The 57,671-nt window shown below is 51.2% G+C and carries 49 protein-coding genes (1 of these 49 running past the window's edge); 26 read left to right on the top strand and 23 right to left on the bottom strand.

Going from position 1 to position 57,671, the window contains the following annotated elements:
- Positions 1–482, top strand: the final stretch of a protein-coding gene (gene rnr, locus L3J94_05925) for a ribonuclease R (GenBank protein MCF6218289.1). The gene continues 1,912 nt to the left of window position 1, outside the view; the window shows 482 of its 2,394 coding nt (coding positions 1,913–2,394); its start codon lies beyond the left edge, outside the window; the stop codon is at positions 480–482.
- A gap of 6 nt (positions 483–488) precedes the next feature.
- Positions 489–1,229 carry a 23S rRNA (guanosine(2251)-2'-O)-methyltransferase RlmB gene (gene rlmB / locus L3J94_05920; protein ID MCF6218288.1) on the top strand — a complete coding sequence of 247 codons (741 nt, stop codon included), beginning with the start codon at positions 489–491 and terminating at the stop codon, positions 1,227–1,229.
- 320 nt (positions 1,230–1,549) lie between these two features.
- Here the strand turns inward: rlmB and L3J94_05915 are convergent, their stop codons facing one another.
- The gene (locus L3J94_05915; GenBank protein ID MCF6218287.1) at positions 1,550–3,319 is read right to left on the bottom strand and encodes an SLC13 family permease; all 1,770 of its coding nucleotides are present in this window, start codon (positions 3,317–3,319) and stop codon (positions 1,550–1,552) included.
- A 69-nt stretch (positions 3,320–3,388) separates the two neighbouring features.
- Positions 3,389–4,333 carry a tRNA-dihydrouridine synthase gene (locus tag L3J94_05910; protein MCF6218286.1) on the bottom strand — a complete coding sequence of 315 codons (945 nt, stop codon included), beginning with the start codon at positions 4,331–4,333 and terminating at the stop codon, positions 3,389–3,391.
- A gap of 437 nt (positions 4,334–4,770) precedes the next feature.
- Here L3J94_05910 and moaA point away from each other — a divergent pair, with 437 nt between their 5' ends.
- Complete coding sequence (moaA, locus tag L3J94_05905) at positions 4,771–5,772, top strand: GTP 3',8-cyclase MoaA (GenBank protein ID MCF6218285.1); 1,002 nt, start codon at positions 4,771–4,773, stop codon at positions 5,770–5,772.
- Positions 5,773–5,808: 36 nt separating this feature from the next.
- On the opposite strand, the gene L3J94_05900 is transcribed toward moaA, so the two are convergent.
- Positions 5,809–7,044 (bottom strand): cystathionine gamma-synthase family protein, encoded by a 1,236-nt coding sequence (locus tag L3J94_05900; protein MCF6218284.1) that lies wholly within the window; start codon positions 7,042–7,044, stop codon positions 5,809–5,811.
- Between the two features lie 92 nt (positions 7,045–7,136).
- Between L3J94_05900 and L3J94_05895 the strand changes: the two genes are divergently transcribed.
- Positions 7,137–8,060, top strand: coding sequence for an ABC transporter ATP-binding protein (locus L3J94_05895; protein ID MCF6218283.1), 924 nt, complete (start codon positions 7,137–7,139; stop codon positions 8,058–8,060).
- Positions 8,060–9,364 (top strand): hypothetical protein, encoded by a 1,305-nt coding sequence (locus L3J94_05890; protein ID MCF6218282.1) that lies wholly within the window; start codon positions 8,060–8,062, stop codon positions 9,362–9,364. The genes L3J94_05895 and L3J94_05890 overlap by 1 nt, the downstream gene beginning before the upstream one ends.
- On the opposite strand, the gene L3J94_05885 is transcribed toward L3J94_05890, so the two are convergent.
- From L3J94_05885 to def, 8 genes are all read right to left on the bottom strand, one after another.
- Positions 9,361–10,815: a TrkH family potassium uptake protein gene (locus L3J94_05885; protein ID MCF6218281.1), complete on the bottom strand. Its 1,455-nt coding sequence runs from the start codon at positions 10,813–10,815 to the stop codon at positions 9,361–9,363. The two genes, L3J94_05890 and L3J94_05885, sit on opposite strands and share 4 nt — an antisense overlap.
- A gap of 18 nt (positions 10,816–10,833) precedes the next feature.
- Positions 10,834–12,207, bottom strand: coding sequence for a Trk system potassium transporter TrkA (gene trkA, locus L3J94_05880; GenBank protein MCF6218280.1), 1,374 nt, complete (start codon positions 12,205–12,207; stop codon positions 10,834–10,836).
- A 64-nt stretch (positions 12,208–12,271) separates the two neighbouring features.
- Positions 12,272–13,633: a sigma-54 dependent transcriptional regulator gene (locus tag L3J94_05875; GenBank protein MCF6218279.1), complete on the bottom strand. Its 1,362-nt coding sequence runs from the start codon at positions 13,631–13,633 to the stop codon at positions 12,272–12,274.
- Positions 13,602–15,884: an ATP-binding protein gene (locus L3J94_05870; protein ID MCF6218278.1), complete on the bottom strand. Its 2,283-nt coding sequence runs from the start codon at positions 15,882–15,884 to the stop codon at positions 13,602–13,604. Before L3J94_05870 ends, L3J94_05875 begins: the two co-directional genes overlap by 32 nt.
- 9 nt (positions 15,885–15,893) lie before the next feature.
- Positions 15,894–16,454 (bottom strand): DUF4390 domain-containing protein, encoded by a 561-nt coding sequence (locus L3J94_05865; protein MCF6218277.1) that lies wholly within the window; start codon positions 16,452–16,454, stop codon positions 15,894–15,896.
- A complete protein-coding gene (gene rsmB, locus L3J94_05860) occupies positions 16,451–17,752 on the bottom strand; it encodes a 16S rRNA (cytosine(967)-C(5))-methyltransferase RsmB (GenBank protein MCF6218276.1) in 1,302 nt (433 codons plus the stop codon). Before rsmB ends, L3J94_05865 begins: the two co-directional genes overlap by 4 nt.
- Positions 17,745–18,683: a methionyl-tRNA formyltransferase gene (gene fmt / locus L3J94_05855; GenBank protein ID MCF6218275.1), complete on the bottom strand. Its 939-nt coding sequence runs from the start codon at positions 18,681–18,683 to the stop codon at positions 17,745–17,747. The genes rsmB and fmt overlap by 8 nt, the downstream gene beginning before the upstream one ends.
- A complete protein-coding gene (gene def, locus L3J94_05850; GenBank protein MCF6218274.1) occupies positions 18,680–19,183 on the bottom strand; it encodes a peptide deformylase in 504 nt (167 codons plus the stop codon). Before def ends, fmt begins: the two co-directional genes overlap by 4 nt.
- 260 nt (positions 19,184–19,443) lie before the next feature.
- Between def and L3J94_05845 the strand changes: the two genes are divergently transcribed.
- The 6 genes from L3J94_05845 to L3J94_05820 all read left to right on the top strand — a co-directional run bounded on the left by L3J94_05845 (position 19,444) and on the right by L3J94_05820 (position 26,624).
- Entirely contained in the window at positions 19,444–20,487 is a 1,044-nt protein-coding gene (locus L3J94_05845; protein MCF6218273.1) for a LysM peptidoglycan-binding domain-containing protein, read from the top strand.
- Positions 20,488–20,514: 27 nt separating this feature from the next.
- Positions 20,515–21,621, top strand: coding sequence for a DNA-processing protein DprA (gene dprA / locus L3J94_05840; protein ID MCF6218272.1), 1,107 nt, complete (start codon positions 20,515–20,517; stop codon positions 21,619–21,621).
- Positions 21,618–22,094 (top strand): DUF494 domain-containing protein, encoded by a 477-nt coding sequence (locus tag L3J94_05835; GenBank protein MCF6218271.1) that lies wholly within the window; start codon positions 21,618–21,620, stop codon positions 22,092–22,094. Before dprA ends, L3J94_05835 begins: the two co-directional genes overlap by 4 nt.
- A gap of 91 nt (positions 22,095–22,185) precedes the next feature.
- On the top strand, positions 22,186–24,465 hold the full coding sequence (topA, locus tag L3J94_05830) for a type I DNA topoisomerase (GenBank protein MCF6218270.1): 2,280 nt from the start codon (positions 22,186–22,188) through the stop codon (positions 24,463–24,465).
- A 155-nt stretch (positions 24,466–24,620) separates the two neighbouring features.
- Complete coding sequence (locus tag L3J94_05825) at positions 24,621–25,487, top strand: phosphoribulokinase (GenBank protein ID MCF6218269.1); 867 nt, start codon at positions 24,621–24,623, stop codon at positions 25,485–25,487.
- A gap of 87 nt (positions 25,488–25,574) precedes the next feature.
- Positions 25,575–26,624, top strand: a complete 1,050-nt coding sequence (locus L3J94_05820) for a polysaccharide deacetylase family protein (protein ID MCF6218268.1) — start codon at positions 25,575–25,577, stop codon at positions 26,622–26,624.
- Positions 26,625–26,871: 247 nt separating this feature from the next.
- Here L3J94_05820 and L3J94_05815 read toward each other — a convergent pair whose 3' ends face one another.
- A complete protein-coding gene (locus L3J94_05815; protein MCF6218267.1) occupies positions 26,872–28,119 on the bottom strand; it encodes a multifunctional CCA addition/repair protein in 1,248 nt (415 codons plus the stop codon).
- Positions 28,120–28,247: 128 nt separating this feature from the next.
- Here L3J94_05815 and L3J94_05810 point away from each other — a divergent pair, with 128 nt between their 5' ends.
- From L3J94_05810 to L3J94_05800, 3 genes are all read left to right on the top strand, one after another.
- The gene (locus L3J94_05810) at positions 28,248–29,612 is read left to right on the top strand and encodes an NAD-dependent succinate-semialdehyde dehydrogenase (protein MCF6218266.1); all 1,365 of its coding nucleotides are present in this window, start codon (positions 28,248–28,250) and stop codon (positions 29,610–29,612) included.
- A gap of 8 nt (positions 29,613–29,620) precedes the next feature.
- Positions 29,621–30,415 carry a sulfite exporter TauE/SafE family protein gene (locus L3J94_05805; protein MCF6218265.1) on the top strand — a complete coding sequence of 265 codons (795 nt, stop codon included), beginning with the start codon at positions 29,621–29,623 and terminating at the stop codon, positions 30,413–30,415.
- 201 nt (positions 30,416–30,616) lie between these two features.
- Entirely contained in the window at positions 30,617–31,015 is a 399-nt protein-coding gene (locus L3J94_05800; protein ID MCF6218264.1) for a transposase, read from the top strand.
- A gap of 355 nt (positions 31,016–31,370) precedes the next feature.
- On the opposite strand, the gene L3J94_05795 is transcribed toward L3J94_05800, so the two are convergent.
- Positions 31,371–32,270, bottom strand: a complete 900-nt coding sequence (locus L3J94_05795) for a porin (protein MCF6218263.1) — start codon at positions 32,268–32,270, stop codon at positions 31,371–31,373.
- 403 nt (positions 32,271–32,673) lie between these two features.
- Between L3J94_05795 and L3J94_05790 the strand changes: the two genes are divergently transcribed.
- Positions 32,674–33,375 carry a response regulator transcription factor gene (locus L3J94_05790; GenBank protein ID MCF6218262.1) on the top strand — a complete coding sequence of 234 codons (702 nt, stop codon included), beginning with the start codon at positions 32,674–32,676 and terminating at the stop codon, positions 33,373–33,375.
- Here L3J94_05790 and L3J94_05785 read toward each other — a convergent pair.
- Positions 33,372–33,848 carry a CREG family protein gene (locus L3J94_05785; GenBank protein ID MCF6218261.1) on the bottom strand — a complete coding sequence of 159 codons (477 nt, stop codon included), beginning with the start codon at positions 33,846–33,848 and terminating at the stop codon, positions 33,372–33,374. The genes L3J94_05790 and L3J94_05785 overlap by 4 nt on opposite strands.
- A gap of 243 nt (positions 33,849–34,091) precedes the next feature.
- On the opposite strand from L3J94_05785, the gene sat reads away from it, so the two are divergent.
- Positions 34,092–35,309 carry a sulfate adenylyltransferase gene (gene sat / locus L3J94_05780; protein MCF6218260.1) on the top strand — a complete coding sequence of 406 codons (1,218 nt, stop codon included), beginning with the start codon at positions 34,092–34,094 and terminating at the stop codon, positions 35,307–35,309.
- Between the two features lie 122 nt (positions 35,310–35,431).
- Positions 35,432–35,791: a hypothetical protein gene (locus L3J94_05775; GenBank protein MCF6218259.1), complete on the top strand. Its 360-nt coding sequence runs from the start codon at positions 35,432–35,434 to the stop codon at positions 35,789–35,791.
- Between the two features lie 28 nt (positions 35,792–35,819).
- Here the strand turns inward: L3J94_05775 and L3J94_05770 are convergent, their stop codons facing one another.
- The 4 genes from L3J94_05770 to L3J94_05755 all read right to left on the bottom strand — a co-directional run bounded on the left by L3J94_05770 (position 35,820) and on the right by L3J94_05755 (position 38,455).
- A complete protein-coding gene (locus L3J94_05770) occupies positions 35,820–36,839 on the bottom strand; it encodes a quinone-dependent dihydroorotate dehydrogenase (protein ID MCF6218258.1) in 1,020 nt (339 codons plus the stop codon).
- 220 nt (positions 36,840–37,059) lie between these two features.
- The gene (locus L3J94_05765; GenBank protein ID MCF6218257.1) at positions 37,060–37,419 is read right to left on the bottom strand and encodes a HopJ type III effector protein; all 360 of its coding nucleotides are present in this window, start codon (positions 37,417–37,419) and stop codon (positions 37,060–37,062) included.
- Positions 37,420–37,480: 61 nt separating this feature from the next.
- Positions 37,481–37,897 carry a group 1 truncated hemoglobin gene (locus L3J94_05760; protein ID MCF6218256.1) on the bottom strand — a complete coding sequence of 139 codons (417 nt, stop codon included), beginning with the start codon at positions 37,895–37,897 and terminating at the stop codon, positions 37,481–37,483.
- 75 nt (positions 37,898–37,972) lie between these two features.
- Positions 37,973–38,455: a cyclic nucleotide-binding domain-containing protein gene (locus L3J94_05755; protein ID MCF6218255.1), complete on the bottom strand. Its 483-nt coding sequence runs from the start codon at positions 38,453–38,455 to the stop codon at positions 37,973–37,975.
- 99 nt (positions 38,456–38,554) lie between these two features.
- Here L3J94_05755 and L3J94_05750 point away from each other — a divergent pair, with 99 nt between their 5' ends.
- On the top strand, positions 38,555–38,974 hold the full coding sequence (locus L3J94_05750; GenBank protein MCF6218254.1) for a group II truncated hemoglobin: 420 nt from the start codon (positions 38,555–38,557) through the stop codon (positions 38,972–38,974).
- Positions 38,964–39,605: a UPF0149 family protein gene (locus L3J94_05745; protein ID MCF6218253.1), complete on the top strand. Its 642-nt coding sequence runs from the start codon at positions 38,964–38,966 to the stop codon at positions 39,603–39,605. The genes L3J94_05750 and L3J94_05745 overlap by 11 nt, the downstream gene beginning before the upstream one ends.
- 37 nt (positions 39,606–39,642) lie before the next feature.
- On the opposite strand, the gene ilvA is transcribed toward L3J94_05745, so the two are convergent.
- On the bottom strand, positions 39,643–41,154 hold the full coding sequence (ilvA, locus tag L3J94_05740) for a threonine ammonia-lyase, biosynthetic (protein ID MCF6218252.1): 1,512 nt from the start codon (positions 41,152–41,154) through the stop codon (positions 39,643–39,645).
- A gap of 123 nt (positions 41,155–41,277) precedes the next feature.
- On the opposite strand from ilvA, the gene rpiA reads away from it, so the two are divergent.
- Both rpiA and L3J94_05730 read left to right on the top strand, forming a co-directional pair.
- A complete protein-coding gene (gene rpiA / locus L3J94_05735) occupies positions 41,278–41,934 on the top strand; it encodes a ribose-5-phosphate isomerase RpiA (GenBank protein ID MCF6218251.1) in 657 nt (218 codons plus the stop codon).
- Positions 41,935–42,299: 365 nt separating this feature from the next.
- Positions 42,300–43,829 (top strand): diguanylate cyclase, encoded by a 1,530-nt coding sequence (locus tag L3J94_05730; protein ID MCF6218250.1) that lies wholly within the window; start codon positions 42,300–42,302, stop codon positions 43,827–43,829.
- Positions 43,830–43,851: 22 nt separating this feature from the next.
- Here the strand turns inward: L3J94_05730 and L3J94_05725 are convergent, their stop codons facing one another.
- Entirely contained in the window at positions 43,852–44,421 is a 570-nt protein-coding gene (locus tag L3J94_05725) for a threonylcarbamoyl-AMP synthase (GenBank protein MCF6218249.1), read from the bottom strand.
- Positions 44,418–45,707 (bottom strand): phosphoribosylamine--glycine ligase, encoded by a 1,290-nt coding sequence (gene purD, locus L3J94_05720; protein MCF6218248.1) that lies wholly within the window; start codon positions 45,705–45,707, stop codon positions 44,418–44,420. Before purD ends, L3J94_05725 begins: the two co-directional genes overlap by 4 nt.
- A gap of 345 nt (positions 45,708–46,052) precedes the next feature.
- On the opposite strand from purD, the gene L3J94_05715 reads away from it, so the two are divergent.
- Complete coding sequence (locus L3J94_05715) at positions 46,053–48,512, top strand: PAS domain S-box protein (protein MCF6218247.1); 2,460 nt, start codon at positions 46,053–46,055, stop codon at positions 48,510–48,512.
- On the opposite strand, the gene L3J94_05710 is transcribed toward L3J94_05715, so the two are convergent.
- A complete protein-coding gene (locus L3J94_05710; protein MCF6218246.1) occupies positions 48,488–48,658 on the bottom strand; it encodes a hypothetical protein in 171 nt (56 codons plus the stop codon). The genes L3J94_05715 and L3J94_05710 overlap by 25 nt on opposite strands.
- A 175-nt stretch (positions 48,659–48,833) precedes the next feature.
- Here L3J94_05710 and L3J94_05705 point away from each other — a divergent pair, with 175 nt between their 5' ends.
- The 4 genes from L3J94_05705 (at position 48,834) to L3J94_05690 (ending at position 57,273) form a co-directional block, all read left to right on the top strand.
- Positions 48,834–51,257 carry a phosphoketolase family protein gene (locus tag L3J94_05705; GenBank protein MCF6218245.1) on the top strand — a complete coding sequence of 808 codons (2,424 nt, stop codon included), beginning with the start codon at positions 48,834–48,836 and terminating at the stop codon, positions 51,255–51,257.
- A complete protein-coding gene (locus L3J94_05700) occupies positions 51,193–53,658 on the top strand; it encodes a fatty acid cis/trans isomerase (GenBank protein ID MCF6218244.1) in 2,466 nt (821 codons plus the stop codon). Before L3J94_05705 ends, L3J94_05700 begins: the two co-directional genes overlap by 65 nt.
- 97 nt (positions 53,659–53,755) lie before the next feature.
- The gene (locus L3J94_05695; protein ID MCF6218243.1) at positions 53,756–56,995 is read left to right on the top strand and encodes a DEAD/DEAH box helicase; all 3,240 of its coding nucleotides are present in this window, start codon (positions 53,756–53,758) and stop codon (positions 56,993–56,995) included.
- A gap of 2 nt (positions 56,996–56,997) precedes the next feature.
- Positions 56,998–57,273 (top strand): MmcQ/YjbR family DNA-binding protein, encoded by a 276-nt coding sequence (locus L3J94_05690; GenBank protein ID MCF6218242.1) that lies wholly within the window; start codon positions 56,998–57,000, stop codon positions 57,271–57,273.
- Between the two features lie 99 nt (positions 57,274–57,372).
- On the opposite strand, the gene L3J94_05685 is transcribed toward L3J94_05690, so the two are convergent.
- On the bottom strand, positions 57,373–57,671 hold a 299-nt coding region (locus tag L3J94_05685), incomplete at its 5' end, for an integrase core domain-containing protein (GenBank protein MCF6218241.1).

Below are 57,671 nucleotides of genomic sequence, written 5' to 3'. Positions count from 1 at the left end.
AGGTCGAGCAGGAGTTTGACGGCATTGTGACCAGCGTAACCGGTTTTGGGCTCTTCGTTGAGATGAAAGATATCTATATAGAAGGGTTGATTCACATCACCTCGCTTGCAGACGATTATTTTCACTTTGATCCCGCCAAGCATCGTCTGCAAGGTGAGCGGAGCGGAATCTCATATCGCCTGGCTGATCCTGTGCGTGTGCGCGTTACACGGGTCGACCTGGATGAGCGCAAAGTTGATTTTGAGCTGGTGCCCTCTGAAGCCGACCAAAAAGCGCTGGCCGATGCGCCGCAGCCAAAACCAAAGCGTCCGCGTAGGCCTCGTAAACCTCGTCATCATCAAACAGAAACAGTTGCCGCTGCCGTCAAGCCAGATGAGAGCAAGCCAGTAGCGCCTGCCGATGAGGGTGGCAAGCCGCAGGGCAAAAGCCGGCCAAAGCGCAAGCGTAAACCCAAGCCGAAAAAAGAAAAATCCCAGGATTAAGTAACAGTGGCTGATCAGGTGATATTTGGGCTGCACGCGGTACACTCTCTTCTGCAATATAACGCTAAGCTGGTTGTTGAGTTGCAGGTGGCAGATCAACGTCGTGACGCTCGGTTGGCTGAGGTTGTAGCGCTGGCTGAAAACAGCGGGATTGTAGTTCGCCAGGTTACGCGAGAGGTGTTGGATAGTGGCAGTGCGGGTGCGCGCCACCAAGGGGTACTGGCGCTGTGTAAGCAGAGCCCCAGTTATCATGAAAAAGACCTCCCTTACCTGCTGGATGGCGTTGAAACTGCCCCACTCTTGTTGATTCTTGACGGTGTGACAGATCCACACAACCTGGGCGCTTGCCTTCGAAGTGCAGACGCTGCGGGTGTCCATGCGGTGATAGCTCCCAAAGATAAGGCGGCCGGACTGAATGCAACGGTTCGCAAAGTGGCGTGTGGTGCGGCTGAACATATCCCTTTTTTTCAAGTGACCAATCTGGCGCGTACCTTGCGGCTGTTACAGGCGCGTGGTATTTGGTTGGTCGGTGCGGCAGGTGAAGCACAAAGCACGCTGCATCAAGCTGATCTTAAAGGCCCCCTTGGGCTGGTGATGGGTAGCGAGGGCAAAGGTATGCGCCGCCTGACTCGTGAACACTGCGACCTGCTGATTAATATTCCAATGTATGGCTCGGTCTCCAGCCTTAACGTCTCTGTGGCGGCAGGGGTTTGCCTGTTTGAGGCGGTACGTCAACGCCACGCTTGACTCTCTAATCTGCCGAAAACACCCGTGTCGCACAACCTGTTGATTTAGACTTTATGTATTAACTCGCCACCAGCTTAATTATCCATAATATGGATTGTTGGCGAGTAAATACATAAAGTCCGATGGTATTAGACAATCATTATTCCAGAAAAAAAGACTTCTGGAATAATGAGTTGCGAGTTAATACATATCAGGCTGTCTTGGCGACGTTGCTACTCAACCTGTGCCAGTTAATATCCTCACGCTTAAACAGCTCAGACATGACACTTTTTTGGAGGAAATCACCCTAACCGTAAGGCCTTGGCTAGCTGGTTGCGTGTTTAGAAGGGCCAGACGATAGGAATGATGGTGAGTGCCACCCCTGAAAGTATGAGTGTGATGGGTAAGCCAAAACGCAGGTAGTCAGAAAAATGGTAACCACCGGGGCCATATACCATTAAATTGGTCTGGTAGCCGATGGGGGTGGCAAAGCTGCACGATGCGGCAAACATAATGGCGATGATGAAGGGCATCATGCTGACATCAAGTTGTTGGGCGGTCATTAGTGCAATGGGGAACATTAAAACGGCGGCTGCATTGTTGGTGATCATTTCGGTGCAAAGCACGGTCATTAGATAGATTAACGCCAGTGCTAGCATCGGCTCTGCACCGGCGGTGGTGACCAGTTGGTGGGCGATGGCGCTGGCGGCACCGCTTTTGGTGAGTGCGGCACCGATGCCGATGGAGGCTGCGATCACGATCAACACCTGCCAGTCCACGCTGCGCCGGGCACTGCCTGGGGTGATGCAGCGTGTCAGGATCATTACACCTGCCGCTAGAAAAGCCGCCTTGAACATACTGAGCCAGCCGATGGTGACGGCGGCGATCATTCCGACCATAATCGCCATGGCCAGTGCGGCCTTGTCGTGGTTGGGGCGCTTGGCGCCCGCTAGGGTGCTGACGAGGTAGAAATCCCGCGAGTTTCTCTGTCGTTCAATGAAATAGGGGGAGGCCTCCAACAGTAGGGTGTCACCCGCTGAAAGTTTAATATCACCAATCTTCTGATTCAGGTGTTCACCATTACGCGCTACCGCAATAATGGCGGCATTGTAGTGCGCCCTGAATTTCCCTTCACGAATAGTTTGTCCCAATAGCGGGCAACTATTGGAGACGACCACTTCAACCATGGTGCGTGCGTGACGTTGTGAGTTGAGTTCTTCGTGCTGTTCAGTTGGGGTCTGTAACCCCCTTATCTTTTGCAGGTCGACTACGGAGTCAACCACCCCGGCGAAGATCAGAATATCGCTGGAAAGAAGTTGGGTGCGAGGTGAAACGGCTGGTATTAAGTCCCCATCCCGCTCAATGGCGGAGAGAAATAGCCCAGGAAGCTGACGTAGTCCCGCCTGTTCGATGGTTTTTCCAGCCAGTGGCCCTGCGGGGGTTATCTCCATTTCAATGGTATATTCGCGCATATTATCGAACTGGCTGATGGCGGGCAGGCGCTCTTTTAATAACCATTTGCTGGTAAACAGGGTGTAGAGCAGCACTATTAATGCTGCTGGCAAACCGAGGTAAGCTAGCTCCCACATGCCAAGGCCGCTGGTGCCACTCTGTTCAATATAGAGGCCATTTACAATGAGATTGGTGCTGGTGCCTATGAGGGTCATGGTGCCCCCGACGATTGCTGCATAGCTAAGGGGCATCATCAATTTAGAGACTGAAAATTGCTGGCGCTTGGCCCAGTCGTTGACTGCTGGAATCAGCATGGCAACCACCGGTGTGTTGTTGAGCACGGCACTCATCGCCATCACGGGTGCCATGAGTCGTAATTGGGCGACGATGATGCTTTTGGGGCGACCCAGCATCGCCTGGCTGAGCCAGCCAATCGCGCCGGTATCTTTTAGGCCTGCGGCAACAATAAACAGCAGTGCTACAGTGGCCATCCCCTCATTGGCCATCCCTGACAGTGCTTCCTGGGGTGTGAGAATGCCGACCAGCAGTAAAATCATCAGCCCACCGACGATGATTACATCGGCTGAAACCCGGCTTAAAAGCAGAGCACTAAAGCAGCCGCCGATAATTGCCAGAGTAAACCACGCTTCCCAACCCATGAATAAAACCTATTCCTTCATTAAACTGGTAACGGATTCTACTGATAAAACAGGGGTGTCGCTACTTTTTTACTTGTGGAGCAGTCTACGAACCTGTTGCGGGTCATTGAGGGTGCGGATTTTATCAAACAGCTGCTGAGCTTCACTGTAGTGTTGTTTTAGATAACAGAGCCACTGCTTGAGGCGTGAGACGATATGACGGTCTGCCACCTGGGCGGCCAACCCTTCGAGTAACATGGTTTCAATCAGCGGAATAATAGATTGCCATGTGATGCCGCTGCCGTCACGGCCGCTTTGAAATTGACGAATTTGTTGTATCAATCCAGGGTTGATAATCACACCTCGGCCAATCATCACATCATCACAACCGCTGATGTACCGACAACGCAGATACTCCTCTACCGAATTTATATCGCCGTTGGCGACCACCGGAATAGTGAGTGATGCGCGGATACGGGCGATCCAGTGCCAGTCCGCAGGTGGTCGGTAGCCCTCTTTTTTGGTACGCCCATGTACCACAACACTATCGGCACCTCCCGTTTCAACGGCGTGGGCATTCTCCAGTGCCAGGGTAGTATCGTCATAGCCGAGGCGAATTTTGGCACTAAAGGGAATGTCGGCGGGAACCACAGCGCGAACGGCCGCAACAATCTGCTGAACCCGTTCAGGCTCTTTAAGTAATACAGCACCCCCCGCTTTGCGGTTAACAAACCGGGAGGGGCAGCCAAAGTTAATATCGATCCCCTTAGCTCCCATTTCGATGGCGCGTTGGGCATTGACAGCCACAATTTCGGGGATGCCACCCAGCAGTTGTACGACCACGGGTGTGCCCGCTGGCGTAACGCCATCATGGAGAAGCTCCGGGCAGATGCGACGAAACACACGGCGTGGTAACAGGCGGTCGGTAACACGGACAAACTCACTGACGCAGAGATCCAGGCCACCGATGTTGGTCAAAAAAGCGCGCATCTGCTGGTCAACCACCCCTTGCATTGGCGCAAGTAAAATTTTCATGGTGCTCTATTTAACCCGAGTTAATATTTTTTGAACGGTGGCGCTATTATGCCAGCAAAGCCTTGGCAGGTGGTTGTAACTACTCAGTGTACTCATCTTTTACCTCAACGCTTGGTTGCTTTCGTGCTCAATTGGTCACATATGCCCCATAGGCTTCTTCTTTGTGTGTGAAAATGCCTTGATGTACTAATCCCCAGATATAAACACGTATGCTGCACAACCTATTGACCCCGCAGCAAAAAAATAGCCGCCGAACCTGCGGGTACGACTAATATTTTTAGTTTTACTGTGAAACCAAACGCTTACATATCATCTCGCGCCTCTATCTAGGGGTTAGGGTAACGCTTTCTCCGGGCTTGTACGGGTATTGCACGCTATAATGCCTGATCTTAAGTTGTCTATCCCTCTATAGGGTGTCATTATTGGCTATTACCTGAGTGTTGGAGTCGGAATTGAGCAAGGCGTTGATCGACCCGCAAGGTCGGCATATTACCTATCTACGATTATCGTTGACTGATCGCTGCAATCTGCGGTGCTTCTATTGTCTACCCAAAGGCACTAAAGGTTTTTCCACACCGAGCGAGTGGCTTAACTTTGATGAGATTGAACGGGTGGTGGTGGCCTTTGCTGCGTTGGGTGTCTCTCGCATCCGCCTCACGGGTGGCGAACCGCTGGCACGCCCTGATATTACCTCGTTAATTGCGCGCATCGCGGCTATCCCGGCGATTGATGACCTCTCTCTGAGTACCAATGCCACGCTACTTGCCGACTGTGCCTTGCCATTAAAAGAGGCGGGTATTTCGCGCATTAATGTGAGTCTGGATACACTGCGTGCTGATCGATTTTCTGCGATAACCGGTGGCGGTGATCTACAGCCAGTGCTGGATGGTTTGGCGGCGGCAAGGGCGGCTGAGCTGAGCCCAGTTAAGATAAATATGGTGGCGATGAAGGGGATTAATGATGATGAATTTGCTGACATGGTGCGCTACTGCGGTGACAATAATTTCACCCTGCGCCTGATTGAGACCATGCCTGTCGGCAGTGGTGGTCAAATGGCGACGGAGCACTACCTGGATTTAAACACGGTGCGCCAACAACTGAGCGAAACATTTAATATGGTGCCGGGCACCATGTCAGGCGGTGGCCCTGCCCACTACATGCAGGTGGTCGATAGCCGTCTAAAAGTGGGCTTCATAACCCCTATCTCACAACACTTCTGTGAAACCTGTAATCGAGTAAGGCTCTCTGCGGAAGGGGTGCTCTACCTCTGCCTCGGTCAAGAGCATAGTGCAGATTTGCGGCCACTGCTGCGCGGCGATGCCAGCGACGAGGCGTTGCAAGCGGCTATTATTAAAGCCCTCGCGCTCAAGCCCGCACAGCATGACTTTAATGAGCAGCCGGAGAAGATTGTCAGGTTTATGTCTAAGCTGGGTGGGTAGCCTGGGCTAGTCTGACCCCAGGGCGATCTTGCAGCGTCATCCTGTGGTAATAAGTGCCTGGGAAAAATCATCCAACAAATCTTGTTGATCTTCGATGCCGATGGAGAGGCGAATGAGTGAGTCGTCAATGCCCATTTCGGCGCGGCGGGTTGCGCCCATCTCCCAATAAATAGTGTGTGCGACTGGAATGGCTAAGGTGCGGTTATCTCCTAGGTGGCTGGAGAGAATAACCAGTTTCAGCTGGTTTAGAAATGCAAAACAGTCATGCCCCTCTGCCAGTTCAATGCTGATGATGGCACCGTGGTGCTTGAAGAGTGATTTGGATAGCGCATGCTGCGGGTGCGCTTGCAGGCCAGGATAGTAGACCTTCGAGATGGCCGGGTGATTGGAGAAAAAGTTGGCCAGTGCCGTGGCGTTATCGCAGGCACGCTCCATGCGCAGTGCCAAGGTCTCTGCTCCAATGGCAATCTTATGTGCCGACTCTGCGGTGAGGGTGCTGCCAAAATCGCGTAACCCTTTTTTGCGTATCTGTGTAATGCCCCAATAACAGGGTTCAAACTTTTTATAGGTGTCGTAGATATTGGGGTAGTGACTCCAGTCATAGAGCCCGGTATCGGTCACGGCTCCACCCAGAGCGTTGCCGTGGCCACAGATATATTTGGTTAATGAGTTGATAACCAGGCTGGCACCGACTGCTTTGGGTTGAAACAGGTAGGGTGAGGTGAGGGTGTTGTCGACGACATAGAGTAGCCCCCGTTCACGACAAAGCTCGCCAATTTTGGCTAAATCGGCAACTTGAGTGCGTGGGTTGGCGATAGTCTCTACAAAGACCAAGCGAGTATTTTCTTGGAGTGCGGCTTCAACCTGGGTCACATCGGTGGCATCGACCAGACTCACTTGGCAGCCAAGGGTGTCGATGGTGCCCATCAAGCTATTGGTATTGCCAAACAGGTAGGCACTGGAGACGATATGGTCTCCTGCGCTTAACAGTGCCAGAAAGGTTGAGCCAATCGCCGCCATACCGGTGCTAAAACAGGCTGTGGCCAGCCCATCTTCCATGTGGGTAATCTTGGTTTCTAACGCTGCCGTGGTAGGATTGGATTGTCGGCTGTAAACAAAGCCACTCTCTTCTCCCTTAAATACGCGGGCCAGGTGTTCGGCATCGGGATAGCCGTAGGCGATGGTGGTATGAACAGGTTTGTGTACCGCAAAGTGCTCGATGGTGGCTGAACGATCCGCATGGAGAATTTGGGTTGTGAATTTTCTGGTCATGTGCTGATGCTTCTATAAAAGAGGTGTGAGTGAATAAGTGTACCAATAAAGTGGTTGATGTAGCAGCGGTAGATGATAACAGGGGGTGATGTTTGATCGAAGTTAAGAATTTGGTTTTTGAATATCCCGGTACTTTGGCGCTGGACAATGTTTCACTCTCGATTTCTGAAGGTGAAATTGCAGCACTGGTCGGTCCCAACGGTGCAGGGAAAACCACGCTGATGCGGGCTATTTCGGGCCTGGATACGCCGATTTCAGGGTCAGTTCGGGTGGACGGTCTGGATGTGCTCCAATACCCTCGTCAGGCGCACCAGCGGATGGGTTATTTGGCTGATTTTTTCGGGCTGTATGACGAGCTGACACTACGACAGGCGCTGCACTATGCGGCACTCTCCCATGGAATTGGCAGCGAGTCGCTGGAGGCGAGCATTGTATTGGCCGCGCAACGGCTACAGTTGGAAGGTCGGCTGAGTCAGCCCGTTAAAGCCCTCTCTCGAGGGTTGAGCCAGCGCCTTGCGATCGCCCAAGCCATTATTCATCAACCAAAAGTGTTGTTACTGGATGAGCCTGCCGCGGGCCTGGACCCACAGGCGCGCAAAGCGCTCTCGGATCTTTTTTTGGCGTTGCGAGATCAAGGGATGACTCTGCTGGTCTCTTCACACATATTGGCGGAGCTGGAAGAGTATTGCAGTGTGATGGTAGTGGTGGAGCAGGGGCGGATTATTGACCAGCAGTCACTGAGCACCCTTCACGCTCAACATGAGGTGCTACGCATCGCATGTGCAACACCTTCACCAACACTCCCTTCCATGTTGCAAAACTACTCGGGGGTTGAGCTGATGAGTGACGATCAACAGGATTGCTTAATACAAATTTCGACGGACCCAGCGGTTCAGTATCAACTGCTACAACAGCTATTGTCCCAAGGTTTCAGCGTCTATCACTTTGCACCGGCACAGCGCAATATGCAGGAGAGCTATCTACAGACGGTGAAGCAGTATCAGGAGAGTAAGTAATGATGAGTCCTGAGTTTCTACGCAATTTTTGGCTGGAGATGACACTGCATCGATGGCTAATGATGCCAGCGATATTGCTGGTTATCTTTTTTATTATTCATACTATGGGCGGGTGGTCAGGGGTTCATGGTGCAGCCCGGTTGACTCTTGTGGCGATGGGGATGTTATGGGGTGTGCGCTTGGCAGGTGAAGCGTTGATTGATGAGATCGATAAGCGTACTTGGGATCAGCAACGAATGAGCGCGATTACCCCGTGGCAGATGAGCTGGGGCAAGTTGTTTGGTAGTACCGTTTATGTTTGGTATGGCAGCTTGCTGGTGGTGCCGGTTTTTCTATTCAGTGGCTTAATGGTGGGGGAGCCATTGCTGGGGCCCAAGCTGATATTACTGCTGAGCGGAGCCGTGCTGGTGCAGGCATTAGCACTGCTGATGAGCTTGTTAATGGTGCGGCGTATGGGCCGCCATCGCCGCAGTCTATCGAATTTAGCGTTGATCATTACACTGTTTTTCATCATGACGGTGGCACCCTTTTACGATGAGTATTACGCGCAGTTTAGCTGGTATGGCCTGTTGATCAGTGAGCTGGTTTTTATGGCGCTAAGCAGTGTGGTTTTTTGTGGCTGGGCACTGCTTGCGCTCTACCGCACCATGGGTGAAGAGCTACAGCTAAAACATCGCCCTTTGGTGTGGCTTAGTTTTTCGCTGTTTCTGATTTTCTATGCGCTGGGCTTTAGCCCGGTAGCCGGGAGCGATACGCTGGAGTTGAACCTGGCAGGCGCTTTTTTCATTACACTTTTTCTTTGCTACATGATGATATTTATTGAGCGCAAGGAGCCGCTAGAGCTACGTCGCTTTCAGGTGACCCGTGCGCAGCAGGGGTGGTACGCGGCATCAGCACACCTGCCTTGCTGGCTGGTGAGCGTGGTGGTGCTGGTGCTGGGTCTATTGTTGCAGTGGATAGATGCGCCGCAGATGGGTTTTATGGAGACCCTGCTGAGGCTTGATCAAGTGGTGCTGTTATTACTCCTGTTTCTATTGCGCGATATTGCCATCGTTATCTACTTTAATTTGACCAAGCAGACTCAGCGAGCAGACGCGACCGCGCTGGTTTACCTGCTGCTGCTCTACCTGCTGCTGCCGATGCTATTCAGTGCCATGGGGATGACGACACTCAATAATCTGCTGATGCCGGTGTTTACCGCCAGCCCTTGGATGACAATGATATCCGGTGTTGTGCAGCTTGGTGTGGTGGGTTGGTTGATCTATCAACGCTGGAGAGGCCATTACCATCCGCCCACGGCCTAATGCCGCCAAAAGGCCGGAGTGAACAGTATCAGCAGGGTAAAGACTTCAAGTCGGCCCATGAGCATGGCTAGCGAAAGCACCCATTTGGCGGTATCACTTAGGTCGTCAAAATGTGCGCCAACACTGCCGAGGCCAGGGCCGAGGTTGTTCATGCAGGCTGCCACGGCAGAAAATGCAGTGGTTTGATCTTCGCCAGTGGCAAGAATGATCAGCATGAAGATGATAAAACAGGCTACATAGAGAGAGAAAAACCCCCACACGGCTTCAATAACCCGCTCGGGTAGCACCTTGTCACCGATCTTGATAGGGATCTGTGCATTGGGGTGTACCAGGCGGGTCACTTCCCGCGAACCCTGCTTAAATAACAATATGATGCGAATGACTTTCATGCCGCCACCGGTGGAGCCGGCACAGCCACCGATAAAGCTGGTGAGCAGTAGCAGTACCGGAAGAAAGCCGGGCCAGGCGTAAAACTCGGTGGTGGTGAAGCCGGTGGTCGTACCGATTGAGACCGCTTGAAAAATGCCGTGGTGAAGTGCTTCGCCGAAGGTGTCAAATACGTTGTTGTAGTGGAGATAGCTGACGGTGATGGCTGCGACGGTTGCCAGTATGCTGAGATAGACTTTTACTTCGGTGTCGTAACGGTAGGGGCTAAGACTGAGTGAACGCCAGGCGAGAAAGTGCAGTGCAAAGTTCATCCCGGCCAATAGCATGAAAAACACCGCGATCATCTCAATGAGTGGGCTGTTGAAGTAGGCCATGCTGGCATCATGGGTGGAGAATCCGCCGATCGCGATGGTGGAAAAGCTGTGGGCGATGGCATCAAAGCCACTCATGCCGGCTGCCCAGTAGGCGAGCGCACAGATGATGGTGAGTGAGAGGTAGATGTACCAGAGTGCTTTGGCGGTTTCGGTGATGCGGGGAGTGAGTTTGCTATCTTTCATCGGCCCGGGTGTTTCGGCTCGATAGAGCTGCATGCCACCCACACCGAGGAGTGGCAGAATGGCGACCGCCAGTACGATAATGCCCATGCCACCCAGCCACTGAAGCTGTTGTCGGTAAAAGAGTATTGACTTGGGAAGTGTGTCGATACTCTCCGAAATGACGGTGGCACCGGTGGTGGTGAGGCCGGACATCGATTCAAAAATTGCATCGGTTGGTGATAGTTGTGGGTTGTCAGAGAGCATAAAGGGGAGTGCGCCAGTTAGCCCCAGTACCGTCCAGAAGGTGACCACCACTACAAAGCCATCCCGCAGGCGCAGATCTTTACGGCGATTGCGCACCGGAAACCAGATCAGCAGGCCGGTTAGCAGGCTAGCGAGAAAGGTGATGATAAATGGCATCAGGTTGCCATCATCATAGATTATTGAGACAACCATCGGGGGCAGGGTGGTGACGCTGAAAATCATCAACAACATACCGATGATGCGCTGGATTGTGGCGAACTGCATGAGTGTGCTGTCCTTTTTTTACAGGAAGGTGATGCCAACCTGGAACAGTTTTTCCACGGCAGGTACATATTTTTTATCCACCAGAAAGAGAATGACATGGTCGCCGGATTCGATAACGGTATCGTGGTGGGCAATCAGTACGGTCTCACCGCGCACGATGGCGGCAATGGTGGTGCCGTGGGGCAGGGTGATCTCTTCAATGGCGTGGCCGACCACACTGGACGAGCCGCGGTCACCGTGGGCAACGGCTTCAATCGCTTCGGCGGCACCACGACGCAGTGAGTGTACCGCGACTACGTCACCTCGCCGCACATGGGCCAGCAGGCTGCCGATCATCGCCTGTTGTGGTGAGATGGCGATGTCGATGGTGCCGTTCTGTACGAGGTCGACGTAGGAGCTGCGGTTAATCAGCGCCATTACTTTGCGTGCGCCGAGGCGCTTGGCCAACATGGCCGAGAGGATGTTGGCCTCATCATCGTTGGTGAGGGCGCAGAAGACACCGGTGTTTTCGATGTTTTCATCCAACAGCAGCTCTTCATCTGCCGCATCTCCGAACAGCACCATGGTTTTTTTAAGTTCTGCGGCAATCATCTCGGTGCGTTCGCGGTTGTGGTCGATCAGCTTTACTCGACAGCTCTTCTCAAGTGCTTTTGCCAGTCGTTTTCCGATATTGCCACCGCCAGCAATAATGACACGTTTTATTTTTTCATCAATATTACGCAGCTCGGCCATTACTGCACGAATATCTTTGCGTGCGGCGATAAAAAAGACCTCATCATCAACCTCAATGACGGTATCGCCATGGGGTGGCACTGGTATTCCGTGACGAAAAATGGCCGCCACGCGGGTCTCCACCTTGGGCATATGCTCTCGCAGCGTACTGAGTGCATGGCCGACCAGTGGCCCATCGTGGTAGGCGCGTACCGCCACCAGTTGTACTTTTCCGCCAGCAAAGTCGAGCACTTGCAGCGCACCCGGCAGCTCGATCAGGCGCTGGATGTGGTCGGTAACCAGCTGTTCTGGGCTGATCAATACATCAACTGGCAGCGCTTCTTGGTTAAAAAGCTTGGGATAGGCGAGGTACTCTACGGAGCGGACACGGGCAATTTTTGTCGGGGTGTGGAACAGGGTGTAAGCCACTTGGCAGGCGACCATGTTGATCTCATCGCTATTGGTGACGGCGAGGATCATGTCGGCATCTTCAGCGCCCGCCCGTTCAAGTGTTTGCGGGTGCGAGGCCTCTCCTTCGATGGTGCGAATATCGAGCCGGTCTTGCAGTAGTGCCAGACGGTTGACGTCGGTATCCACCACAGTGATGTCATTGGCTTCATGAACCAGGTTTTCTGCGACGGAGGAGCCAACCTGGCCAGCACCCAAAATGATGATTTTCATAGCATATTATTTTTTAATTAGGTTTTAACACTAGTGTACAGCGAATAACGTGCTGCGCCACTGCTCATTTGCCTGATTTAAACTCGATGCCCAGCGCACGTAACTTCCGATAAAGGTGGGTACGCTCTACGCCGGATGCTTTGGCAATTTTTCCGACAACGCCACCCTGTTGCTCCATTTGGTGAGTAAAGTAGCGGCGTTCAAACGCTTCCCGGGCCTCGCGTAGCGGCAGGGAAAATAGCTCGTCGTAGCTGGGTAGTGTTGTTTTGGTGCTCTCTGTGCGGAGTAGCCCGTTGAGTTCATTGAGTTGTACCTCTGGCTCTGCTCCGGTGATTAACAGCTGGCGTATGATGTTGTTGAGCTCTTTGATGTTGCCAGGCCAGTGGTAGTTGCGCAGCTGGTTTTGCAGTGGTAAGCCGAAGCGGCGGTAGGGGAGCTTCTCCTTTTCGACAAAGTGGTCGACAAAGTGGGTGAGTAGCTCTGGAATATCTTCACTGTGCTTTCGTAGTGCGGGGGTGTGGATGGAGGCACTTTTTAATAGGTGGTAGAGGTCATTGCGAAAGTGGCCGTCATTGATCAGTGCGGGCAGCTCACGGGTTGAGGTGCAAATGAGGCGGCACGTCGATTTGAGCGGGGTATCGCCCCCTTGGCGGAAATACTCGCCACTCTTTAGGTAGCCGATCAGATAATCCTGTTGCTCCAGAGGAAGCTGCTCAATGCTGGTGATATAGAGGGTGCCGCCATTGGCTTGTTCAGCCTTGCCTGGGGTTACTTTACCGCCCTCCTCCTTGCCGAAAAGAGTGTTTATCATCGCCTGGATGGGTAGTGCTGCGAGGTGGCACTCTACAAAGGGGCCATCACGCTGCGTGCCATTGTGGTGTAGGTAGCGTGCGCTGAATGCTTTCCCGGTACCCGCTTCTCCTTCTATCAATACGGGCAGTGAAAATTTGGCGACATGGGCAAGCTGCTCCCTAAGCCGCTGCATGGTTGGACTTTTGCCGATCAGCTGGCTTGCCGATTGATGTCTGTGGGTGTTTTGGGTGCTGATCTTTCCAGATTGTGATGCTGACAGTGCGCGCTCTATGGCGGGTAACAGGCGGCCCATGGAGAGTGGTTTTTCCAGGAAGGTGTGTGCGCCCAGGCGGGTGGCCTCTACCGCTGTCTCGACGGTGCCGTGACCGGACATAACAATAACTGGTGCCTGGCACCCTTCGGCCAGTAGTTGCTTGTAGAGGGTGATGCCATCGATCCCTGGCATCCAGATATCCAGCAGGATCAGGCTGGGTGTTCGGTTGATAATCTGTTGGTGGGCATCTTCACCATCTTTAGCGACAGTAACCTGGTACCCCTCATCCTGGAGGATCTCTTGGATGAGTTGGCGAATATCAGGCTCATCATCGACGACCAATATGTAGGGCTGTTTCATTCGCTCTCCCGTGGGGTGGGGGGTGTGGTTGTTTTGGCTGCTCAGGTAGCGGGGTATTATATTGTAGTGGCAGACGCAGCGCCATGTGAGTGCCACCGTGGGGGTTGTTCTGGGCCGTTATGATACCGCCATGCTCTTCGATAATTTTTTTGACAATGGCCAAGCCGAGTCCGGTGCCCTTGGGTTTGCTGGTGACATAGGGGTCAAAAAGTTGCTCTAGTAGTGATTCAGGAATGCCTGGGCCGTTGTCATCGATGCAGAGTTCAATATGGTCGTTGGGGTGCTTCCCGTGCAGCGTGGTGGTGAGGGTGACTTGGCTATTCTCCTGTTGGCTGACCGCTTCAACACTATTTTTGATGAGGTTGTGCAGTAGTTGGCGCAGTCGACCTTTATCGCCCTGGAGTTCGCCAAGTCGCGGATCCAGCTGCTGCTTAAAGGTGACTTTTCTATCGCCTCGGTAGAGCTCTACGACTTCATCAATGAGTTGGTTCAAGTTGAATTTAGTCAGTTGAAGTTTGGGTGTATAGGCGTAGTCGCTGAAGGCTTTTACCATCTCTTCCATGGCTTGAACCTGCTGGATGATGGTATGGGTTGACCGGTCCAGTAACTGCCCATCGGTGGTGGAGAGTGTCTTAAGGTAGCGGCGGCGCATTCGCTCTGCCGCAAGCTGAATGGGCGTGAGCGGGTTTTTTATCTCATGGGCCAGTCGGCGGGCAACCTCTGACCAGGCGGCATCACGCTGTACCTGTAGCAGGTTGGTAATGTCATCGATTACTAAAACATAGCCGGAAACCCCTTGTCGACGTTCGGCAAGGCGGGTGCCGTGGCACATAATGGCTTTACGCCCATGGGGGGTGAAGATGATGAGTTGGGCTTGCCAGTCATGGCTCTGTTGTTCAAATTGTTGCAGGGTGTTGTGGCTGAAATCCTGTAGGTGTTCATTCAGTTTGCCAATCTGTGTGATGTGTTTGCCCATCAGTGGTTCAAAGTTTACCTCAAGAATTTGCCGGGCGGTGGTGTTGACGGTGCGCACTTTGTAACGGTGATCGAGGGTTAAAACACCGGAGGTGAGCCCACCAAGTACTGCACCAAGGTAGGCGCGCTCTTTTTCGATCTGTTGCTGGCTGCGGCTCACATCATCTCGTGCTTGGGCGATTTTACGGGTCATGTCATTGAATGAGTTGACCAGTGAGCCAAATTCATCATAACTGGTCAGGGGAAGTTGTTGATTGTAGTCTCCCGCAGCGACAGCACGAGTGCCTCGTGCCAGCACTCGAATCGGTTCAACCAGTCGCTGACTGGAGAAGAGGGCAACCCACACGGCGGTTAAGAGTGTGAGTAGCAGCACCAGTGAGAGGGTGAGGGTGAAGCTGTTTTTGAGTGGCTCCCGCAGGTAGACCATCTCATTGTAGTAGGCGAAAGAGTCGTTAACGCTATCTAGTAGGGTGCCGATGCGCTGAGGGACAGTGTAGAGTGCCTGTAAAATTTGGGATTCACCCAGTGCGGTGTCATTCTCGACCAAGCTTACGATGCGAATCGTTAACTGCTCATTTTGGTTTGGCTCCAGACCGACATAGTTATAACCATGCCGCACCTGCATCAAGATGGCGTCGTTAGGTTTTTGCGGCAGTATGTCGGTGCTCTCCAGCGTACTGCTGGCAATGATTCGGCCAGTGATACTCATCAGAGTCAGTTCAGCGCTCTCATTTTTTCGGTGCAGCCTGGCCAGTTGCGATGGGTGCTGCTGCTTGGCGCTTTGTAGTTCTTTAACAACGGTCGATGTCTCATCGATCAGCTGTTTAATGCGCAGATCCAGTGAGTGGCGACTTAGCTCTAGAGCATCTTGCAGCGCCTGCTCAATACGCACATCGAACCAGCTATCGATGCCTTTTTCAATAAATTGCAGCGAGAAATAATAGACTGCACTCACCGGTACAATCGATATGAGAAGGAATATGGTCACCAAGCGCAGAGCCAGTCGTGAACCAATGGCGTTGCTTCGAAAGTCATGAATGAAATGGGCAATGCGGAAGCTAATAAGGGTGATAAAGATCAATGTTCCGACGATATTGATTGCCAGAAGCTGTAGGTATTGTCGTTCAAAGCGGGCTGAATTTTGGGTTGCATCGCTGAGCAGCGCCAGCGATGAGAGCATGGTAAGAAACAGCAAAAAAACCGGCAGCAGGCTGAGTAGTGGGCGCGCTTGCAGATAGCGACGTATTTTATTCAGGCGAGTTGTTGGTGGACGCATAACGGGGGCCTAGAGTGGCATATCCCACCACTCGCTCTCATTACGCCAGGGGCCGTAAAAGTAGGAGGTGAGTTTTAAGGGTATGGCGAGTAGGCCAGTATTGATAGCGGCACGCACCCGCAGTCGATATTCAGTGCCTTCTGCTAGCAGGTTTTTATCAATGATTGGCAGATTGTTGATGCTTCCCAAGTGTTGTAGCGCAAGGGTGAGCGAGCTGTAACTGGCGCGAGCACCGCTGTTGTAGTTGGTGACGAGATACTGCCGAGTTAAGGCGTGAAAACGCAGTTCATAACGCTGTTTCAAGAAGGCGATTTCTGTATCCGGGAGGTAGCGCCGAGGTCTGTAGACTTCCACAATGACTTTGATCGGCAGAACAACGCCACGGTACAAGGCGGTGGTTAGCTCTGTATCCAGTGGGTAGCGGATGGTGCTGCTGAGGTGGTAGATCTCATTGTGAAGCGATACCTCTGCATCTACTATTTCAAATTTTTCAGCAAAGGCCGGTTGGTAGCAGAGCAGCAACAGTAGCGGCAGCAGGTAAGTTGTTATTGTTGGCTGCTCTCTTTTCAAGCGCTTTTCTCGATACAACCGTAATAGAAACCGTCCATTCCCGCTTCTCCGGTTAGAATTTGGCGTCCAACTGTGCAGCTGACTCCCCAGTCAGCTGCGATAATATGCTCTTTCGCCTCGGGGTGGCGTGCCAAAAACTGGCTAAGTTGGTCGCTGTTCTCACTGGGCAGAAGTGAACAGGTGGCGTAGAGCAGGCGGCCACCCACTTTCAGGAGTGGCCAGAGTGCTTCTAGAATACGTTGCTGCACCCGCACCAGTTCATCAATATCACTCTCTTTGCGTAGCAGTTTTATATCCGGGTGGCGGCGAATAACGCCGGTGGCTGAGCACGGTGCGTCGAGAAGGATGCGTTCAAACTGCTCACCATTCCACCAACTGGATGGGTCACTGGCATCGGCGCAATGGAGCGTTGCGCTGAGTTTAAGTCGTTGCAGGTTCTCCTCTACCCGTGCCAGGCGAGTGGCATCACTATCAATCGCAACCAGGGTTTTTAGCTGGGGCTGGCGCTCTAATATGTGGCAGCTCTTTCCGCCGGGTGCCGCGCAGGCATCGAGTACCCGTTCGCTAGCTTGTGTATCCAGTAGCTGGGCAGCCAACTGTGCGGCGCTATCTTGTACTGAAAGCCAGCCATCAGTAAAGCCCGGTAGTTGTGCTACGTCTTGAGGTTGCTCCAAGGTGAGGGCGGCCTGGCTGTGTGGGTGTAGAGTGGCGGGGATTTGCAGCTTAAGCAGTTGTTGTTGGTAGCTTTCAGGGGTGTGGTGTTGTGTGTTGATACGCAGTGTCATCGGGGGGTGCTGATTATTCGCCTCCAGAACTTCTTGCCACTGCTCGGGCCACGCCCGCTGTAATTTTTTAATGAGCCATTCAGGGTGGGCGTATTGGCTGCTGTAATGTGTATCGGCTTGAGCCTGCAATGTGTCAAGGTTGCGCTGGCAGTTGCGTAATACACCATTCACCAGCCCTTTGGCCCAGCCTTTTTTTAACGCTTGAGTTGCGGTGACCGCTTCCGAGACGGCGGCATGTCCTGGGGTGCGCATGTAGATTAGTTGATAGAGTCCCACAATGAGTAGGCTTTCGATGTCACTATCTTTTGTTTTTAGGGGTTTGCTCATCTGTAGCTGCAGTATCTTTTTGAGGCGAAAGTGGTAGCGTAGTGCGCCATAACAGAGTGCTTGCAGTAAGCCCTTATCACGGGGTTTACACTGTGCCAGTATGGGCGGGAGCTGGGTAGAGAGCGAGCGCCCCCGGTAGGCAACATCTTGTACGGTTTTGGCAGCGAGTGCGCGTACATTATTCATTTTTTTGCCTCAATAGCTTGCCCAGTAGTGATCGGCCATGTATGAACTCTGTGGCTGAAGTGGCGCGTTTCCCCGCTAGCTGTATTTTTGTGAGGCGCAGTACACCAGTGCCACAGGCCACCTCAACGCCCTCATCTCCTTCCTTGATGACGGTACCAGGCGCTGCGTGGCTAACTTGGGCTAAGGGTTGGGCACTTAAAATGCGCAACGATTTGCCATCTAGCCATGTGAAGCAGACGGGCCAGGGGTTGAATGCGCGAATTCGTCGTGACAGTTGCGGCGCATCCTGCTGCCAATCGATCTCAGCTTCATGCTTCTCCATCTTGTGGGCGTAGTTGGCGAGGCTGTTATCTTGGGCGACGGGCAAAAGGGCGGCGTTTTGAAGTTGTTGCAGCACTGTCAACAGCGCTTGAGAGCCCATATTTGCAAGCCGGTCATGCAGTGTTTGTGCAGTATCAGCATCCTTGATGGGGCAGGTTGCGGTCAAGAGCATGTCGCCAGTGTCGAGCCCAGCATCCATCTGCATAATGGTAACACCCGTTTCGCTGTCTCCCGCTTCAATAGCGCGCTGGATGGGGGCTGCACCGCGCCAGCGAGGCAGAAGTGATGCGTGAATGTTGAGGCAGCCGTGTTGGGGTGTATCCAGTACGGCTTGAGGAAGAATCAGCCCATAGGCGACGACTACCATTATATCCGCTTCCAGTGCGGCCAGCTGCTGCTGGGCCGCCTCATCGCGTAACGACAGAGGCTGAAGGACGGGGAGTTTATGTTGGATCGCCAGCTGTTTAACCGGGGATGGCGTGAGCTTACGTCCCCTGCCAGCCGGTCGGTCGGGTTGAGTGTAGACGGCGCAAATTTGATGCTCAGACCCTAGCAGTGCCGCAAGGGTGGTGGCTGCGAAATCGGGGGTGCCGGCAAAGATGATTTTCAGAGCGGTTGCCTCTTTATTTTTTCCAGTTTCTTTTTAATACGCCGGCGTTTTAGTGGCGATATGTGGTCAATGAAAACCTTTCCATTGAGGTGGTCTATCTCGTGTTGTATACACACTGAGAGCAGGCCGTCAGCATCAAGCAGTATCTCTTCATCGTGGCGGTTAAGCGCCTTTACGGTGATATTTTCTGCGCGCTCGACATCTTCATAGACTCCTGGGATAGAGAGGCATCCCTCTTCATTTATCATGAGTCCATCATGGGTAATAATTTCAGGATTGATGAGGATCAGGGGCTGGTTTTTCTCCTCCGAAATATCGATCACTACAATGCGCTGGTGGATGTTGACCTGTGTGGCGGCCAGGCCGATACCCGGCGCCTGATACATGGTTGCCAGCAGATCATCCAGCAAACTTAATATCTTGGGCGTTATCGCCGCCACGGGTTTAGCCACTTTGTGAAGCCGTGGGTCGGGAATGGTCAGGATCTCTAACAGTGCCATGATTTAACCATATAGTGCATTAGTGTTATGTCCGATTATAAGGGATGGTGGGCAGACAAACCAGCCGGGGCTAATTTTAACTGTGAAATGGCCGAGATAGTGGGTGTGATTGTGAGTGAGTTTTGAATAGTTTGGCAGGCTGCTGGCTCTGATTCGGATAATTTATGGGCATTTCAGGATAAAAACAGAACAGATTTATAGAGATATAACGAGGCATCGGCTACACTCGATGTTATTTTTCAAATTAACAAGGATTGACTATGGTCATGAAAACGCTGTTGATTGCCGTTTCGATGCTCCTATTTACGATGAGTGCAGTCGCTCAAACTGTGGTCATTAACCCCGACCATCCCGACCATCACACCGTTGTGAAGGGTGATACCCTCTGGGGTATTGCCGGGAAGTTTTTACGCGATCCATGGCGCTGGCCCCAAGTTTGGCAGCATAACCCAGAAATTAAAAACCCTCACCTTATCTATCCAGGAGATGTTATTTATCTCACTTATCAAGATGGTAAGCCGGTGTTTAGCTTGGAGCGAATGAGTGACCAAGTGGTCAGGTTATCCCCGCAAATTCATACCGAGGCAAATGCTGCAAAATCAATTCCGGCGATTCCCATGGATGAGATTAAGCCTTTTCTCTCTAAATCCTATGTGATTAGCGATCAGGAGTTAGGTTATTCAGGCTACATACTGGCAAATGGTGAAGGGCGGCTGATTGCCGGTGAAGGGAGTACGATCTTTGCGCGTAATTTAGCTCTGGAAGACTCCAAAGAGTATATTATTTATCGCACCGGGGAGGCTTATTCCGATCCGGATGACCCAGAGCGGGTGTTGGGGTATCAGGCAACTTACGTGGGTATGGCTCAATTGCTAGTAGCTGATGATCCCTCGACCTTGCGAGTGGTTGAGTCAGATCGTGAGGTTTTAAATGGCGACCAGCTATTACCCTTTGTTCCTCAGCCCACACTGGATCAGCTCAACCCTCGTGCGCCAGATGAGTTGATGGAAGGACACATTATTGGTCTTCTGGATGGCATTGAGCGTATTGGGCAATATCAGGTAGTGGTGTTAAGCCTTGGTGAGATTGATGGTGTTATGCCGGGTCATACGCTGTCCGTCTGGCAGCATGGCCGGATGGTGGTTGATCAGCGCAGCGAAGAGAAAGAAGAGATTACACTGCCCGATGCGCTGGCGGGTGTGGCCATGGTGTTTCGTGTTTTTGAAAATACCAGCTATGCGCTGATTATGAGCGCCTACCGAGAGATGTACGTGAATGACAAGGTGCAGAATGACACTTTCTAGCCCTTGGACTAAGCAGGGAATCAGCTCATGGATGAGATCAGGTACTGGCTGGAGTTACTGCACACTCCTACGATAGGGCCACGTCGTTACCGCGCAATACTAGAGCATATTGACACCCCAGAAAGATTGTTTAGTGGCGGTCATGATGAGCTATTGTCAAAGCTTCCCCAGCGCGCTCAAGCCTATATAAAAAACCCTGGCTGGAAGCGTACTGAGAAGGCTCTTTTATGGGCAGAGCAGCCGGCTTGCCATATTATTCCCCTCAGTAGTCCCGATTACCCATCGCTTTTAAAGCAGATTGCAGATCCCCCGCCTCTGTTGTTTGCCAAGGGTGATGTTGACCTGCTGAAAGATCCCCAAATAGCCATTGTGGGGAGTCGAAATCCCACACCTCAAGGTCTGCAAAATGCGTATAACTTTGCGTATGCGCTGAGCCAGGCAGGTCTGATTATTACCAGTGGCCTGGCGATGGGTGTCGATGCAGAAGCGCATAAAGGAGCGCTCAGTTCGCAGGGGCAGACGATTGCGGTCACGGGTACCGGTCTGGATATTCTCTACCCGCGCAGTAATCACGCTTTAGCGCGGCAAATTATTGAATCAGGCGTGGTGATTTCAGAGTTCCCGCTGGGCACCACTCCCAATCCTGGGAACTTCCCCCGCCGCAACCGTATTATCAGTGGTTTGTCACTCGGCGTGCTGGTGGTTGAGGCGGGCTTAGCAAGTGGCTCGCTGATCAGTGCGCGCCTAGCTGCCGAGCAGGGGCGTGAGGTGTTTGCAATACCGGGTTCAATCCATAACCCGATGAGCAAAGGGTGCCATCAGCTGCTGCGTGACGGGGCAAAACTGGTTGAGTCGCTATCAGATATTTTACAAGAGATTGATGTTCAGCTATCACCTTTTCTATCATCGAAAACTGAACCACCGGAAAGCGGTTTAAATGTGCAGTTGGATGAGTCACTGGAGCTGCTTTTGAAGAATATTGGCGATGACCCCGTTTCAGTGGACGAATTGATTGCGCGCTGTGGATTGACGGCGGAACAAATTTCCTCCATGCTGATACAGCTAGAGCTAAATGACCTCGTTGTATCCTCCGCGGGACGCTATTACAAGCTTCCTGAAAAGGTGACTAAATGAAAGAAAATGTACTGGATATCCTTATCTATCTCTTTGAAAATCACCTTGAAAGTGACGGCCCGGAAGCGGATCAGGCGACACTACAAGATGAGCTGGCTGAAGCCGGCTTTGAACCACAGCAAATCCATAAGGCGTTCTGCTGGTTAGAGGGCTTGAGTGACTTGGAGGGTATTAGCCCATCGTTACCAAAACGCCCTGGCCAGGCCACTCGCATCTTTAGCAGTTACGAGTGTTCGCGGCTTGACTTGAGTTGTCAGGGGTTCCTTATCTCAATGGAAGCGTTTGGTATTCTAGATGCTATTTCGCGGGAGCTGGTGCTGGATCGCATCATGGCACTGGAGAGCGATGAAATTGAGCTTGATCAAGTGAAATGGATTGTGATGCTGGTACTCTACAACCGGCCTGGACAAGAGGCTGAATTTGCATGGATGGAGAACATTGTCTTCCAGGAAAATGAGAGCGCCGTTCATTAGGCGGCTCTTTGCACTGTTTTTGAACACCCGATACCTATAGTGCTGCCGGTTTAGGCAGCGGACATCTCTCACAAAGAATCACAACCTACTTATGGCCTCAAAACTCGTTATCGTCGAATCGCCCGCCAAAGCGAAGACAATAAATAAGTACCTCGGTAAAGATTATTATGTGCTTGCATCCTATGGGCATGTGCGTGATCTGTTGCCCAAAGAGGGTGCTGTCGATACTGAAAACTTCACTATGAAGTATCAGGTTATTGAAAAAAATCAGCGACATGTTGATGCTATTCGCAAAGCGATGAAAAAGGCAGATACTCTGTTACTGGCAACGGATCCGGATCGCGAGGGTGAAGCGATATCCTGGCACCTGTATGACCTGTTGGAGAAGGAGGGCGCGCTAAAAGGGAAAAAGTGTGCGCGGGTAGTTTTTCACGAAATCACCAAGCGTGCGATTCAAGAGGCCATAAAGCACCCTCGCGAGCTCTCGATGGATCTAGTGAACGCGCAGCAGAGCCGCCGTGCGTTGGACTATCTGGTTGGCTTTAACCTCTCTCCCCTTTTGTGGAAAAAAATACGTAGGGGTCTCTCTGCCGGCCGCGTTCAGAGTCCGGCACTGCGGATGATCGTTGAGCGTGAGCTGGAGATTGAAAAGTTCCAGTCCCGTGAATACTGGAGCATTGAAGCCGACACCCCCGACTTCTCTGCCAAGCTGGCTCGCTATCATGGTGACAAGCTCTCCCAATTTAGTATTACCGAGACTGAACAGGCCAATGCAGTGCGTGCTGACCTGGTTGCCGCTTCTGCTGGAAAGTTGACGGTTACCAATGTTGACAAAAAACAGCGAAAGCGTAACCCCGCCGCACCTTTTACCACCTCAACACTGCAACAAGAGGCCTCACGAAAACTAGGCTTCTCTACGCAACGCACTATGCGTACCGCTCAGCAGCTCTATGAGGGGATTGAGGTTGATGGTGAAACCATTGGTTTAATTACTTACATGCGTACTGATTCGGTGACACTCTCTCAGGATGCATTGGCCGATATTCGGGCGCTAATCAGCGAGCGCTATGGTGCAGAAAACCTGCCTGAAAAGCCTCGCGTGTTTAAAACAAAGGCTAAGAACGCTCAAGAGGCGCATGAGGCGGTTCGACCAACCAGTGCCTCTCTGCGGCCCGATAAAATCAAGGGCGCTTTAAGCAAGGATCAGGCGCGGTTGTACGATCTTATCTGGAAACGTTCAATCGCCTCTCAGATGGTGCATGCAACCATTCATACCGTCGGTATTGACCTGATGGCGGGAGAGCCTGAAAATCTGTTTCGTGCTACCGGCTCAACCATAGCCAAGCTAGGCTTTATGGCGGTTTACCAAGAGAGTGTCGACGATGCCAAATCAGGCTCCGATGACGAGCGCTTGCTGCCGCCGATGAAAGAGGGCGATACGGTCGAATTGAATGAAATCAGGGCAGAGCAGCACTTCACCGAGCCACCCCCGCGCTACACAGAGGCGAGCCTGGTCAAAACACTGGAAGAGCACGGTATAGGCCGTCCCTCTACCTACGCCAGTATTATTTCAACGCTCACCTCTCGTGAATATGTTGATCTGGAAAAGCGCCGCTTCACACCAACAGATGTTGGTCGTGTTGTTAATAAATTTTTGACGGAGCACTTCACTCAGTACGTTGATTACAATTTCACCGCAAAGCTGGAAGATGAACTTGATGAGGTCTCCAGGGGGGAAAAAGAGTGGATCCCGCTGATGAAAAAATTCTGGGGGCCATTTAAAGCGCTGGTGGATGATAAAGAACAGTCGGTCAGTCGTAAGGATGTTACCCAGGAAGAGCTGGATGAAAAATGCCCCAAGTGCGACAAGCCACTCAGTAAGCGCCTTGGTCGTAGGGGTACCTTTATCGGTTGCAGCGGATACCCTGAGTGTGACTACACCCGCAGCCTCGATGGTGAGGAGGGTGGGAATACACCTGAAGTGGTCGAGGGGAGGACGTGTCCGAGTTGTGATGCGCCACTTTTTATACGCCAAGGGCGTTATGGGAAGTTTATAGGGTGTAGCGCCTATCCAAAATGTAAGCATCTGGAGCCGATTGAAAAGCCCGCCGAGACAGGCGTTGCCTGCCCCGAGTGCGGTAAGGGGCAGATGCTGATGCGTAAATCACGTTACGGCAAAATTTTCTACTCCTGCTCCAGTTACCCAGACTGTAAATATGCCGTGTGGAATGAGCCGGTGGATGAAGCCTGTCCGGATTGTGGCTGGCCTATTTTGACGCTCAAAACCACGAAACGGAAAGGCGCTGAGAAGATCTGCCCACAAAAAGAGTGTGGCTATGCGGTGCCGGTTGAAGAGAGCGCCCCAGATTAGGGCTAACCAATTTATAACGTCATGATTTTGTGGTTATTTTTTATTCATGAAATTATGCTAGAATAGCCGGATTCTGGCGCATGTCCATGTTGATCATTGGCAATGAAAACGTCACACAGGTTTTGCTTTTTAATATTGTTTAAGGGAGAGACTCTATGTCTGCCAAACATCCAGTTATCGCTGTAACCGGCTCTTCAGGTGCCGGCACTTCAACTGTAAAAAATGCTTTTGAGCACATCTTTCGTCGTGAAGGTGTCAATCCGGTGGTGGTTGAGGGCGATAGTTTTCACCGTTATGACCGTGTGCAAATGAAAGAAGAGCTTGCAAAGGCACAGGAAGAGGGTCGCGTTCTGAGCCACTTTGGAGCACAAGGCAACGAATTCGACAAGATCGAAGAGCTGTTTAAAGTCTACGGTGAAACCGGCGCAGGTAAAAAGCGCTACTACCTGCACAATGATGAAGAGGCAGAGCCATATGGCCAGCCCGCAGGTACGTTTACACCTTGGGAAGATATTCCTGAGGGTTCCGACCTGCTCTTTTATGAAGGGCTGCACGGCGGAGTTGTTGATGGTGATGTCAATGCGGCGCGCTTTGTCGATATGCTAATCGGTGTTGTGCCGATTGTTAATCTTGAGTGGATTCAGAAGATTCACCGCGATACGGCCCAGCGTGGTTACTCTGTTGAGGCGGTGAACGACACTATCCTGCGTCGTATGCCAGACTATACGCACTATGTCACGCCCCAGTTTTCCCGTACACACATCAACTTCCAGCGGGTACCAACGGTTGACACCTCAAATCCTTTCATTGCGCGTGATATACCCACACCGGATGAGTCGATGATTGTTATCCGCTTCCGTGACCATCGTTCAGTTGACTTCCAGTACCTGCAGAGCATGATTCATGACTCATTCATGTCCCGTCCAAATACCCTGGTTGTTCCGGGTGGCAAAATGGGCTTTGCAATGGAGTTGATTTTAACGCCAATGATTCATGATATGTTGGAAAAACGTGATCGCTAATAATTAGTCGAGTTGCGTTAAATAAGAGGCGGCCATTGGCCGCCTTTTTTGTTTTACTACTTTGAAAAATAAAGTCTGGTTGCTGTTATGAAAATTTTTTCAATTGCATGGTTTTCTTTTTTTTACTTTATTATCGTGACCCCGCTGTGGGCGAGCAGTGCTGTGGTATTGACCTACCATCGGGTGGGGGAGGATGATATTCCTACTACCAATGTAACCCTTGAACAGTTCGAGCAGCAACTTGATTATCTACAGCAGCATGACTTCAATGTGTGGCCATTGTCGAGAATATTGACACTGCTTTTGAGTGGTGAAAGGTTGCCTGAACGCACGATTGCCATCACGTTTGATGATGCCTACCTATCGGTATATACAGAAGCTTTTCCGCGATTACAGGCGAAGGGTTTTCCTTTCACTCTGTTTGTGGCGACAGATCCTGTTGATCAGGGGTTTCGGCGCTATCTGAGTTGGCCTCAATTGCGGGAGATGAAAGCCGCAGGCGTGACGATTGCGAATCATAGCAAAAGTCACGCCTACATGGTACGGGCTTTGGCGGGTGAAACAGAGCGTGAGTATCAGCAGCGCGTGATGGGGGAGATAGAGAACGCCCAGCAGCGCCTGATGGAAGAGTTGGGTGATGCGCCCAATTTTTTTGCCTACCCTTATGGTGAGTATTCAACCGAGCTGATGGCGATTGTTAAATTACTTGGTTATTACGGTATTGGCCAGCACTCGGGGGCTATATCGGCTAAAAGTAATCCACAGGCAGTTGCGCGTTTTCCGATTAATGAGCATTATAGTGACATGGCTGATTTTGCATTAAAGGTTAACAGCTACCCACTGGCAATCGCGCAACAATCCATTGAAAATCCGATCTGGCGCGGTCAGCATGCACCACAACTTGTGATTGCTCTGGAGAAGAGTGTGGAGGGTGTTGCTGAGTTGGCGTGTTACGCATCAGGTCAGGGAAGGATGGATATTGAGTGGCTGGACAGAGAGCGTCTTCAGTTTTCAATACAGGCGGTCAAGCCATTGTCTGTTGGTCGACATCGATATACTTGCACCGCGCCCGATAGTAGGCGACGCTACCAGTGGTTTAGCCAGCTTTGGGTAGTCATGCCTTCGCCGGATTTATAATTCATTTTACCCGGCCGATAATTACTCGACTCAGGATAAGCTTCTAGTCAGAATGTAAGGTGGGTGTAACAAAAAAGCCCCGCGGCAAGGCGGGGCTTTTTTTTGTCGTAAATGTAAGCTGAGATTTTTTCAGGAGAGGATGCACGGATAAAAAGGGCGTAACTACTCAGTGTATTCCTCTAAGAACAAGGGCCTGGTTGTCTGTTTTTGTGGGCCACCTGGCACTGTGTAAGAGATATTGACCCTTTTACAAGGGCTGGGGTGGGTTGTTAATCTGCTTGCTTGTGATTTTTTGTATGGCTTGAATGCGTGCCTGCTGCATCGCTTCTTTTATCGCAACACCCTTTAGTTCTTGAGCAATAAATGGCTGGGCGGTAACCCGTTGCGCCGCATTCAGCGCTGCCTTTAGAAGGGCTGGCTGTGAGTACGCTTTACCCTCAAAGCCAGTACGCCCCCGGGAGTCGGCTTCGCAGGCAATTAAAAACAGCTCAAAGCGTTGCGGGCGGCGCAGTGCATCACAATCTTCAAGCAGTTGCAGTAGCTTACCCGGGCGCATTTCACCCGCACGGTGATATTTTCCGTGATAGCGGGTGACCATAAGTGCCAACTCTTTATACTCATTGGGCACTCTAAAGCGCTCACAGAGTGCTTCTACTAACGGTACGCCGCGCTGTTCGTGGGCGTGGTGTTTGGGCCACAGTTCGGGGTCGGTGTCCCCCTTTCCGAGGTCGTGCATGAGTGCGGCAAAGCGCACGGTATTGTCGCTACTCAGCCGGGCGGCCTGCTGTAATGCCATCATTGTGTGCAGGCCGGTATCAATTTCGGGGTGATATTTGGCGGGTTGTGGTACGCCAAACAGGTGGTCGATTTCAGGAAAGAGGCGCGCCAGTGCGCCACACTCACGCAGCACTTCAATAAAACGACTTGGGGTCTGCTCACGCAGTGCTTTATCAAGCTCTGTCCAGACCCGTTCGGCGACTAATGCATCCACTTCACCGTTTTCAACCATCTCACGCATCAGTGTCATGGTCTCATCCGCGATACTAAAGCCAAGATGAGCAAAGCGAGCGGCAAAGCGCGCAAGGCGTAAAATGCGTACCGGATCTTCTGAAAAAGCGGGCGAGACGTGGCGTAAAACTCTGTTTTTAATATCCTGCTGACCATTAAAGGGGTCGATCAGTTGGCCATTGTGACCCTCTGCGATGGCGTTGATGGTGAGGTCGCGCCGCAGTAGATCCTCTTCCAGCGAGACATCGGGCGCAGCCTGTACATCAAAGCCGTAGTAGCCGGGTGCGGTCTTACGTTCGGTACGGGCAAGGGCGTACTCTTCATTGCTCTCGGGATGAAGGAACACCGGAAAATCTTTCCCTACCTGGCGATACCCTTGCGATAGCATCTCCTGTGGTGTCGCCCCAACAACAACCCAGTCACGTTCATGAACTGCGCGCTGGAGAAGCTTGTCACGCACAGCGCCACCGACTAGGTATATTTGCATAAATTACTCCAAAATATGGGTTGTTGTTGGGCTATCTATCAGCAGCCTCCCGCCTGTATAGTAGAGGCTGCTTAGCGATTCTAACAGATTGCAAAGCGAGTTATCGTCAACGGTTATTGGAGGCCGCCATGACATTTAAGGTTATTAGTCCGCTTGATGGGCGCACTTTAAAAGAGATTCCCAGTTGGGGTGATGCTCAGATAGAGGGCGCACTGCAAAAAAGCGCTAAAATGGTGCCATACTGGGCCGCCGTGCCGATTGCTGAACGTGCAGTTTATCTGCGCAAGCTAGGCCAGGTGGTTCGTGAGCGTAAAGCGTTGCTGGCTACACTCATCACTCAGGAGATGGGCAAGCTATATAGAGAGTCACTGGCAGAAGTGGATAAATGTGCTGACATTTGTGACTACTATGCGAGCAATGCCGCCACGTTTCTGGCTGATGAAGTGCTTGAGTCAGATGCTGGACGTAGCTTGGTCGCCTATCAGCCGCTTGGCACCATTCTGGCGATCATGCCATGGAACTTCCCTCTGTGGCAGGTGATGCGTTTTGCGGTGCCGGTACTGATGGCAGGAAATTGTGCACTGTTAAAACACGCCTCGAATGTGCCGCAATGTGCGTTGGCACTACAACAATTAATGATCGATGCCGGACTGCCGGAAGGTCTCTTCACCAGCTTGATGATCAAGGCATCACAAGTGAAAGCGGTGATTGAAGATGATCGAGTGCACGCGGTGTCACTCACCGGCAGCACACCGGCGGGTCGGCAGGTGGCGGCAGTGGCGGGAGGCGCACTTAAAAAATGCGTGCTGGAGCTGGGTGGTTCAGACCCCTTTATTGTGCTGGAAGATGCCCATATCGAGCAAGCAGTGCGAGCGGCGGTTGCCTCGCGTTACCTCAATGCAGGGCAGAGCTGTATCGCGGCAAAACGCTTTATTGTGGTAGCGGCGATTGCGCAGCAATTTGTTGCGCAATTTAAAACAGCGGTAGAGCAGCTCAAAGTGGGCAACCCCATGGATGAAACAACATCATTGGCACCGATGGCGCGGGTGGATTTGCGGAATGAGCTTCACCAGCAGGTACTCACTTCAGTTGAACAGGGAGCCAAGGCATTAACCGGCTGTCAGCCCGTTAGCGGGGCGGGGGCATTTTATCTACCCTCAATTTTGGATCATGTTAAGCCGGGTATGTTGGCTTATAGTGAAGAGCTGTTTGGCCCGGTGGCCATCGTGATCAGGGTTGAAACCGAGGGTGAGGCGATAAAGGTTGCCAATGACTCTGTTTTTGGGCTGGGTGGTAGTGTCTGGACGGAAAACCTCCCGCGTGGCGAGCAGTTGGCGCGGCAGGTAGAGGCCGGGGCTGTTTTTGTCAATGGTATGGTCAAAAGTGATGCGCGTTTGCCTTTCGGTGGCATCAAGCAGTCCGGCTATGGTCGGGAGCTGAGTCTGCTGGGGATTCGTGAATTTGTGAATGCCAAGACGATCTGGATGCGATAGCCAGGTAGATGATTGAGGGTCTATTCATCTATCTTGCGCTGGGGCTGATTGCGGGTGCCACCGCAGGGTTGCTGGGCTTGGGTGGCGGAGTGATTATTGTGCCCGCACTCTATATGCTGTTTGGCGCGCAGGGACTGCCGAGTGAGCAGGTAATGCACATGGCCATTGGCACCTCGCTGGCCACTATTATCTTCACCTCCCTCTCATCAATCTATAGCCACCACCAGCAGGGAAGCGTGCAGTGGCCGCAGCTGCGTCAACTGCTACCGGGCATCATCTTGGGCGTGGTTGCAGGCAGCCTGATGGCCGATCAACTGGAGAGTCGCACCTTGCGAATACTTTTCGGTTTTTTTGAGCTGTTGGTTGCGGCCCAAATACTCTTCTCGCTGATCCCAAAATCACCGCGATCAGCGCACAGCCGCTGGGTCTACTCCGTAGCCGGTAGCGCAACCGGAGCGGTCTCTGCACTGTTGGGCATTGGTGGTGGCAGCCTCATGGTGCCGTTTTTGAGTTGGTGTGGTGTCAATATGCGGCGTGCCGTCGCCACCTCAGCGGCGTGTGGTTTTCCCATCGCCCTGGTGGGCACGGCAAGTTTTATCTGGCTGGGTGAGGCGAACCATCAGCAGGCGTTACCGTGGGCCGTGGGGTATATCTACCTGCCCGCACTTGCCGGTATTTTGTTGACCAGCCTGTTAACCGCACGACTGAGCGCCCAACGGGTACACAAAATCCCGCAATTGATATTGAAACGGATTTTTGCCGCAGTATTGGTGCTGGTTGGTCTTAAGATGATTTTGGGTTGAAGCGCCGATGAGAGGGTTGGCAGATTAAACCGATCGCCATCTAAAGATGGCTCCTACAACAAAAGCGGATTCGAGAGCTTGCGATAGGGTTGGATTATTCTACAAGCAGATATTAAAAAATAATCAAGGAGGATTATCATGACACCAGCACCCCCCCATGGCCGAAGCCTACGCAAAGGGCGATACTCAGCGTAGGGGCAAATCTATCTGATCACCGCAGTAACCCATAATCGCCAGCCGTTATTTCATGATTTTGATCGGGCGCGTGTGGTGATTTTGGCGTTGCTGGATTCCACCGCAAAGAAACAGGCAGATACCCTTGCCTATGTGGTTATGCCGGACCATTTTCATTGGTTGATGCAGTTGGGTGGTGTCAGCTTAAGTCGGGTTGTGCAGAGGGTTAAGTCGAAGAGCGGTTATGAGATAAACCGCCTCTCTCAGTGTAGCGGTAAGGTTTGGCAGCACGGTTTTCATGATCATGCGCTTCGTAAAGAAGAGAACATCAAGGCCGTAGCCCGGTACATAGTGGCCAACCCATTGCGAGCCGGGCTGGTGGATTCAATTGGCGATTATCCCTTTTGGAGTGCCGCGTGGTTGTGAATTTATTGATGGGTGGGGTGGGTTTGTGGTTTGTGGATTGTTTCGCAAGCTGAAGCTTGCTCCTACAGGCGGTTTTGTCTTGCTTCTGTTGTAGGAGCCATCTTTAGATGGCGATGTGTTTGTGGATTGTTTCGCAAGCTGAAGCTTGCTCTTACAGGCGGTTTTGTCTTGCTTCTGTTGTAGGAGCCATCTTTAGATGGCGATGTGTTTGTGGATTGTTTCGCAAGCTGAAGCTTGCTCTTACAGGCGTGGTTGGTTGGGGTTGCTTCTGTTGTGGGTGCCGATTTTCAGGCAAAAAAAGAGCCGGGCAGAAGCCCGGCTCAATTATGTAGCCGTTACTTTTTTGTTCTTAAGCTTAGAACTTGGCCAAGAACTCGACGATGGCATTCTCATTATCAACATTGGCTACTTCGTTGATGTTGTAACCAAGGCCTACAGTCAGGTTTTCAGCAAGGTCATGCCAAGCAATCAGGTTGATTTGTGTTGCATCGGCATTGTCATTGCTTTCATAGCGAACACCAACCTGTGTGCCTTCCATTACATCGTAGTATGCACCAAGGCCGTAAAGCTCATCATTTAGTGCATCAACCGCAAGAATTTCAGCTGTGACAGTGATAGGGCCTGTGTTGAAAGAGGCATTGAGATCCCATGCGCTATCGCCCAAGCCAGCTGTAGTGTTGTCAATGGTGACATAGCCAAATTCGATATCCAGGCCTTCAACAGGTGTTGCATTTACAACTACTGCAAAAGAGTTGTCACCCTGCTGGGAGACATTACCACCACCAGTGATTTCATTCAGAAGGCCAACAGTGATGGTAGCAACACCCGCATTGTAGGCAACTGCCAAGCCCGATACGTTGTTGCCGGCGTGCAACGCGGTGGCTGTGTTAGCTAGGGCGCTGTAGATCAAGCCAGCTTCTGTGGTTGGTTGGTCCAGAGTGTCTTCAGCATCCATACCAATTGGGTTGTTGAATTTACCTGCAATAACCGTAACATTCTCAGCCGCACCCCAAGCAAAAAATGCTTGCTCTACATCCAGTGCGCCAGTTACCGCATCAACATCAAGGTCAAGGCCAACCGTAACGGAATCTACAGTATTACGGAAGTCAACCTCAGCCGTTGCCCAGAAAAGATTTGTATCGTTATCATGGGTCCAAGTGATGTCGGTATAACCACTAATAGAAGCGCCTTCAGCGGCTGCAATTGCCGGAACCATGGTGGCTGCAACAGCCAGTGCGATTAAATTCTTTTTCATGTTTAAATTCCTCCCTCGGAATAGTTTGTTTTTTATTACGGTATCTATGAAAGCATGAGTTCATAACTGAAAGCAATAGTTTGTTGTAAATTTGTCACGGTGCCTGCTTTATGTTTGCCGCTGTTTATTGCTTATTGGTTGTAACTTATTGTTTATAAATAAAAAGGCAGTAATTTTTCTGGTTGTTGTTTTTTTGCGAATATCACTCAGGCGATGGTTGAGGGTGCATTTTTTGGCAGGTCGGGCCTCTTATTGAGGGCCAAATGGCCGCTACCGGTGGGATATGTACTAATCTATCTATATGCAGACGTATATTTTATCCTAGAAACCTCAGATGCGCCAAGAGCTTGTGTGAGTTTTTGATCAAGCTGAGGTTTCTAGGTCTATTCAAGGGAGTGATTTGGTGAAGATTGGTTTGTTGGAAGATGACCCACATGTGGCTGAGTTGACGCGGCTATGGTTGGTCGATGCCGGTTATGAGGTGACGGTGTTTGCGACCGGGGAGGCGTTGATGGCGGTGGTGGCGGATGATCGTTTTGATCTGCTGATTATCGATTGGATTCTGCCCGGTATTCAGGGTGATGCAGTGTTGAGTTGGCTGCGTGAGAATCTGGATTGGCTGATTCCGATACTGTTTGTTACCCGAAAAGAGCGTGAAGAGGATGTTGTCTATGTGCTGGAACTGGGGGCGGATGACTATATTTCCAAACCAGTGAGCCAGCCGATATTGCTGGCGAGGATCAGGGCGCTGCTGCGCCGTTCCCAGTTGTGCAAAAAGTTGCGATGCGGCGATATGACGTTTCCCCCTTATAAAATTGACCCCGCTCAGCATCGGATTTTGAAGGGGGGTGTTGTGGTTGATTTAACGCAAAAAGAGTATGAGCTGGCACTCTTTTTGTTTAAAAATATCGGTCGCGTGATTTCACGCCGAGAGATTCTTGAGTCTGTTTGGGGGATTTCGTCCGATGTAAATACCCGCACCGTAGATACCCATGTGAGTCGATTACGCAATAAACTGGGTTTTTCGACTGAGAGCGGTATTAAATTGAGTGCCATTTACCAACACGGTTACCGTTTAGAGCGTGTTGAAGTCGTGCCAGGTTAGGCTCGGTTGGCTGCTTCAATTAATTGCTGTGGCTTTATGCTGTGTGCATTGGCAAAGCCGCCGACGTAGCGAATTTTATCGGCGATAAATCGGTAGAGCTTGAAGTCTGCGAATGAGAAGAGCATGTCGGCATCGGGCAGCTGTTTTAGATAGCGTTGTTTGAGAGTGGCGTAGCAAGGATCACTCTTTTCGATGGCTTGAATGTGGCCGTTAAGGGTGACACGGGCGAGGGTTTGCGGATCCTTTGATGATTGCTCTGTTTCACTGATCGCAATGGATATTTGTGGCATTTTTAACAGCCGCTGCGTGTGGGGTGCCAGTGTGCTGAGGTGCAGGATCAGGCTCGAAAGGTCATCCGTTGTAGCGTAGGCGATCATGCTACAGTAGGGTTCGCCGTTGCGGACGGTGGCAAGGGCGGCCCAGCGCTGCTGACGAAGTAGCGTGCAGAGTGGTTGTAAATCAGTTTCACCCATTAGCGGTTATCCTTTGGCGAATTCAGTCAGGCTCCAAATGTGCCCTATTGTATACACTATATAGAAGGTAGTGTCTGTAACGGAGAGTGCATTGTCATCGGTGTCGGGTTCTTGGATATTCCCCCGCTGTCTTGCCTCACAATTATTTTCGTTGTTCATCTTGCTATATTCAAGGCCGCTGTTTAACGCTAGAATATGGCACAGCTCTACTATTCAATTTTGATCAACTTTAAAGGGATCGCAATGTCTACACTGGTTAATCCACACGGCTCGGATGAGCTGAAAACACTGTTGTTGGAAGGTGATACGCTGGCGGCAGAAAAAACGCGTGCCGAGTCATTGCCAAAAGTGATGATCAGCTCGCGTGAGTCGGGTGATATCATCATGATGGGGATTGGCGGCTTTACACCGTTGGAAGGTTTTATGACCCATGCCGATTGGCAGGGTGTTTGTGATGGTATGAAGATGGCAAATGGTCTTTTTTGGCCGATCCCGATCACCTTGTCTACCGATACCTCGGTTGCTGATGGCCTGAGCCTTGGCCAGGATGTGGCGCTGGTTGATGCTGAAAGCGGTGAAATCATGGCAACTATGACGGTAACTGAAAAATATACCGTGGATAAAGCACATGAGTGCATGATGGTGTTTAAAACCACTGACCTTGAACATCCGGGTGTGAAGATGGTGATGGCGCAGGGTGATGTTAATCTTGCAGGTCCAGTGAAGGTGTTGTCACAGGGGCGTTTCCCCACTGATTTCCCTGAAATCTACATGACACCGGCTGAAACGCGAGCACTGTTTAAAGAGAAGGGATGGAAGTCAGTGGTCGCCTTTCAAACTCGCAACCCACTGCACCGCTCACATGAATATCTGGTTAAAATTGCCATTGAGATTTGTGACGGGGTGATGATCCACTCACTACTGGGTAAATTGAAGCCCGGCGATATTCCATCTGAAGTGCGTGTGGATGCAATCAATGCACTGGTTGAAAATCACTTTGTGAAAGATACCGTTGTTCAGTCCGGCTATCCGCTGGATATGCGTTATGCAGGCCCTCGTGAGGCGCTGTTACATGCGTTGTTTCGTCAAAACTACGGCTGCTCTCACCTGATTGTGGGCCGTGATCATGCCGGTGTGGGTGACTTCTATGGCCCATTTGACGCGCATCACATCTTTGATGAGATTCCTGAGGGGGCGCTGGAGACGCAGCCACTGAAGATCGATTGGACCTTCTTCTGCTACAAATGTGGTGGCATGGCGTCTATGAAGACGTGTCCACATGAAGCGTCAGATCGCCTGCTGCTCTCTGGCTCCAAGTTGCGTAAATTGCTCTCTGAAGGAGATGACGTTCCTGCCGAGTTTTCGCGCCCAGAGGTGTTGAAAATCTTGCGTGCTTACTACAGCTCCATTGCAGAAGAGGATAAGGTCGAGGTTAAGTTATCAGGACACTCAGCACGCTAAATAGCGTATTTCGCTGTTTGATAGAGCGGGATTGCAGTGGTACTGCAATCCCGTTTTTTTTAAATTTTTTGGCGCGACGACTGTCAGAGGGTTGGTGGATTTTATAAGGTGGAGGCTATACCGTGAAGAGATACCTTTTTTTGGCTGCTTTATTTTGTATGGCAGCGGTGGTTCAGGCGGAGCCTCCGGCAGGGCACCCTTCGGTCGGGCAGGCGCATGATCACTTGCAGGTGTCAGCGGGAGAGTTAGCCCATCAGGGGCAAGTGTTGCAGAGCATTCCCAGTAATGATTATGTTTATCTGGAAGTGAATAAAAAAGAGGGCGGCAGCCATTGGCTGGCCGCTCCTCGTGCTGCGGTGCCGCTACAAAGCTATATCCGCTATGGTGATGGGGTGGTGATGAAAAACTTTTTCAGTCGCAAGCATCAGCGTACTTTTGATGAGTTGATGTTTGTGGATCGTATTCAGTTGCTAGGAAATTAGTAGCACTGCCGCTGATAAAACAACCCGTCTACGAGGCGTTGAGTACTTTTATACTCTCTTTTATGAGTGCGGGGCCTCGATAGATCAGGCCGCTGTAAAGCTGTACTAAACTGGCGCCTGCGGCTATTTTCTGCTGGGCGTGTGCGCCTGATAAAATGCCCCCCGCACCGATAATCGGAATCTCTCCTTTCAGGTGCTCCGCCAGCTGCATAATGACGGCGGTGGCGGCTTCCCGAACGGGCGCGCCACTTAACCCACCCGCCTCACCACCGTGTTCCAGCCCTTGAACGGTGTCACGATTGATGGTGGTGTTGGTGGCGATAACACCATCAAATGCATAGTGCAGCAGTAGCTCGGCGATGGCTTTGACCTGCTCACTGCTCAGGTCGGGGGCTATTTTTAATACCATAGGGACGTATTTGCCGTGCTGCTCCGCCAGCTTTTTCTGCTCCTTTTTGAGTGCTGAAAGTAGCCCGCCAAGCTCAGTAGAGTCTTGCAGTTGGCGCAGGTTTTTGGTGTTGGGTGAGGAGATGTTGGCGGTAATGTAGCTGGCGTAGGGGTAGACTTTACGCAGGCAGATCAGGTAATCCTCTGTCGCTTGTGCCATCGGAGTATCTGCATTCTTTCCGATGTTGATACCCAAAATTCCTTTGTAGTGTGCTTTTTTGACATTCTCTACCAGCTGTTCGACACCGTGATTATTGAAGCCCATGCGGTTGATGATCGCTTGTGCTTGCGGCAGGCGGAACATGCGAGGCTGAGGGTTTCCCGCTTGTGGGCGCGGGGTGATGGTGCCTATCTCAATAAAGCCAAAACCAAGTGCCGCCAGTGCATCGATGTATTCGCCATTTTTATCCAGCCCCGCAGCCAGTCCCACTTGGTTGGGGAATTCAATGCCCATGACGGTGGTGGGCGTGGTGTTAATGCGGGGTCGAATCAGGCGAGTTAAGCCAAGTGTGTGTAGACGATGTATCGCCTTAAGGGTGAAGTGATGGGCGCGCTCTGGCTCCATTTTAAAAAGGAGGGGGCGCAGTAGTGAATAGAGCATGGCGAGTCCGTTTATTGGGTTGTTTGTGCTGTTTTGAATCTCTCAATACAGTGTTGGCAAAGGCATGTTTTTTGGCTTGTCAGCGCTGGGTTGTTCGCTAGTAGTTCGGACGGTACGGTGGTGTCGTGGCACCAGCAGCAGGCCGTATTTTGCTTGGTTGCCCGGGCGCAGTGGTTGAGCTTTCCGCAGAGTGGGCAGTTTGCCTCGTCGATGGTTTGAGTCACTGTTTTTCAGTTAATGGCATTTGGTCAAACTGAATGCCTGACCAGCCGTGACGCATGAAGTGCCGAATATTGGCGTGGTCATCCCCTTCAGGGTTTTCGAGTACCTCTTGACGATAGTAGTCACCAAAGCAGTGCAGGGTCTGTTGTTCGGTAAGGTTGTTGAGCTTGGCGAAGGCGAATATTTTACATGAACCCTGGTTGCTGCCTGCGTCGTTGATAATGGCGTTATGTTGGTCGCCATTACTAAAGCGGCAGGGCGTGTAGAGATAGTGCTGAGTGATTGTCTCGATGACCTCATCGAAACCAACTTGAGAGGGTTGGTGGGTGATTTTATCGAGTAACAGCTGGATGTTCATGGATTTCACCTCTGCGGTCGTTACGGTGAATTATACCCATTATCAGGCTGTTTTTTTGGAATTATTTGTGTGGGGCGCGGCCAAGAATGAACGCTCGCATCGATTCACACACATCAATCACTTCAGTGATCAATTCGGGGGCGACATTCACTTCGTACATGCTCTCTTTAAGGTGTTTGATGACCAGGTCAAAATGAGTGTCATTCATGCCCAGGGGAAGCAGTCTGGCATGGGATTCTCGTAATAGCTCACCGTCATCGCCAGCGTCACTCGAACCTTGGAAGGCCATGGTTAAAAATGACTTCTGCTTTTCAGCCTGCTTAGCCATGCTGATATCGGAAAAAAAGGTGTGCAGGTTGGGGTCGTTGAAGACGCGGCTTAGAAAAATAGTGACCAGTGATTCTACTGCATCATCTCCGCCAATACGTTGAAAAATAGAGAGAACCATGTTTCTGGGGCATTTTTTATTATCATTCATGCGGCTACTCTAGCAGAGTTGTCTTGCGGATTAAACCTTATCCCTATTGTGGCAAAAGCCACAGTGTGCAGTGCGCTAATAACGGCCGTGAGAGCGGCTGATATAGTTTGAGAGTTGCTCGCTCTCCTGGTTCATGCGTAACAGGTTGCTGTGGGTGAGTTTGAACAGTGAGCGCATCACTTTGTAGAGGATGCGTGGTTGGCTATCGAGCAGCGATTCAAAGTCGTGGGGGTCCAGTGTGTAGACCTCGGCACTGCCGACCGCTTCCAAGGTTGCTTTGCGGGGTGAGCGATCCACAAAGGCGCGTGTACCGGCGACCTCTCCTGGTTTCATAGTGTAGACCACTTGCGGCCTGTTATCCCGCTGAGCGATGACCGCAAGTTCGCCTTTAAGTAATACAAAAAGCGTCTTCTCCGCGCCACTTTCAGTGACCAGACGTTCACCCTCTTTCAAGTGGCGAACCTTCATTATGCTGGCGAGGACTTTGCACTCGTTGATGCTGAGCTCTTCACCGATGGCGGTGTGGCCGAGCGCTTCAAAATTGGCAGTATCACTCATGATTATTCTCCTTGTTTGGGTAGTGTGGTGATATTTTATACTCAGTCGTTGACTACGCTAGCGTATAATGACGACAAATTTATTAAATAGATGAGAGTAATGTCTGAATTTGACCAACAAAAGACGCCTTATGAGCGCCTAGGGGGTGAAACGGGTGTGCGTAAGCTGGTGGCGCGTTTTTACCAGTTGATGGACTCTTTGACTGAAGCGCAGACTATTCGTGCCCTGCATCCCGACTCACTGGCAGGCTCAGAACAGAAGCTGTTTATGTTTCTTAGTGGCTGGCTGGGCGGCCCTCCTCTGTTTGTAGAAGCCTATGGTCATCCACGGTTGCGGGGACGGCACTTGCCGTTTTTGATTGATGAGTCTGCCCGCGATGCGTGGATGTTGTGCATGAGACGGGCGTTAGAAGAACACGTTGTTGATGATTCTCTGTTGCGAGAACAGCTGATTTCATCACTGTATAACACCGCAGATTTCATGCGTAATCAAACCGAAGGAGCCGAGCGTGGCGAGTAAAAAATCGAGTCCCAGAATTAAAGCCCCTCACCATGAAATGCTGGCGCGGTTGTCGGATTTTTTGACACAGAGCAAGCGTCCGAAGCAGACGCTGTGCCTACCTCAGCTACAGGGCTTTTTATTTGCGGTCAGTTGTGCACCCACCGAAATCAGTGCGGAAGATTGGTTGCCGGTTATTTTTAACGAGCAGGATCCCGGTTTCCAGAGTGACGATGAGGCAGATGCGGTGCTGGATGTGGTGATGACCCTTTATAACTATCAGGATCAGCAGGTTGAAGAGTGTAAGGTGACACTGCCTGATCATTGCCAGCCAGCAGGTGTGCTGGAGAGTGACTTTTCGGATGCTTCACCCTTTAGCCTCTGGTGTAGTGGTTTTTTGATTGGGCATGGCTGGCTTGAGTCGTGCTGGGAGGGGTTGGATAGTGATCTTGATGAGGTGGTGGGTAGCTGTATGATGGTGCTGGCCTTTTATGCTGAGCGCGAGTTGGCGAATAGTTTTTATACTGATTTTTCAGGGCCTGACGAGAGTTTTGAGGCGATGGCTGAGGCGGTGCTGGCCGAGTTTGATGAGGCGATGGTGCGGTATGCGGATGTTGGCGCGTTGTTGCGTAGTGAGAGCGAAGAGGTTTAAAGGTCCCTCGCCGCTGGTGGCGAGGGTGGTGTCGCTTTTACCTCAAAAAAAGCCGGTAGGCGGGGTTCTCTGTTTCGCTCCAGTAACGGTAGCCAAGCTCATGTAAAAAGGCATGGAATTGCGACTGTTCATCGTCAGGAACCTGTGCCCCAATCAATACCCGCCCATACGCTGCGCCATGGTTGCGATAATGGAACATGCTGATGTTCCAACGTGTTCCTAGGTTGGTCAAAAAGCTTAGCAGCGCGCCCGGATGCTCCGGGAACTCGAAACGATAGAGCACCTCGTTGCGGGCATTGGCTCGGCCGCCGACCATGTGGCGAATGTGCAGTTTGGCCATTTCGTTATTGCTCAGGTCGACAACCGGATAGCCCTGTTTAACCAAGTCGTCCAGCAGCTGCTCCTTTTCGCCGCTTTCGCCTTGCAGGCGCACCCCGACAAAAATATGTGCTTCTGATTTATCTGCATAGCGGTAGTTGAATTCAGTGATGCCGCGTGGGCCAATGGTTTCACAAAACAGCTTAAAGCTGCCGGGCTGTTCCGGAATGGTGACTGTTAGCAGCATCTCACGCTTCTCTCCCAGTTCAGCACGCTCGGAGACATGGCGCAAACGATCAAAGTTGAGATTGGCACCGCTATTGATGGCGACCAGGGTTTCCTCTCGACACGCCTCTCTTCCGACATATTTTTTAATACCGGCCACTGCTAATGCTCCTGCGGGTTCGGTGATGGCGCGGGTATCATCAAAGATATCTTTAATCGCGGCACAGATCTCATCGGTGGAGACCAAAATAACCTCATCAATCACTTCGCGAGCCAGGCGAAAGCTCTCCTTGCCGACCTGTTTGACGGCGACCCCATCAGCAAAAATACCCACCTGGTCGAGTACAATGCGCTTGTTTTCGGCCAGTGCCTGATACATGCAGGGGGCATCTTCAGGCTCTACACCGATGACCCGGGTTTCAGGGTAGAGGTATTTAATATAACAGCCGATGCCAGCGGCGAGCCCACCTCCGCCGACGGGGATAAAAATAGCGTCAATGGGTGATTCGCATTGCCGCAAAATCTCCATGGCGATGGTGCCTTGACCCGCGATGACATCGGGGTCATCAAAGGGGTGAATAAAGGTGAGTTGCTGTTGCTCTGCTAATTGGTAGGCGCGGGTAGAGGCTTCGTCGTAGGTATCGCCGTGCAATACAACCTTGCCACCGTAGCTGCGTACTGAGGCGACTTTAATCTCTGGGGTGGTTTTAGGCATTACGATGGTGGCATTAATGCCGATTTTTTGTGCCGACAGTGCAACACCCTGAGCATGGTTGCCTGCGGAGGCGCAAATAACACCACGCTGACGCTCCTCTTCGCTGAGTGAGGCTATTTTGTTGTAGGCACCGCGCAGCTTGAAAGAGAAGGTCGGTTGTAGATCTTCCCGCTTCAAAAGAATCTGGTTATTGAGTCGGCTGCTCAGACGGGTAGCGGGCTGCAGTGGTGTCTCAATGGCAACATCATAGACACGGGCTTGTAGTATTTTTCGGATATATTTGTTGGGCATGGCGCTAAATTATCAGTTCGTAGATAAAAAGTCAGTGTCTAAATGGTGCTACATTGAATATAATGACATGTTTAGTCGGGGTTTTGCCCGATAACCCGAAACGATAAGCAGGGGGAGATAAAAGTGACTCAGGATGAATTAAAAAAAGCGGTTGCCAAGGCCGCGCTGGAGTATGTTGAAGTCGGTAGCGTCATTGGTATTGGTACCGGTAGCACCGCGAACTACTTTATTGACTATCTGGCAGAGATGAAGCACAAAATTGATGCGACGGTTGCCAGCTCCGAGGCAAGCGCAGAGCGGCTGCGTGGCCACGGTATTTTGGTTGAAGACCTGAATATGGTTGATGAGATCTCTGTGTATGTGGATGGCGCGGATGAGACCACTGAATATCTGCACCTGGTTAAAGGCGGCGGCGGTGCGTTGACCCGTGAAAAAATAGTCGCTGCGGTGGCCAAAAAGTTTGTCTGTATTTGTGATGACAGCAAGTTGGTGCCGATGCTGGGTGCGTTCCCGCTGCCGGTGGAAGTGATTCCGATGGCGCGCAGTTATATTGCTCGTGAGCTGGTAAAGCTGGGTGGTCAGCCAGTTTATCGTGAAGGGTGTGTGACCGATAACGGCAACATTATTCTGGATGTTCATGGGTTGAAGATCATGAACCCGGTTGAGTTAGAAGAGCAGTTGAATATGTTGCCTGGAGTGGTCACCAATGGTCTGTTTGCCAAACGTCCCGCCGATGTGTTGTTGCTGGGTAGTGCGAATGGCGTGAAAAAATTCGATTAATGGTGATTATGCCAACCGCATGGCGGTTAGGCATGCCTTGCCATTGTTCTAGAATGAATTTGCGGGTGCATGTTTTTTTGTTTGATGCTTTATTTTGTCTTTATTTTAAGGGTATTTAGTTGAAAAATAGATAAATTTGCAGTGTGATGGTGTGTTTTTGGATGCTTTCAAAGTTAATATGTTATTCGAATTGATATAGAGTTAGCTTGAGTCTTGTTAATTAATACCATAGATTACCGGCACAGAGAGCAGTGCACGAAGCCCATGCTCTCTTTTGCAGCGTAAAATCGGTCTGAGCAGAGCTTGTTTTCAGGATGATTATATTTGCTCTTGAACTTGGGCTGTCACGAGGATTTTAGAGTATTATGGATTCAAAAAGTCACATGCCAGAGCCATTGCCTCTGGTATCATCCGCTGCATTTTTTTCACTTTTTAACACCTTCCCCAAAGGTGTAGTGATCACCAATGCATCTCATCATATCCAATATGTTAACCACACCGCAGCCGTTATGCTCGGACTCTCAAGCCAGCAGTTGCTGGGTTGTTCCATTTTAACCCTGGTGGAGGGAGACTTGCCCTTGCTATCTTCCGATGGAGCGAGTGTGGCGGCGTCTACTTTTGAAAGTACCCTGCTGGCTGCCGGGCAGCGGAAAATACCGGTTGAAGTGAGCTATAACGAGATAAATGACGCGGGCCGTTGTCTGGCTTTCTTTATGCTGGAAGATATCTCTGAGCGCGCCAACAATCAGCGAAGATTTTATCAGCAGAGCATCACTGATCCGTTAACAGGACTCTTTAATCGACGCTATTTTGATGAGCGGCTTAGCCAGGAGGTGGGCCGTGCTAGCCGGTACCGCACACTCTTCTCTGTGGTTGTCATTGATATTGACGGCTTTAAACAGGTTAATGACCTTTATGGCCACGGTTATGGTGACAAGGTATTGCAGATCGCCACTTCAGTTTTTCAGGAGACTTTTCGTGACGAAGATACGCTCTATCGCTACGGCAGCGATGAGTTTGCGATGATCTTGCCAGAAACCACCAAAGAGGGTGCGGTTGAAGTTGCTGAGCGGTTGCGAGAGCGTTTTTCCCACTGCTGCCCCGATAAAAACAAACTTCTCCAGCTGTCTCTTAGTGTCGGTGTTGCCAGCCATCCTGAAGGGGGTGTTGATGCCAAGGGTTTGATGGGTGTTGCTGAGCGCCGTATGTGTTTTTCTCGAGAGAGTGGTGGTAATCGTGTCTCTGCATCAGATTCTCTACTGGATGGGAGTAATGAAGTCGATCAGTTACTGCAATCATTGGGCAACCTGACGCGGATGATGGAGAAAAATCGTGGCTACGCGCCCCTTGATGACCTGGGTCATTCGCAAGAGATACGTTCATTAGGGGTGGAAATTGGTCGCCAATTGGGTTTGGATGCGGCTCGCTTGCAGGTTTTTGAACAAGCCGCGATGCTGCATGATATCGGCACCATTCATCTGCCAAGAGAGCTGCTGCAAAAGAAAGGCAAGCTGAACGAGGCCGAGTGGCAGACGATCAGGCAGCACACCACCATTGGCGAAGAGATTATCGACATGATGATCTCATCCGATCGCAAGGATTTAGTCGACCTGAAAAATATTGTTGCTCAACATCATGAGTCGGTGGATGGCAGTGGTTACCCACGTGGTTTGAGCGGCGATGATATCATGATGGAGGCGAAAATATTGGCGGTAACCGATGCCTATAGTGCCATGCTAGCCGACCGCCCCTACCGCTCGGCATTAACTAAAGAGCAGGCCCTGTTGGAGTTGCAGCGATTCTCCGGGTGTCGTTTTGCACCTGAAGTGGTTGATACGCTGCTGCAACTTGAAGAGGGTCAGCGGGCTAATGTTAGCGGCGACTCGTCCCGTTAAATCACGCCTCTCAGAGGCCTCTTTAAGCGCGGATGAGAGTGCCGCTGGCCGCATCCCGAATGGTTGAAGGCTTGGCGTTTGGTTCTACTGATCCTTTTACAATATGATCAAGCTGCTGGCGAAAGATGAAGCGGCACTCCTTGGCTGTGGTGGCGGGAGGCCGGTTGCTGAGGTTGGCGCTGGTGGAGACAATAGCACCTTGCACTGCCTCACAAAGCCCTTTGGCAATGGGGTGGTTGGTGACGCGTACTGCCAGGGTTTGATGCTGACCACGCAGCCATTTGGGGGTTTTTGGTTTGGCGCGGATTAACCAGGTGCTTGGCCCAGGCCAGCTGTTGTTAATATTAAGCAGCGCCTCTTCATCAAGATCGGCAAATAGCACATAGGGTGCGAGCTGCTCGATGGATGAGGCGATTAAAATAACCCCTTTTGCGGCCGAACGGCGCTTCATGCGGAGAATTTTGGCAACGGCCTCGCCGTTTTGCGGGTCACAACCGAGGCCATAAACCGCCTCGGTAGGGTAGGCGATTACCCCGCCTTGGTGGATAATGCGAGCAGCCTGTTGTAACCGCTCTCTTTCAAGGTAGCTCACTTCTGTTCACGGGCGATGGCGCGATAACCAATGTCGCTACGGTAAAAACTCCCTTCCCAGCTCACTGTTTTAGCCAACTGATACGCTTTGGCTTGTGCCTCTGAAACGGTTTCGCCCAGACCCACGGCGCACAGTACACGCCCCCCGGCAGTGACGATTTCTCCCCCTTCTTCGGCGGTGCCCGCATGAAACATTTTAGCATTCGGGTTCTCTGCTGGTAGCTTCAAGCCGTTGATAACAGCGCCTTTGGCATAACTTCCCGGATAGCCACCTGCCGCCAAGACCACACCCAGTGCTACCCGGCTGTCCCACTCCGCAGTGGCTTGATCGAGTTTGCCATCCAGTGCAAGCTCACAAAGCTCAACAATGTCTGACTTCAAACGCATCATGATCGGTTGGGTTTCAGGGTCGCCAAAGCGACAGTTGTATTCGATTACATTTGGGGTGCCTTGCGCATCGATCATCAAGCCAGCATAGAGGAAGCCGCTGTAGGGGTTACCCTCTGCCGCCATGCCCGCCACGGTGGGTTCAATCACCTCTTTCATGATGCGATCATGTATCTCGGGGGTCACCACCGGTGCCGGAGAGTAGGCTCCCATACCACCGGTATTGGGGCCTGTATCGCCTTCGCCTACGCGTTTATGATCCTGGCTTGTGGCCATGGGTAGAATGTTTTTTCCATCTACCATGCAGATAAAGCTGGCCTCTTCGCCTTCCAGAAACTCCTCGATGACCACACGATGGCCCGCCTCACCAAATGCATTGCCTGCCAGCATATCAGTGACCGCCGCTTCGGCCTCTTGCAGTGTCATGGCAACGATGACCCCTTTACCCGCTGCAAGACCGTCGGCCTTAATGACAATGGGTGCCCCTTGCGCTTGCACATAAGCCAGGGCTTTTTTCGGGTCAGTAAAGCTCTGGTAGTCGCCCGTTGGAATCTGGTGACGAGCAAGAAAGCCTTTGGTGAAGGCTTTGGATCCTTCAAGTTGTGCGGCATCTTTTGTTGGGCCAAAGCAGCGTAAACCGGCCTCCTGAAACGCGTTAACCATACCCATAACCAGCGGCACTTCCGGGCCTACGATGGTGAGGCCAATATGGTTGTTTTTGGCAAACATCAGCAGGGCAGGAATATCGTCAACGCGGATGGCAGCATTCTCCAGCTTGGGTTCTCGTTGTGTGCCCGCATTGCCCGGGGCAACAAATACCGTCTCTACTTGTGGGGATTGGGCAGCTTTCCATGCTAGCGCATGTTCACGTCCGCCACTGCCGATGATGAGTACCTTCATGATTTTATTGCCTGATTGGTTAGGAGTGGGTGCTATTTTACGAAAACCGCTGCGATATGTCTGCATCGATAGCGTAATATTTATATTTCGGTAACAACTCAATCTGGATGCTTCATAAGTTTGCACAAAGATCACGTAGGGCATTGGTTTTACAGGGAAACGAGCCAAAATATCGGTATCAGTGACTATGAGCGATGGCGGGCATCTCCCTGTGGAGCCAATAGGCTAGTGAGATTGTGCATAATTTATGAATGATTCGGGTAAAGTCTATTGCTGTAGATAAGATATAAATAAGAGTGTCCGATCAGGATGTTTGTGGATTAACCGTTGGCAGCAAGGAAAAACATGGCCCATAAACGTCAGGTGGGGATCTCGACTTACATTATTGCGGTATTGGTGCCGGCACTTTTTATGCTGGTCGCACTGAACACCCTGCTACAAAAATCAAACAGCCAAGTGGGTACTCTAGAGCATGAGCTGGTGGGTTTGCATACTCTGAAGGATCTCTCTCAATTGCAGTTTTTTTTGCAAGAGCTGCGGGCACTGGGCCAATTTAAACACTTACATGAAGGCTCTCCAGCTGATATTGAGGTGCGCCACGGTTATGTCTACACTCAGGTGCTCTTGCTGATTGACGATTTATCTGCCGACCATCATTCAGGTCAATTACCGCGTCTGGACTTTCTTAACCGAGTCAAACAGCGGGTTATCTCACTCGAACAAAAATCTCATCTATCAGGCGCACAACACTTTGCAGAATATACGCTTGAGATTGAACGGTTGCTCTCTTTTATTCGTGAAGTGGCCAGTTACTCTCATTTAACGCGAGACCCGGAATTAAACGCTTACTATCGTGTGACCAAGGTGGTGGAGAGTATTCCGATGCTGCTGGAGTATGTTGCACAGTTGCAAAGTATGCCGATCCGGGCACTGTCAGATAATAGTGACCTTGTTGAGATGAGGCTGATGCTCGGCTACCAGCTGGCTCATCTGAACGCCGAAATGCAGCAGCTGTTGGCCAGTAACCACTACCTTAAAAATGATGATATTCCAGATGAAAAGGGTGACACGCTACTTAATGAACTGAGTGCTCAGGTACAGGCGTATATGAAAACAGTGTCGCAACTGGATATTTATAATCTGCGAGTGAGTCAGGTGCTAGCGGGCTTCTATGAAGCGGAGAGACTGATTAATCAGTTATCACAGCTACAGCAACATAACCTGGATGTGCTTGAGGTCTCGATACAGCAGCGGGTGGTGGGGCAAATCAAGCAACGTAACCGCTCAGTTATGATGATTGTGTTAGCGATCTTAGCCATGCTGCTGGGGATTGGCTGGTTTTATCGTATCAACAACAGAGCTTTTGTGCAGTTGGCTAAATCAGAATATCTGATGAAACGAGTGCTGGATACTATCCCGGTACGGGTGTTCTGGAAAGACCTTGATGGTTACTACTTGGGGTGTAATGTTCTATTTTCTCAGGATTTGGGGACTACGCCCTCTGAGGTGATTGGAAAAAGTGATCGCGAGATTGCCTGGCGCGACGATGTTGACGCGTGCCGGGCCGATGATCGAGCGGTGATACAAAGCGGTGTGGCTAATATCGGGCTCCAAGAGCAGGTGCAAAATAGCAAGGGTGAAACCCGCTGGATTGAGAGCAGTAAAATACCCCTGCTGAGCAGTCAAGGTGTGGTGGTGGGGCTGTTGTGTGTTTTTCAAGATATTACAAAGCGCAAACAGTCCGAATTGAATCTGTTTGATAGCGAAAAGCGGCTGCGCACTGTTGTCGATACCATGGCGGACGCGCTGATTGTTTTTGAAGATAAGGGCAGAATTCACTCCTTCAACTATGCGGCTGAAAAGATATTTGGCTACTTTTCTGAGCAGGTGATTACACATAATATTGCTACCCTGATTCCTGATTTTCAGAGTGATCATTGGCGGCAAGGGAGTGACCAAACAACAGATCACGTGGTGGGCGCTCACTTTAAAGTGAATGCGCTGCGCTGCAATGGCGAAAACTTCCCGGCAGAGGTTTCTGTCTCCGCTATGGAGACGGGAGGGGAGCGCCTGTATACGATTGTGGTGCGGGATATTACAGAGCAAAATCGTCATGAGAGGCTAAAGGATGCCTTTGTTTCAACGGTCAGCCACGAACTGCGCACCCCTCTCACTTCGATACGCGGCTCCCTTGGCTTGGTGTTGGGTGGGGTCACCGGAGAGCTGCCTGAGAAGGCGTTAAAGATGTTGCAGCTGGCCAGCAACAATACCGAGCGGTTGCTGCTGCTGATTAATGACATTCTCGATATTCAGAAAATTGAAGCGGGTGAGGTGCCGGTTAATATGGCCTCACATGGGGTTGATGAGCTGCTTGCCACTACGCTGGAAAACAACCAGGTCTATGCAGCGCAATATGGTGTCACTTTCCAGCTTAAGGTGATTGATTTAGGGTTGAAAGTGAGTGCTGATGCGAGGCGATTAAATCAGGTGATCAGCAACCTGCTATCGAATGCAGCCAAGTTCTCACCAAAAGGGGCGGTGGTTGAACTCTCAGTGCAGCGTCATGGTGATGAACACGTGCGTATCAGCGTTGCAGACCAGGGGTGTGGGATTGCGTTGGACTTTCAGGGTAAGCTATTTGACAAGTTTACCCAATACGATAGCTCTGATGTGCGTGAAAAGGGCGGTACCGGACTCGGCATGACGATCACCAAGGCGTTGGTAGAAAAGATGGGCGGTGAAATTAGCTACGATACGGTTGAAGGCGAAGGCACCACCTTTTACGTGGACCTCAAACAGGGCTGAGCGGAGTGCTGTTGGCAGCGTTCGCGGTAGGCGTCCACAACATACTTTAAACGCTCTTCACGGTCGCTGTTGGGGTTTTGCATAAACTCAGCCGTTGCACGGTACATCTGCCACATCCACCACTCTTGATTTTCGGTATCTGTCACGGTCTCTCTCCTGTGAATTTAATTTATGAACGTACACATTGAAGCACTGGAATATGACGTTTAGATGAAAGGCCGTGATAAATCATGCTCCCCAATTTATTTAAAATAGCACTACAATAGAGTCGTCTTCTTGTTGAATTAATAACCTGTTGCTGTGTGCGTGGGGGAGGTGGAAGTGAGAAAGAAGTTATCCGTAGATAAACCGCTTACAGAGAAAGATCTACAGCTGATTGATGCTTACTGGCGTGCCGCCAACTACCTCTCGGTGGGGCAGATCTACCTGCTAGATAACCCGCTTCTCAAAGAGCCGTTGAGACTCGAGCATGTTAAGCCACGACTGCTTGGCCATTGGGGAACTACGCCGGGGTTGAATTTTATCTATGTTCACCTGAATCGACTTATTAAACGTGATGCCCTGAATGTTATCTACCTTGCTGGGCCGGGGCATGGTGGTCCAGGCTTGGTGGCGAACACTTACCTTGAAGGTACCTATAGCGAATTTTATCCCAATATTAGTCAGGATGCGGCAGGGATGAAGCGGCTGTTCAAGCAGTTTTCGTTTCCCGGCGGTATTCCCAGCCATGTGGCGCCTGAAACGCCAGGGTCGATTCATGAGGGGGGCGAGCTGGGTTATGTGCTCTCCCATGCTTTTGGTGCGGTATTCGACAATCCTGACCTCATTGCAGCCTGTGTGGTGGGTGATGGTGAGGCGGAGACTGGCCCGCTGGCAACTGCCTGGCACTCCAACAAGTTTTTGAATCCAGCGGGCGATGGTGCGGTGCTGCCGATACTGCACCTCAACGGTTATAAAATTGCCAATCCGACTATCTTGGCGCGCATTAGCCACGATGAGTTGGAAAAACTGTTTATCGGTTATGGTTACCAACCCTACTTTGTTGAGGGGGATGACCCCCATCTGATGCATCAACAGATGGCGGCTACGCTGGACAGGGCAATCACCGAGATAAAAATCATCCAGAAAAAAGCCCGTATTAATGGAGATAAAACCCGCCCCCGCTGGCCGATGATTATTTTACGTTCACCCAAAGGGTGGACTGGGCCAAAAGAGGTGGATGGTCAAAAAGCAGAGGGGTACTGGCGTTCCCACCAAGTGCCGTTGGGTAATCTGGCGGGTGAACCGGCGCATCTTAAACGACTTGAACAGTGGATGAAGAGTTATCAGCCAGAGACGCTGTTTGATGATAGTGGCGCACTATTCAAAGAGATTGCAATGCTGGCACCTGAGGGTGACCACCGTATGGGCGCGATCCCTCACGCTAACGGTGGTCAGCTGCTTAAGGATCTGCTGATGCCCGATTTTAAAAATTATGCACTGCCGGTTAATGCTCCCGGGCAGAGTACGGGGGAGGCGACACGGGCCATCGGTGGCCTGCTGCGGGATGTGATGAAGCTCAATATGGAGGCAAAAAACTTCCGTGTTTTTGGCCCCGATGAAACCGCCTCCAATCGATTGGGTGCGCTGTTTGAGGTGAGCAATCGTGCCTGGCAGGCGGAGATGTTGCCGGAGGATGATCATCTGGCAGTGGATGGGCGTGTTATGGAGATTCTCAGTGAGCACACCTGTCAGGGGTGGCTGGAGGGTTATCTACTCACCGGTCGACACGGCTTTTTCTCTTGCTATGAAGCCTTTATTCACATTATTGATTCAATGTTTAACCAGCACGCCAAATGGCTCAAGGTGACCCGTAACGAAATTCCGTGGCGCCGCCCCATCGCCTCGCTCAACTACCTGTTGACCTCCCACGTCTGGCGGCAGGATCACAACGGATTTTCCCATCAGGACCCCGGCTTTATCGACCACGTAGTGAATAAAAAGGCCGATATTATTCGAGTCTACCTGCCGCCGGATGCCAACACTCTGCTCTGTGTCACGGATACCTGCCTGCGCTCAAAAAATCTCATCAATGTTATTGTCGCGGGAAAGCAGCCACAACTGCAGTGGCTTGATATGGATGCAGCCATCAAGCATTGCAGTACCGGTATTGGGATATGGGATTGGGCTAGCAATGATCACTGTGGCGAGCCAGACGTGATTATGGCTTGCGCCGGAGATGTGCCAACCCTCGAGGTGTTAGCGGCAGTGGAGCTGTTGCACCAGCACCTCCCCGAGCTGAAAGTGCGGGTGGTCAATGTGGTCGACCTGATGACGCTGCAACCGCAAAGTGAACACCCCCACGGCTTGGCAGACAGGGATTTTGATGCACTGTTTCCCGCCAATACACCCATAATATTTGCCTATCACGGCTACCCTTGGCTGATTCACCGGCTCACCTATCGCCGTACCTGTCACCACCATCTGCATGTGCGTGGCTACAAAGAGGAGGGCACCACCACCACACCCTTTGATATGGTGGTATTAAATGAGATGGATCGTTTTCACCTAGTGATGGATGTGGTTGACCGCCTCTCTTCACTGGGCTCACAAGGGGTCTATCTGAAACAGAAAATGCGCGATAAACTGCTGGATCACAAAGCCCATATTATGCAATATGGGCAAGATTTAGTGGAGATTCGTGAGTGGTCATTTCCTATTGCCGGTAAACCTGAGGAGTCAGCGCATTATTCAGAGCCTTCTTAATCAACGGTTGAGTCGAAAGGCGTTATTGCTCGCCGCCTGGATACTCCTGTTGCTAGTTCTCTTCATCTATAGTGTGCAGCCGCCACGTCACGCAATGGCGAATGATATTAAACAGGCGGTATCTACTGCGCTACAAGGTGTTCCGGTTCAGTTTGAACAACAGGTTAAGCCTATTTTGGAGCGGCGCTGTGTGGTGTGTCACGGCTGTTACGATGCACCATGTCAACTAAAGCTCTCCTCAATCGAAGGACTCTACCGGGGGGCCAGTGATGAGCGTATCTATGAAGCCAAACGGCTTGGCACCATGCAACCGACACGACTGTTTATTGATGAGAAAACAACGCAGGCGTGGCGAGCGCGAGGGTTCTCTCCCATTCTGAATGAGGCACAACCGACAGCAGAAAATAATTTAAAAAACTCGGTGATGTACCATCTGTTGCGTTTAAAGCAGCAGAACCCACAGCCAACCCAAGGCCAGTTGTCGGAAAGCTTTACCCTGGGGATTGATCGTGAAGAGAGTTGCCCGACCCTCGAGGATATTGAGGCGTTTGCACAGCAAAAACCGCAATGGGGGATGCCGTATGCGATGCCAAACTTATCAGACAGTGAGCACCAGACGCTGGTCTCCTGGCTGGCGCAGGGCGCATCATCTTCGCCGCCACCCACTCCCTCTGCGGGAGTGGTGGCGCAAAGAGGGGCGTGGGAGCGTTTCTTTAACCACACCTCCTACAAACAGCAGCTGGTGAGTCGCTATCTGTATGAACATCTGTTTCATGCTCATATTCACTTTGCCGAGTCGCCTGACAGAGTGTTCTATCGTTTGGTGCGCTCCACCACGCCGCCGGGTGAGGCGGTGGATGAGATCGCGACGCTAAAGCCCTACAATGACCCTGGTGACCGCCCTTTTTATTATCGCCTATTGCGCTACCACCCCGCTATCGTAACCAAAAGTCACACGGTCTACACCCTCTCCAGTCAGCGGTTGCAGCGCTACCGTGCGCTGTTTTTAGAACCTGACTATGAAGTGACTCAACTCCCCTCTTACGAAGAGAAAATAGCATCAAATCCATTCAAAACATTTGCCGCACTTCCCATCGAATCGCGCTATCGATTTCTGTTGGATGATGCCTATTTTTTCATTGAAGGCTTTATCAAAGGGCCGGTGTGTCGAGGGCAGATTGCGCTGGATGTGATTGAAGACCGGTTCTGGGTACTATTTTTTGACCCAGACCAGCCGCTGGTGACCAATAGCGCACAGTTTATTGGTGAGATGGCGGACCAACTTCAGCTGCCTGCGGATGACAGTAATTTGGAACTGCTGCGTATCTGGACCGACTATTGGAAAGGCCAGCGACGCTATATGGAGCAGAAAGAGGCGTGGTTTAAAAACATGGGTAGCCATGATTTAGCGGATGCGATGAGCTATATCTGGGATGGTGATGAGAAGAACCCGAATGCGGCGCTGACGGTGTTCAGGCATTTCGATAGTGGCTCGGTCTCCTATGGTCTGGTGGGCGAGGAGCCTGAAACAACCTGGATCCTGGATTATCCGTTGATGGAGCGTATTCACTATCTTCTGGTGGCGGGGTTTGATGTTTACGGCAGCCTTGGACATCGTGTCAGTGCACGCATCTATATGGATTTTTTACGCATGGAGGGGGAGGACTCTTTCCTTGCCTTCCTCCCGGCCGACCGGCGCAAGGCGATTCGTGATAGCTGGTATGTTGGCCAGCGCAGCACTATCGATGAACTCTTTTCGGCCCCTCAAGCGTGGTTGAGTGCCGAGTCGGTGGTTGGTTACCAAACCGATAATCCGCAAAAAGAGTTTTATCAGCAGATTAAAAAAAGGCTTGTAGGGGTGACTCAACAGGCGGATGCAATGAACTATTGTGGTCGCCCGGTGTGCCGCGAGCGTACCTTTCCGGTGGCCAAAAAACGGGCGGACAAGGCCATGGAGCGAGTTGCACAGCTACAGGGTGAAAATCTACACGCTTTCCCGGATGTCGCCTTTGTACAGATCAAAACAGAGAGACCAGAAGATGATTTTGCCTACACTCTGATTCGCAACAAGGCCTACAAAAATGTGACCTCTTTTCTGGCGGATGAGCATGAGCGGGATCGAGCAGATATTGCTCAGGACTCATTGACGGTCGTTAATTGGCTGGAGGGGGCTTATCCGAATTTCTTTTTCTCTGTCGCGTTGTCTGAGGTCGAACAGTTTGCCAAGCACTGTGCGGCAATTCGTAACCGCGACGATTTTGAAAGGTTTGTAGATAAGTATGGAGTCAGGCGCACCCATCCCGATTTTTGGCGGCAGGCCGACTGGTTTCAAGATGAGTATGCGCGCAACAAGCCTATTTTATCCGGGTTGTTTGACCTTAATCGCTATCAAAATTACTGAAAAATGCTCTCCCATGTGTGTTGTGGTGCCGTTGCTGTGAATGATGCGGTACACTAAAACTAAATCAATTTAACTTCTCTGTTTGAGATTGAAAACGATGACAAAACAACTAAAGCTGGGCGATATTCAGAGAAACTTTTCTAACAGTTATTTCAAACGGGGTAGAGGCTACTTTAATGCGGGGCAGGTAGCCTCCATTACCGTGCTCGATGAAGATGACAGAAGAGTGGAGCTGGAGGCCATTACCCTGGGGAGTGGCCGAAATAGCTACTATCAATCAGTTGATCTTAGATGGGTTGCTGGCGAGGTGATTATCTCCGGAAGTTGCAGCTGCCCGGTGATGATTGACTGCAAACATGTGGTAGCGGCCTGCCTGCAATATCAGGCTGACTTTGCCCCGGCACAATGCAAAAAAGCATCGGATGCGGCTTGCATGGCCTGGCTGGATGAGTTTGTGGGTGATGTGGGTGATAGCAAAAACCGGCGTGATGCCGAGTTTGTACTCTACCTGCTAACGCCAACCAATCAACCCGGGCAACTGACTGTGGAACTCCTGGTAACACGCCATCTGAAACGAGGCGGGTTGGGAAAGGGGCGCACTATCAATCTGGGGCAAATCTCTAACGAATACTACTCTCCGGATTACCTGCAAGAGGTGGATGAGGATATTGTTCGCCTGCTGGACGCGTGCCCTAAAAAAGGCTGGTCAGCGCCGTTGATACTGGAAGGGGAGGTGGGTTTTGCAGCAATACTTAAAATGGTTGAGTCAGCGCGCTGCCACTTTATTGATAAAGATGGGCCCCAGCTTCAGGTGAGTGATGCGCGTACACTTAACCTCGAATGGTTGCGCGACCATGCCGGCGATGCTCGACTCAAATGCGGCGTGGAGGGTGGTGGCGAGCCGTTAATTACCACCCCCGCACTCTATCTTGATCGGAGAGAGGGGGTGGTGGGTCTGCTCAGTGGTGCTGACTACACCGTGAAACAGATGAAAAAATTGCTCTCCCCGCCCAATGTGCCCGCCGCCTACCTGAGTCGCTTCAGTCAAAAGCTGGTCGTTACGATGCCCGATAGCGTACCACCCCCTGAGCAAGTCGAAACCATCGAGATCAAACAGCCGCCGCAGCCGCGTATTCGCTTTACGGCTGAAGCTGGGTCAGGACGAGACATTCATCGTATTAATCTGGACTTTCTCTACGCCGATTATGCCCTGCCAGCGCACCCCTTTAATGAGATTGACGTGCTCTCTAGCGACAAAGCACTGGTGCGGGTGTGGCGTGACCAGAGCCGTGAGTGGGCCGCTATTGAGCGCTTGAAGGCGTTCGGCTTTGAGGCTTTTCATCATGAGAGTGGCGTGGGGGTTTTCTTTCTCAGTATGGCGGAAAATCTTCTGGAGGCGGTTTCGCGCTGGCAGGACTTTATGGCGCAGGCGGTGCCACAGCTGGCCGATGACGGCTGGTTGATTGAGCAGGATGAGAGCTTTCAGTTAACTTTTCACCACTCAGATGAGTGGCATGCGGAAATTGAGGATGGCAATGACTGGTTTGATCTGCGTTTTGATATTGAAATCAATGGAGAAAAGCGCCCGCTGTTACCACTGATTACCAGCGCATTAACCCACTATGACCTGCAAGAATTGCCCGAAACACTCACTATTCCGCTAGAAAACAGTGAATACCTGATGATATCCAGAGAGAAAATACAACCAATTCTGGATATTCTCTACGAACTTTACGACAGCGAAAGCCTTAGCAGCGATGGCTCGCTGCGCATGTCTCGCTTTGATGCCGGGCGAGTGGATGAGCTGGCGCAACTGAGTGGTGATGAGTCTCAGTGGCAGGGTGGCGAGGCGCTGCGTGAGCTGGGGAAAAAGCTAAATGATTTTGACGGTATTCAGCCCGTGAATACGCCAGAAGGGTTGCAGGCCGAGCTACGAGAGTATCAACAACAGGGGTTCAACTGGTTGCAATTTCTACGTGAGTACCAGTTTGGCGGTATTTTGGCCGATGATATGGGTTTGGGAAAAACCGTTCAAACCCTCGCACATCTCTTGTTAGAGAAAGAGCAGGGGCGCATGACCAGCCCTTGTCTAATCGTTGCACCCACTAGCCTGATGAGCAACTGGCAGCGAGAAGCCGCCCGCTTCGCACCCGCATTAAAGGTTATTATTTTACAGGGTGCTGAGCGTCACCAACACTTCGATGACATCGAACAATATGACCTGGTGCTGAGCACCTACCCGCTACTGGTGCGTGATGAAAAAGTGTTGCTAAAGCATCGCTACCACTATCTGGTGCTAGATGAGGCGCAGGTGATTAAAAACCCCAAAGCGAAAGCAGCACAGGTGGTGCGTAAAATTGAGTGTAATCACCGCCTCTGTTTAACCGGCACACCCATGGAGAATCACTTGGGTGAACTATGGGCACTGTTTGACTTTCTCTCCCCCGGTTTACTTGGCGACTCACGGCAATTTAATCAACTGTTTCGCGTGCCCATCGAGAAAAATCAAAATTACCAACAGCAGCAACGGCTCAGTAAGCGCGTAGCCCCCTTCATGTTACGCCGCGCCAAAAGTGAGGTGGCCAGTGAGCTGCCAGAAAAAACTGAGATTATTCAAACCGTCTCCCTAGGTGGTAAACAGGCGGCGCTCTACGAGAGCATCCGTATCTCAATGGAGAAAAAAGTACGCGAAGCGATTGCCAGTAAAGGGTTGGCGCGTAGCCACATCACCATACTGGATGCGCTGCTAAAACTACGGCAATGCTGTTGTGATCCGCAGCTGCTCAAGCTGAAGCAGGCCAAGACAGTTACCTCGTCCGCCAAGTTGGACTTCTTGATGACGATGTTGCCGGAGATGGTCGAAGAGGGGCGGCGTATTTTGCTGTTTTCATCATTCACCCAGATGTTGGGTATCATCGAGCAGCAGCTGATCAAACATCATATCAGTTATAGCAAACTGACCGGTCAAACACGTAAGCGAGATGATGCCATCGAGCGCTTCAAAAGTGGCCAGGCAGCTATTTTTTTGATTAGCCTGAAAGCGGGTGGGGTGGGTTTAAACCTCACCGAAGCAGACACCGTTATTCATTACGACCCCTGGTGGAACCCCGCCGCCGAAAATCAGGCAACGGATCGTGCTCATCGAATTGGCCAAAATAAAGCAGTGTTTGTCTATAAGCTGATTACCGAAAACACTTTAGAAGAGAAAATTATTACCATGCAGGCAAAGAAGCAGGCGTTGATCGAAGGTGTCTACAAAAAAGGTGAGGCGGCAGATCAGGTGAAGCTCAGTAGCGATGATCTAAAAGCACTGTTTGCGCCACTGGCTGAGGTTTGACGATGAAAATAGAGGCGCTTAACTCACTCCTTTCAGGGCTGAAAGGGGCACAAGCCAGCTACCCTTTTGGCTCAGAAGCGTGGGTTTATAAAGTCATGGGTAAACTGTTTGCGCTGGTTTGCGAAGAGAAGTCTGTCTCACGGGTCACACTAAAATGCTTACCCGCCGATGGTAAAAGCCGGGTATCACACTATGAGTCGATTGCACCGGGCTACTACATGAATAAAAAACACTGGATTACCCTAAAAGATAAACAGCAGCTCGGGGCGTTTGATTGAAATAAAAAAGGCGACATTCTGTCGCCTCTCTTCGATGTTTGTCAAGGTAGTTGTCCAGCGCTCTGCTGATTTTCCTCTAATTCCAGGCCCTTTTTTACCCTAATTTTCTGGATTCAACCACACTTCACTGACAGCGGCCCAATTTCGGGTTTCTCGACTCCAGCGTTCCGGGTTTCGTTGCTTGGCCGCTTCATAGATCGCTTTTCGCTTAGCCAATATCGTTAGCTCTTCGCCGTTGTGACGTTGGGCTGGGGTGATGAATTGGATTCCACTGTGTCGATGGCTTTCATTGTACCAACCGACAAAATGATCGACCCATGCTCTTGCAGACGCCAGGCTTTCAAATGGCTTTGATGGAAAGGCGGGTGTGTATTTCAGTGTTCTAAACAGACTCTCTG

Source organism: Gammaproteobacteria bacterium (genome assembly GCA_021647245.1).
Lineage (GTDB): Bacteria > Pseudomonadota > Gammaproteobacteria > RBG-16-57-12 > RBG-16-57-12 > JAFLJP01.
Note: the sequence above shows the minus strand (reverse complement) of the source record. Positions and strands in the feature narration are given on the sequence as shown.

Coding starts and splice junctions, on each gene's coding strand:
- L3J94_05915 (MCF6218287.1), bottom strand. CDS start 3,319: ATGGGTTGGGAAGCGTGGTTTACTCTGGCAATTATCGGCGGCTGCTTT.
- L3J94_05910 (MCF6218286.1), bottom strand. CDS start 4,333: ATGAAAATTTTACTTGCGCCAATGCAAGGGGTGGTTGACCAGCAGATG.
- L3J94_05900 (MCF6218284.1), bottom strand. CDS start 7,044: ATGACCAGAAAATTCACAACCCAAATTCTCCATGCGGATCGTTCAGCC.
- L3J94_05890 (MCF6218282.1), top strand. CDS start 8,060: ATGATGAGTCCTGAGTTTCTACGCAATTTTTGGCTGGAGATGACACTG.
- L3J94_05885 (MCF6218281.1), bottom strand. CDS start 10,815: ATGCAGTTCGCCACAATCCAGCGCATCATCGGTATGTTGTTGATGATT.
- trkA (MCF6218280.1), bottom strand. CDS start 12,207: ATGAAAATCATCATTTTGGGTGCTGGCCAGGTTGGCTCCTCCGTCGCA.
- L3J94_05875 (MCF6218279.1), bottom strand. CDS start 13,633: ATGAAACAGCCCTACATATTGGTCGTCGATGATGAGCCTGATATTCGC.
- L3J94_05870 (MCF6218278.1), bottom strand. CDS start 15,884: ATGCGTCCACCAACAACTCGCCTGAATAAAATACGTCGCTATCTGCAA.
- rsmB (MCF6218276.1), bottom strand. CDS start 17,752: ATGAATAATGTACGCGCACTCGCTGCCAAAACCGTACAAGATGTTGCC.
- def (MCF6218274.1), bottom strand. CDS start 19,183: ATGGCACTGTTAGAGATCCTGACCATTCCCGACCCACGGCTTCACAAA.
- L3J94_05845 (MCF6218273.1), top strand. CDS start 19,444: ATGGTCATGAAAACGCTGTTGATTGCCGTTTCGATGCTCCTATTTACG.
- dprA (MCF6218272.1), top strand. CDS start 20,515: ATGGATGAGATCAGGTACTGGCTGGAGTTACTGCACACTCCTACGATA.
- L3J94_05835 (MCF6218271.1), top strand. CDS start 21,618: ATGAAAGAAAATGTACTGGATATCCTTATCTATCTCTTTGAAAATCAC.
- topA (MCF6218270.1), top strand. CDS start 22,186: ATGGCCTCAAAACTCGTTATCGTCGAATCGCCCGCCAAAGCGAAGACA.
- L3J94_05825 (MCF6218269.1), top strand. CDS start 24,621: ATGTCTGCCAAACATCCAGTTATCGCTGTAACCGGCTCTTCAGGTGCC.
- L3J94_05820 (MCF6218268.1), top strand. CDS start 25,575: ATGAAAATTTTTTCAATTGCATGGTTTTCTTTTTTTTACTTTATTATC.
- L3J94_05815 (MCF6218267.1), bottom strand. CDS start 28,119: ATGCAAATATACCTAGTCGGTGGCGCTGTGCGTGACAAGCTTCTCCAG.
- L3J94_05810 (MCF6218266.1), top strand. CDS start 28,248: ATGACATTTAAGGTTATTAGTCCGCTTGATGGGCGCACTTTAAAAGAG.
- L3J94_05805 (MCF6218265.1), top strand. CDS start 29,621: ATGATTGAGGGTCTATTCATCTATCTTGCGCTGGGGCTGATTGCGGGT.
- L3J94_05795 (MCF6218263.1), bottom strand. CDS start 32,270: ATGAAAAAGAATTTAATCGCACTGGCTGTTGCAGCCACCATGGTTCCG.
- L3J94_05785 (MCF6218261.1), bottom strand. CDS start 33,848: ATGGGTGAAACTGATTTACAACCACTCTGCACGCTACTTCGTCAGCAG.
- sat (MCF6218260.1), top strand. CDS start 34,092: ATGTCTACACTGGTTAATCCACACGGCTCGGATGAGCTGAAAACACTG.
- L3J94_05770 (MCF6218258.1), bottom strand. CDS start 36,839: ATGCTCTATTCACTACTGCGCCCCCTCCTTTTTAAAATGGAGCCAGAG.
- L3J94_05765 (MCF6218257.1), bottom strand. CDS start 37,419: ATGAACATCCAGCTGTTACTCGATAAAATCACCCACCAACCCTCTCAA.
- L3J94_05760 (MCF6218256.1), bottom strand. CDS start 37,897: ATGAATGATAATAAAAAATGCCCCAGAAACATGGTTCTCTCTATTTTT.
- L3J94_05755 (MCF6218255.1), bottom strand. CDS start 38,455: ATGAGTGATACTGCCAATTTTGAAGCGCTCGGCCACACCGCCATCGGT.
- L3J94_05750 (MCF6218254.1), top strand. CDS start 38,555: ATGTCTGAATTTGACCAACAAAAGACGCCTTATGAGCGCCTAGGGGGT.
- ilvA (MCF6218252.1), bottom strand. CDS start 41,154: ATGCCCAACAAATATATCCGAAAAATACTACAAGCCCGTGTCTATGAT.
- L3J94_05730 (MCF6218250.1), top strand. CDS start 42,300: ATGGATTCAAAAAGTCACATGCCAGAGCCATTGCCTCTGGTATCATCC.
- purD (MCF6218248.1), bottom strand. CDS start 45,707: ATGAAGGTACTCATCATCGGCAGTGGCGGACGTGAACATGCGCTAGCA.
- L3J94_05715 (MCF6218247.1), top strand. CDS start 46,053: ATGGCCCATAAACGTCAGGTGGGGATCTCGACTTACATTATTGCGGTA.
- L3J94_05695 (MCF6218243.1), top strand. CDS start 53,756: ATGACAAAACAACTAAAGCTGGGCGATATTCAGAGAAACTTTTCTAAC.
- L3J94_05690 (MCF6218242.1), top strand. CDS start 56,998: ATGAAAATAGAGGCGCTTAACTCACTCCTTTCAGGGCTGAAAGGGGCA.